65 protein-coding genes and 1 pseudogene are annotated in these 52,225 nt (G+C 67.2%); 20 read left to right on the top strand and 46 right to left on the bottom strand.

The window, feature by feature from the left end:
- The 7 genes from IB278_RS32050 to hpxZ form a co-directional block, all read left to right on the top strand.
- On the top strand, positions 1–738 hold a 738-nt coding region (locus tag IB278_RS32050), incomplete at its 5' end, for a ring-opening amidohydrolase (RefSeq protein ID WP_192328184.1).
- Positions 739–901: 163 nt separating this feature from the next.
- Positions 902–2,116 (top strand): FAD-dependent oxidoreductase, encoded by a 1,215-nt coding sequence (locus IB278_RS32045; RefSeq protein ID WP_192328182.1) that lies wholly within the window; start codon positions 902–904, stop codon positions 2,114–2,116.
- Positions 2,113–2,658: a VOC family protein gene (locus IB278_RS32040; protein WP_192328179.1), complete on the top strand. Its 546-nt coding sequence runs from the start codon at positions 2,113–2,115 to the stop codon at positions 2,656–2,658. Before IB278_RS32045 ends, IB278_RS32040 begins: the two co-directional genes overlap by 4 nt.
- Positions 2,645–3,652 (top strand): ABC transporter substrate-binding protein, encoded by a 1,008-nt coding sequence (locus IB278_RS32035; protein WP_145739661.1) that lies wholly within the window; start codon positions 2,645–2,647, stop codon positions 3,650–3,652. The genes IB278_RS32040 and IB278_RS32035 overlap by 14 nt, the downstream gene beginning before the upstream one ends.
- 8 nt (positions 3,653–3,660) lie before the next feature.
- Positions 3,661–4,494 (top strand): ABC transporter ATP-binding protein, encoded by an 834-nt coding sequence (locus tag IB278_RS32030; RefSeq protein ID WP_192328175.1) that lies wholly within the window; start codon positions 3,661–3,663, stop codon positions 4,492–4,494.
- Positions 4,491–5,267 carry an ABC transporter permease gene (locus IB278_RS32025; RefSeq protein WP_145739660.1) on the top strand — a complete coding sequence of 259 codons (777 nt, stop codon included), beginning with the start codon at positions 4,491–4,493 and terminating at the stop codon, positions 5,265–5,267. The genes IB278_RS32030 and IB278_RS32025 overlap by 4 nt, the downstream gene beginning before the upstream one ends.
- 8 nt (positions 5,268–5,275) lie before the next feature.
- Entirely contained in the window at positions 5,276–5,665 is a 390-nt protein-coding gene (gene hpxZ / locus IB278_RS32020) for an oxalurate catabolism protein HpxZ (protein ID WP_225613304.1), read from the top strand.
- Between the two features lie 12 nt (positions 5,666–5,677).
- Here the strand turns inward: hpxZ and IB278_RS32015 are convergent, their stop codons facing one another.
- The 17 genes from IB278_RS32015 to IB278_RS31935 all read right to left on the bottom strand — a co-directional run bounded on the left by IB278_RS32015 (position 5,678) and on the right by IB278_RS31935 (position 20,930).
- Positions 5,678–6,205, bottom strand: coding sequence for a DUF3617 domain-containing protein (locus tag IB278_RS32015; RefSeq protein ID WP_192328173.1), 528 nt, complete (start codon positions 6,203–6,205; stop codon positions 5,678–5,680).
- Between the two features lie 80 nt (positions 6,206–6,285).
- Positions 6,286–6,993: a phosphatase PAP2 family protein gene (locus IB278_RS32010; protein WP_192328170.1), complete on the bottom strand. Its 708-nt coding sequence runs from the start codon at positions 6,991–6,993 to the stop codon at positions 6,286–6,288.
- A 49-nt stretch (positions 6,994–7,042) separates the two neighbouring features.
- Positions 7,043–8,206 carry a Gfo/Idh/MocA family protein gene (locus IB278_RS32005; RefSeq protein ID WP_192328167.1) on the bottom strand — a complete coding sequence of 388 codons (1,164 nt, stop codon included), beginning with the start codon at positions 8,204–8,206 and terminating at the stop codon, positions 7,043–7,045.
- Positions 8,207–8,283: 77 nt separating this feature from the next.
- On the bottom strand, positions 8,284–9,246 hold the full coding sequence (locus tag IB278_RS32000) for a substrate-binding domain-containing protein (protein WP_055808012.1): 963 nt from the start codon (positions 9,244–9,246) through the stop codon (positions 8,284–8,286).
- 47 nt (positions 9,247–9,293) lie between these two features.
- Entirely contained in the window at positions 9,294–10,319 is a 1,026-nt protein-coding gene (locus IB278_RS31995) for an ABC transporter permease (RefSeq protein WP_186454103.1), read from the bottom strand.
- Entirely contained in the window at positions 10,282–11,820 is a 1,539-nt protein-coding gene (locus IB278_RS31990) for a sugar ABC transporter ATP-binding protein (protein ID WP_192328163.1), read from the bottom strand. Before IB278_RS31990 ends, IB278_RS31995 begins: the two co-directional genes overlap by 38 nt.
- Complete coding sequence (locus tag IB278_RS31985; RefSeq protein ID WP_145740545.1) at positions 11,817–12,986, bottom strand: ROK family protein; 1,170 nt, start codon at positions 12,984–12,986, stop codon at positions 11,817–11,819. Before IB278_RS31985 ends, IB278_RS31990 begins: the two co-directional genes overlap by 4 nt.
- A gap of 237 nt (positions 12,987–13,223) precedes the next feature.
- Positions 13,224–13,643: a F0F1 ATP synthase subunit epsilon gene (locus tag IB278_RS31980; RefSeq protein ID WP_145739649.1), complete on the bottom strand. Its 420-nt coding sequence runs from the start codon at positions 13,641–13,643 to the stop codon at positions 13,224–13,226.
- A gap of 12 nt (positions 13,644–13,655) precedes the next feature.
- Positions 13,656–15,056 (bottom strand): F0F1 ATP synthase subunit beta, encoded by a 1,401-nt coding sequence (atpD, locus tag IB278_RS31975; protein ID WP_124958922.1) that lies wholly within the window; start codon positions 15,054–15,056, stop codon positions 13,656–13,658.
- 127 nt (positions 15,057–15,183) lie between these two features.
- Entirely contained in the window at positions 15,184–15,573 is a 390-nt protein-coding gene (locus IB278_RS31970; RefSeq protein ID WP_145739647.1) for a hypothetical protein, read from the bottom strand.
- A gap of 87 nt (positions 15,574–15,660) precedes the next feature.
- The gene (atpG, locus tag IB278_RS31965; RefSeq protein ID WP_145739645.1) at positions 15,661–16,536 is read right to left on the bottom strand and encodes a F0F1 ATP synthase subunit gamma; all 876 of its coding nucleotides are present in this window, start codon (positions 16,534–16,536) and stop codon (positions 15,661–15,663) included.
- A gap of 21 nt (positions 16,537–16,557) precedes the next feature.
- A complete protein-coding gene (gene atpA / locus IB278_RS31960; protein WP_145739643.1) occupies positions 16,558–18,111 on the bottom strand; it encodes a F0F1 ATP synthase subunit alpha in 1,554 nt (517 codons plus the stop codon).
- Between the two features lie 48 nt (positions 18,112–18,159).
- The gene (locus tag IB278_RS31955; RefSeq protein ID WP_145739641.1) at positions 18,160–18,690 is read right to left on the bottom strand and encodes a F0F1 ATP synthase subunit delta; all 531 of its coding nucleotides are present in this window, start codon (positions 18,688–18,690) and stop codon (positions 18,160–18,162) included.
- 8 nt (positions 18,691–18,698) lie between these two features.
- On the bottom strand, positions 18,699–19,169 hold the full coding sequence (locus IB278_RS31950; RefSeq protein ID WP_007830193.1) for a F0F1 ATP synthase subunit B: 471 nt from the start codon (positions 19,167–19,169) through the stop codon (positions 18,699–18,701).
- 77 nt (positions 19,170–19,246) lie between these two features.
- Positions 19,247–19,510, bottom strand: a complete 264-nt coding sequence (gene atpE / locus IB278_RS31945) for a F0F1 ATP synthase subunit C (RefSeq protein WP_007830191.1) — start codon at positions 19,508–19,510, stop codon at positions 19,247–19,249.
- Positions 19,511–19,570: 60 nt separating this feature from the next.
- The gene (gene atpB / locus IB278_RS31940) at positions 19,571–20,440 is read right to left on the bottom strand and encodes a F0F1 ATP synthase subunit A (protein WP_145739640.1); all 870 of its coding nucleotides are present in this window, start codon (positions 20,438–20,440) and stop codon (positions 19,571–19,573) included.
- Positions 20,441–20,444: 4 nt separating this feature from the next.
- Positions 20,445–20,930 (bottom strand): ATP synthase subunit I, encoded by a 486-nt coding sequence (locus IB278_RS31935; protein WP_015867635.1) that lies wholly within the window; start codon positions 20,928–20,930, stop codon positions 20,445–20,447.
- 158 nt (positions 20,931–21,088) lie between these two features.
- On the opposite strand from IB278_RS31935, the gene IB278_RS31930 reads away from it, so the two are divergent.
- The 4 genes from IB278_RS31930 to lipA are packed head-to-tail and all read left to right on the top strand — an operon-like array spanning position 21,089 to position 23,990.
- Positions 21,089–21,982, top strand: coding sequence for a D-amino acid aminotransferase (locus tag IB278_RS31930; protein ID WP_192328160.1), 894 nt, complete (start codon positions 21,089–21,091; stop codon positions 21,980–21,982).
- Positions 21,979–22,293, top strand: coding sequence for a YbeD family protein (locus IB278_RS31925; RefSeq protein ID WP_192328157.1), 315 nt, complete (start codon positions 21,979–21,981; stop codon positions 22,291–22,293). Before IB278_RS31930 ends, IB278_RS31925 begins: the two co-directional genes overlap by 4 nt.
- A 25-nt stretch (positions 22,294–22,318) precedes the next feature.
- Positions 22,319–22,999: a lipoyl(octanoyl) transferase LipB gene (gene lipB, locus IB278_RS31920; RefSeq protein WP_192328154.1), complete on the top strand. Its 681-nt coding sequence runs from the start codon at positions 22,319–22,321 to the stop codon at positions 22,997–22,999.
- Between the two features lie 7 nt (positions 23,000–23,006).
- A complete protein-coding gene (gene lipA / locus IB278_RS31915) occupies positions 23,007–23,990 on the top strand; it encodes a lipoyl synthase (protein WP_145739634.1) in 984 nt (327 codons plus the stop codon).
- 17 nt (positions 23,991–24,007) lie between these two features.
- On the opposite strand, the gene IB278_RS31910 is transcribed toward lipA, so the two are convergent.
- On the bottom strand, positions 24,008–25,579 hold the full coding sequence (locus IB278_RS31910; RefSeq protein WP_192328151.1) for an MFS transporter: 1,572 nt from the start codon (positions 25,577–25,579) through the stop codon (positions 24,008–24,010).
- A gap of 110 nt (positions 25,580–25,689) precedes the next feature.
- Between IB278_RS31910 and IB278_RS31905 the strand changes: the two genes are divergently transcribed.
- The 6 genes from IB278_RS31905 (at position 25,690) to IB278_RS31880 (ending at position 31,408) form a co-directional block, all read left to right on the top strand.
- The gene (locus IB278_RS31905) at positions 25,690–26,595 is read left to right on the top strand and encodes a LysR substrate-binding domain-containing protein (RefSeq protein WP_192328148.1); all 906 of its coding nucleotides are present in this window, start codon (positions 25,690–25,692) and stop codon (positions 26,593–26,595) included.
- 111 nt (positions 26,596–26,706) lie between these two features.
- Entirely contained in the window at positions 26,707–28,239 is a 1,533-nt protein-coding gene (locus IB278_RS31900; RefSeq protein WP_192328187.1) for a class I adenylate-forming enzyme family protein, read from the top strand.
- A complete protein-coding gene (locus tag IB278_RS31895; protein ID WP_145739629.1) occupies positions 28,220–29,356 on the top strand; it encodes an SLC13 family permease in 1,137 nt (378 codons plus the stop codon). Before IB278_RS31900 ends, IB278_RS31895 begins: the two co-directional genes overlap by 20 nt.
- Positions 29,357–29,393: 37 nt before the next feature.
- Positions 29,394–30,098 (top strand): AraC family transcriptional regulator, encoded by a 705-nt coding sequence (locus IB278_RS31890; RefSeq protein WP_145739627.1) that lies wholly within the window; start codon positions 29,394–29,396, stop codon positions 30,096–30,098.
- Positions 30,099–30,168: 70 nt separating this feature from the next.
- Positions 30,169–31,011 carry a DMT family transporter gene (locus tag IB278_RS31885; RefSeq protein WP_145739626.1) on the top strand — a complete coding sequence of 281 codons (843 nt, stop codon included), beginning with the start codon at positions 30,169–30,171 and terminating at the stop codon, positions 31,009–31,011.
- A gap of 73 nt (positions 31,012–31,084) precedes the next feature.
- The gene (locus IB278_RS31880) at positions 31,085–31,408 is read left to right on the top strand and encodes a hypothetical protein (protein ID WP_145739624.1); all 324 of its coding nucleotides are present in this window, start codon (positions 31,085–31,087) and stop codon (positions 31,406–31,408) included.
- A gap of 76 nt (positions 31,409–31,484) precedes the next feature.
- Here IB278_RS31880 and IB278_RS31875 read toward each other — a convergent pair whose 3' ends face one another.
- The 12 genes from IB278_RS31875 to IB278_RS31820 all read right to left on the bottom strand — a co-directional run bounded on the left by IB278_RS31875 (position 31,485) and on the right by IB278_RS31820 (position 41,057).
- Positions 31,485–32,528: an NADP-dependent oxidoreductase gene (locus tag IB278_RS31875; RefSeq protein ID WP_145739622.1), complete on the bottom strand. Its 1,044-nt coding sequence runs from the start codon at positions 32,526–32,528 to the stop codon at positions 31,485–31,487.
- A gap of 115 nt (positions 32,529–32,643) precedes the next feature.
- Positions 32,644–34,044: a sensor histidine kinase gene (locus tag IB278_RS31870; protein WP_145739620.1), complete on the bottom strand. Its 1,401-nt coding sequence runs from the start codon at positions 34,042–34,044 to the stop codon at positions 32,644–32,646.
- Positions 34,041–34,733 (bottom strand): response regulator transcription factor, encoded by a 693-nt coding sequence (locus IB278_RS31865; RefSeq protein WP_186454102.1) that lies wholly within the window; start codon positions 34,731–34,733, stop codon positions 34,041–34,043. The genes IB278_RS31870 and IB278_RS31865 overlap by 4 nt, the downstream gene beginning before the upstream one ends.
- Positions 34,734–34,783: 50 nt before the next feature.
- Positions 34,784–35,173, bottom strand: a complete 390-nt coding sequence (locus IB278_RS31860; RefSeq protein ID WP_225613302.1) for a hypothetical protein — start codon at positions 35,171–35,173, stop codon at positions 34,784–34,786.
- An 11-nt stretch (positions 35,174–35,184) separates the two neighbouring features.
- Positions 35,185–35,583, bottom strand: a complete 399-nt coding sequence (locus IB278_RS31855; RefSeq protein ID WP_261380202.1) for a DUF4260 domain-containing protein — start codon at positions 35,581–35,583, stop codon at positions 35,185–35,187.
- Between the two features lie 94 nt (positions 35,584–35,677).
- Positions 35,678–36,145, bottom strand: coding sequence for a Spy/CpxP family protein refolding chaperone (locus IB278_RS31850; protein WP_145739614.1), 468 nt, complete (start codon positions 36,143–36,145; stop codon positions 35,678–35,680).
- Positions 36,146–36,190: 45 nt separating this feature from the next.
- On the bottom strand, positions 36,191–36,562 hold the full coding sequence (locus IB278_RS31845; RefSeq protein ID WP_145739612.1) for a DUF4148 domain-containing protein: 372 nt from the start codon (positions 36,560–36,562) through the stop codon (positions 36,191–36,193).
- 121 nt (positions 36,563–36,683) lie between these two features.
- Complete coding sequence (gene ptsP, locus IB278_RS31840) at positions 36,684–38,477, bottom strand: phosphoenolpyruvate--protein phosphotransferase (RefSeq protein WP_145739610.1); 1,794 nt, start codon at positions 38,475–38,477, stop codon at positions 36,684–36,686.
- 103 nt (positions 38,478–38,580) lie between these two features.
- Positions 38,581–38,850: an HPr family phosphocarrier protein gene (locus IB278_RS31835; RefSeq protein ID WP_124958946.1), complete on the bottom strand. Its 270-nt coding sequence runs from the start codon at positions 38,848–38,850 to the stop codon at positions 38,581–38,583.
- Positions 38,819–39,274 (bottom strand): PTS sugar transporter subunit IIA, encoded by a 456-nt coding sequence (locus IB278_RS31830; RefSeq protein WP_192328142.1) that lies wholly within the window; start codon positions 39,272–39,274, stop codon positions 38,819–38,821. Before IB278_RS31830 ends, IB278_RS31835 begins: the two co-directional genes overlap by 32 nt.
- Positions 39,271–40,518, bottom strand: a complete 1,248-nt coding sequence (locus IB278_RS31825; RefSeq protein WP_145739609.1) for an MFS transporter — start codon at positions 40,516–40,518, stop codon at positions 39,271–39,273. The genes IB278_RS31830 and IB278_RS31825 overlap by 4 nt, the downstream gene beginning before the upstream one ends.
- Positions 40,515–41,057 (bottom strand): hypothetical protein, encoded by a 543-nt coding sequence (locus tag IB278_RS31820; RefSeq protein WP_145739607.1) that lies wholly within the window; start codon positions 41,055–41,057, stop codon positions 40,515–40,517. Before IB278_RS31820 ends, IB278_RS31825 begins: the two co-directional genes overlap by 4 nt.
- An 89-nt stretch (positions 41,058–41,146) precedes the next feature.
- Here IB278_RS31820 and IB278_RS31815 point away from each other — a divergent pair, with 89 nt between their 5' ends.
- Entirely contained in the window at positions 41,147–41,644 is a 498-nt protein-coding gene (locus IB278_RS31815) for a TlpA disulfide reductase family protein (RefSeq protein WP_145739605.1), read from the top strand.
- 63 nt (positions 41,645–41,707) lie between these two features.
- On the opposite strand, the gene IB278_RS31810 is transcribed toward IB278_RS31815, so the two are convergent.
- The gene (locus tag IB278_RS31810; RefSeq protein ID WP_145739603.1) at positions 41,708–42,154 is read right to left on the bottom strand and encodes a c-type cytochrome; all 447 of its coding nucleotides are present in this window, start codon (positions 42,152–42,154) and stop codon (positions 41,708–41,710) included.
- A gap of 159 nt (positions 42,155–42,313) precedes the next feature.
- Between IB278_RS31810 and IB278_RS31805 the strand changes: the two genes are divergently transcribed.
- Positions 42,314–43,027 carry a cytochrome b/b6 domain-containing protein gene (locus IB278_RS31805; RefSeq protein WP_145739601.1) on the top strand — a complete coding sequence of 238 codons (714 nt, stop codon included), beginning with the start codon at positions 42,314–42,316 and terminating at the stop codon, positions 43,025–43,027.
- Positions 43,024–43,611, top strand: coding sequence for a GNAT family N-acetyltransferase (locus IB278_RS31800; RefSeq protein WP_145739599.1), 588 nt, complete (start codon positions 43,024–43,026; stop codon positions 43,609–43,611). Before IB278_RS31805 ends, IB278_RS31800 begins: the two co-directional genes overlap by 4 nt.
- Positions 43,612–43,623: 12 nt before the next feature.
- Here IB278_RS31800 and IB278_RS31795 read toward each other — a convergent pair whose 3' ends face one another.
- From IB278_RS31795 to tuf, 15 genes and pseudogenes are all read right to left on the bottom strand, one after another.
- Positions 43,624–44,130 (bottom strand): peroxiredoxin, encoded by a 507-nt coding sequence (locus IB278_RS31795; RefSeq protein WP_145739598.1) that lies wholly within the window; start codon positions 44,128–44,130, stop codon positions 43,624–43,626.
- A 96-nt stretch (positions 44,131–44,226) separates the two neighbouring features.
- The gene (rpsQ, locus tag IB278_RS31790; protein ID WP_015867662.1) at positions 44,227–44,496 is read right to left on the bottom strand and encodes a 30S ribosomal protein S17; all 270 of its coding nucleotides are present in this window, start codon (positions 44,494–44,496) and stop codon (positions 44,227–44,229) included.
- 9 nt (positions 44,497–44,505) lie between these two features.
- Positions 44,506–44,715, bottom strand: a complete 210-nt coding sequence (gene rpmC / locus IB278_RS31785) for a 50S ribosomal protein L29 (protein WP_026284221.1) — start codon at positions 44,713–44,715, stop codon at positions 44,506–44,508.
- 55 nt (positions 44,716–44,770) lie between these two features.
- On the bottom strand, positions 44,771–45,187 hold the full coding sequence (gene rplP, locus IB278_RS31780; RefSeq protein ID WP_015867664.1) for a 50S ribosomal protein L16: 417 nt from the start codon (positions 45,185–45,187) through the stop codon (positions 44,771–44,773).
- A 28-nt stretch (positions 45,188–45,215) separates the two neighbouring features.
- A complete protein-coding gene (rpsC, locus tag IB278_RS31775; protein ID WP_015867665.1) occupies positions 45,216–46,142 on the bottom strand; it encodes a 30S ribosomal protein S3 in 927 nt (308 codons plus the stop codon).
- Between the two features lie 17 nt (positions 46,143–46,159).
- A complete protein-coding gene (gene rplV, locus IB278_RS31770; RefSeq protein ID WP_007838134.1) occupies positions 46,160–46,492 on the bottom strand; it encodes a 50S ribosomal protein L22 in 333 nt (110 codons plus the stop codon).
- Between the two features lie 9 nt (positions 46,493–46,501).
- Positions 46,502–46,780, bottom strand: coding sequence for a 30S ribosomal protein S19 (gene rpsS / locus IB278_RS31765; RefSeq protein ID WP_007838132.1), 279 nt, complete (start codon positions 46,778–46,780; stop codon positions 46,502–46,504).
- Positions 46,781–46,790: 10 nt separating this feature from the next.
- Positions 46,791–47,615 carry a 50S ribosomal protein L2 gene (gene rplB / locus IB278_RS31760; protein WP_015867666.1) on the bottom strand — a complete coding sequence of 275 codons (825 nt, stop codon included), beginning with the start codon at positions 47,613–47,615 and terminating at the stop codon, positions 46,791–46,793.
- A 2-nt stretch (positions 47,616–47,617) separates the two neighbouring features.
- A complete protein-coding gene (gene rplW, locus IB278_RS31755) occupies positions 47,618–47,953 on the bottom strand; it encodes a 50S ribosomal protein L23 (RefSeq protein WP_007838129.1) in 336 nt (111 codons plus the stop codon).
- Complete coding sequence (gene rplD / locus IB278_RS31750) at positions 47,950–48,570, bottom strand: 50S ribosomal protein L4 (RefSeq protein WP_013543942.1); 621 nt, start codon at positions 48,568–48,570, stop codon at positions 47,950–47,952. Before rplD ends, rplW begins: the two co-directional genes overlap by 4 nt.
- Complete coding sequence (gene rplC, locus IB278_RS31745) at positions 48,570–49,250, bottom strand: 50S ribosomal protein L3 (RefSeq protein ID WP_145739596.1); 681 nt, start codon at positions 49,248–49,250, stop codon at positions 48,570–48,572. The genes rplD and rplC overlap by 1 nt, the downstream gene beginning before the upstream one ends.
- A 236-nt stretch (positions 49,251–49,486) precedes the next feature.
- The gene (locus tag IB278_RS31740; protein WP_145739594.1) at positions 49,487–50,023 is read right to left on the bottom strand and encodes a hypothetical protein; all 537 of its coding nucleotides are present in this window, start codon (positions 50,021–50,023) and stop codon (positions 49,487–49,489) included.
- 14 nt (positions 50,024–50,037) lie between these two features.
- Complete coding sequence (locus IB278_RS31735) at positions 50,038–51,615, bottom strand: hypothetical protein (RefSeq protein ID WP_192328139.1); 1,578 nt, start codon at positions 51,613–51,615, stop codon at positions 50,038–50,040.
- Positions 51,616–51,760: 145 nt separating this feature from the next.
- Complete coding sequence (gene rpsJ, locus IB278_RS31730) at positions 51,761–52,075, bottom strand: 30S ribosomal protein S10 (RefSeq protein ID WP_007838118.1); 315 nt, start codon at positions 52,073–52,075, stop codon at positions 51,761–51,763.
- 21 nt (positions 52,076–52,096) lie between these two features.
- Positions 52,097–52,225, bottom strand: a pseudogene (gene tuf / locus IB278_RS31725) (elongation factor Tu); the annotation flags it as partial.

Genomic DNA, 52,225 nt, shown 5'->3' with positions numbered 1-52,225 from the left:
GGGCAGCATGTCGGGCGCTGGGCGCAGTTGGCGTCGGTGGCCGGCGCGGTGCGCGAGGCGATGCGCGGCGCCGGCATCGCCCGCGCCGAGGACGTGGCCTTCGTGCAGGTCAAGTGCCCCTGCGTGACGGCCGCGCGCGCCCAGGCCGCCACCGCGGCCGGCCACACGGTGCTGACCGCCGACTCGGGCCGCTCCATGGCGGCGGCGCGTGCCGCCGGCGCTTTCGGCGTGGCGATCGCACTGGGCGAGCTGCCCGACGACCCGGCGCTGGAGGCCGCGATGGGGGCCGACTTCGAACGCTTCTCCCGCCGTGCGAGCATTTCGTCGGGCGTCGAGGTCGAGGCCAACGAAGTGATCGTGCTCGGCCACAGCGCGGCATGGGAAGGCACGCTGCGCATGGCCTGCGCACCGATGCGCGACGCGCTGGACATCGGCGCGGTGGCCGAGGCGCTGCGGCCGCTGGGCATGAACGCGGCGCCCCAGCTGAGCGCGGCCGATGCAGCACGGGTGGCGGCGGTGTTCGTCAAGTGCGAGCCCGACCGCCGCGGCCACGTGCGCGGCCTGCGCCACACCATGCTCGACGACACCGACATCAATGCCCAGCGCCACATCCGCGGCGCGGTCGGCGGCATGGTAGCCGGCGTGCTGGGGGACGCGCGCATCTTCGTTTCGGGCGGCGCCGAGCACCAGGGGCCGGACGGCGGCGGACTGGTCGCGGTGATCGCGCACGCGGCATGACGGCACGCTTGCAAACCGATGCCGGTGCGGACTTGGTACGCATCCTGCAGGTGCCCGCACCCACCATGCACGCCACCGGCCACGCCTTCGAACAACGCCATCCCCGGCAACACCGGCGTCGCGCGCCTGCCGCGGCGGCGCCTCTCAGCGAGAGCTCATCCGCATGAAGATCGTGATCATCGGAGCCGGCGTGGCCGGCGCCATCCTGGCCCGCCGGCTCGCCGCGCTGCCTGGCGTCGAACTGCATTGCCTGGAGCGCGTCGGCCCCGACGACCACTCCGAGGCCGGCACCGGCCTCAACGTGGGCCCCAATGCGGTCAAGGCGCTGCGCCTGTGCGACGCGGCGCTGGCCGCCGAGGTCGAGGCCGCGAGCCTGCCGTGGAAGCACTGGCAGATCGCCCTGACCGACGGCACGGTGCTGTTCGACCTGCCGCTGTCGCAGGTGGCGGACAACCCCAGCATCCGCATCCGCTGGTCGGAGCTCTACCGCGTGCTGCGCGAAGGCGCGGGCGCGGCGATCCGGTACGGCTGCGAGATCGCGTCGATCGCCGCGGCCACGGGCGGCGGCGGACGCACCGCCGTGCGCTACGTCCAGGGCGGCGTCGAGCACCGCATCGACGACATCGACCTGCTGGTCGGCGCGGACGGCCGCTATTCCGCCACCCGTGCGGCGTTCTCGGGCCTGCCCGAGCCGCGCCATGTGGGCGTGGCGATCCTGCGCACGCTGGTGCCCGACACCAGCGCCGGCCTGATCGACGACTACGGCCAGTGGTTCAACGGCCCGCACCGGCTGCTGGCCTTCCGCGTGCCGCCGGGGCATGTCTACATCGCGGCGACCTACCCGGTCGAACCCGGCGCGCCGCTGCGCGACGAATGGAAGACCGAAGCCACGATGCGCGCCACCTACCGGCCCGCGCAGGGTGCGCCGAGCCCGCAGGTGCAATGGCTGATGGACGCCATGTGCGCAAACCTGCCGCACAGCCACTGGGCCCGCATGCAGGAGTCCGACGTGCTGTTCGGCGAAGCCGATTTCAATGTGATGTACCTGGGCGACAGCGCCCACGGCATGGCACCCACGCTGGGCCAGGGCGCGACCCAGGCCATGGAGGACGCCTGCGCCGCCGCGCTGATCCTCGAGCGCGAGATCCGCGCCGGCCGCCAGGCGCCGCGCGACTGGCTGGCGCTGGTGGACGCCGCGCGGCGCGAGCGCATCCGCTTCGCGATGGCGCTGTCGATCACGGCCACCGACACCATGCTGGCCGGCGCCGATCCGGTGGCCGGAACGCGCTGGAAGACCGGGCCCGGGTTCCTCGGCGACCTTTCCACCCTGTTCCGCGACGTGTCGCTGGGCCAGCGCGAGCCGGTGCCTGCGCCATGACAACGACGAACGCCGCCATCACGCACGGCCTCTTCCATCTCGCGATCAAGACCGCGGACCTTGGCCGCACCCGCGCCTTCTGGACCGGCGTGATCGGCCTGCGCGAGATCGCGCGGCCCGACTTCGGCTACCCCGGCGCATGGCTGGCCTGCGGACAGCCGGGTGGCCAGGCCATCATCCACGTCTATGCCGGCGGCCCGGCGCTCGGCCAGGGCGGCCAGGTGCCGCACGGCAGCGGCGCCATCGACCACGTGTCGCTGGCCTGCTCGGGCTACCACGCCTATGTCGCGCGCTTTCGCGCCGCGGGGCTGGACTGGCGCGAATTCCTCGTGCCCGGCACCACGCTGTGGCAGCTGTTCGTCTACGACCCGAGCGGCGTGCAGCTCGAGCTCACCTTCGAAGGCGCGGTGGAAGACGGCGCGCCGCCCGACATGTCGGCCGCGCGCGCGTACCGCGCCGGCAGCTCCTTCTTCGACCCGCTTGCCTATCCCGCCCTGACCCCGCCACCCCGTTCCGGAGAACCCCACGATGCCACGCCCTGAGCTTTCCTTCGCCGCGCCCCTTCGTGCCGCCGCCCGTCTCGCCGGCGCCGCGGCCTTCGTCCTCGCCGCGTTCGCGGTGCTGCCGGCCCAGGCGGCCGACCGGATCAAGGTCGGCGTGTTTCCCTCGAGCGCGGCACTGCCGTTCTACGTGGCCGTGAACCGCGGCTACTTCAAGGAGGCCGACCTGGAGATCGAGGAGGTGCCCATGACCAGCCACCCGCTGACCGTGCAGGCGCTGGTGTCGAACGGCATCGACGCGGCGGTGAACCTGGTGACGCTCGAAGGCGCCAACATGGAATCGCGCCGGCCCAACACGCTGAAGTACATCTCGCTCAACGGGCAGAACGCGCAGCACGTGATCGAGCAGTTCGTCGTCAAGGCCGACAGCCCGGCGCGGACGCTGAAGGATTTCAGGAACGGCTTCAAGCTGTTCTCGGCGCCCGGCCCCGCCAACATCGGCGCGGCGCGCGCGGTGCTCAGGAAGGTGGGCCTGACCGAAGGCCGCGACTTCACGATCCAGGAGCAGCAGATCGGCGTGCACCTGGGCGCGCTGCAATCGGGCAACTTCGACGGCGGCTACACGCTCGAGCCGTCGGCCACCATCATGGTTGCGCAGAAGATCGGCAAGCGCATCGAGGCCGGCGTGATTTCCACCTACCTGCTGGGCAACAAGAGCGCCTCGGCCTTCGCGGCCGGCGCCGTGATGTCGGGCAGGTTCATGGCCGACAAGCCCGACGTGGCCAGGCGCTTCGCCGCCGCCTGGGCGCGCGGCGTGAAGGAAGCGCAGGCCGACAGCAGCGCGCGCGGCTACCTGGTGCAGGGCATGAAGGTGCCGCCCGAGCTGGCCGCCACCGTGCCGCTGCCGCGCATCGTGATGGCCAAGGACATGACCCCCGCCGATGTGGGCGACTTCCAGAAGTTCCTCGACATCGGCACCGAGCTGGGTGTGGTCAAGGACAGGATCGACGGCAAGGCGCTGGTGCGGGCCTTCTGATGCGCACCATGAGCACCCATCTGCCGATCGGCACCGCCGCGCCCGATGCCGCGGACGGCGGCGCCTCGCACCGCTGGTACCCGAAGGGCACGCACATCACGATCCGCGGGCTGACCAAGCGCTTCCAGGAAGCAACCATCTACGACAACTTCGACCTCGACATTCCGAAGGGAAAGATCGTGTCGGTGTTCGGCCCCAACGGCTGCGGCAAGAGCACGCTGATCAACATGATCGCGGGCATCCTGCCGTGCGACAGCGGCCAGATCCTGTTCGAGGGCAAGGAAGCGCGCGAGACGCGCATCGGCTACGTGTTCCAGAACTACCGCGAGGCGGTGTTCCCGTGGCTGCGCGCGATCGACAACATCCGCTACCCCCTGCAGTACCTGAACCTGTCGAAGGTGGAGCAGCAGTCGCGCATGGACAGGCTGATGGAGAGCTTCGACGTCAAGCTCGACCTGCAGCGCTACCCCTACCAGATGTCGGGCGGCCAGCAGCAGCTGGTGTCGATCATGCGGGCGCTGGTGGTCGACCCCGAGGTGCTGTTCCTCGACGAGCCTTTCTCCGCGCTCGACTACGAGATGGTGATGTTCCTGCGCGAGCGGCTGCAGAAGGTGCTGGTCGAACGCCGGACCACCACCTTGCTGGTCTCGCACGACCTGGACGAGGCCGTGCTCTTGGCCGACGAGGTGCTGCTGCTGACCAAGCGGCCCACGCGCGTGGCGGAGAACCTGCCCTTCGACGTGGCGCGCCCGCGCACGGCCGACACCACGATCACGCCGGCCTTCATCGCCACCAAGACCCGCGCGCTGGACGTGTTCCAGCGGGAGGTGCGCAAGCCATGAGCCTCGCCCATCGAGCCAACGCCTTCGGCGCCCGCCTGCGGCCGCTGTTCGGCATCGCCGCGCTGATCGGCCTCTGGGCCTTCGTGCATGGGACACGCGCGGTCGACCCGGTGCTGCTGCCCTCGCCGCTCGAAGCCCTCGCGGCCTTCTGGAACGGCCTCGCGCACGGCACGCTGTGGGGCGACTTCTTCAAGACCATCGTGCGCACCGTCACGTCCTTCGGCCTTGCGCTCGTGATCGCGGTGCCGCTCGGCATCGTGCTAGGGTCGAACGAGAAGATCTACGAATCGATCGAGTTCGCGATCGACTTCTTCCGCTCGACGCCGGCCTCGGCCATGTTCCCGCTGTTCCTGGTGCTGTTCGGCGTCGGCGAGGCCACCAAGATCGCGGTCGCGGCCTTCGGCGCGGCGCTGGCCATCCTGTTCAACGTCGCCTACGGCGTGATGAGCGCGCGCAAGCAGCGCCAGCTCGCGGCCAAGGTGATGGGCGCGCCGCGCTGGCGCGTGCTGACCGACGTGATCCTGCTCGAATCGATGCCGCAGGTGTTCGTCGGCATGCGCTCGGGCGTGTCGATCGCACTGGTGATCGTGATCGTGGCCGAGATGTTCATCGGCTCCACCGATGGCCTCGGACAGCGCATCATGAACGCGCAGACCATTTTCGACATGCCCGACATGTACGCCTCGATCTTCGCGGCGGGCCTGCTCGGCTACGTGATGAACCTCGTGTTCCTGGTGGCGGAGCGGCGCTTCGTCCACTGGGGCGGAAAGTAAGACAAGCCATGACCGTTTCCATGACCGACATCAACCTGCCCGCCGTGCTCGCCGAAGTCGAGGCCGCGTTCGCCGAGTACGAACGCGCGCTCGTCACCAACGACTTGCCGGTGCTCGACAGGCTGTTCTGGGATTCGCCGCACACGCTGCGCTACGGCGCCGGCGAGAACCTCTACGGCTATGACGCGATACGCGCGTTCCGCCAGGGCCGGCCTGCGGTCAACCTCGAGCGCGAGATCACCGCCAAGGCCATCACCACCTTCGGGCAGGACTTTGCGGTCGCGAACGTCGAGTTCAGGCGCACGGGCAGCGACCGCACGGGCCGCCAGAGCCAGGCCTGGGCCCGCCTGCCGGAGGGCTGGCGCGTGGTGTCGGCGCACGTGAGCCTCATGGGCTAGGGCCAGCCAGCGCTATTTCTTCGGCTGGCCCTTCATCATGTCGATGACGTTCAGCTTCATGCCGTTCCCCATGATCATGTCGCCGGGCTTCTGCCCGGCCTTGCACGGGCCGACCCACTTCGCCTCCATGACGAAGCTCCCACCGGATTTGCCCATCATCGGCGGCTTGTAGGTCGAGCTGCTTTCCATCCGGTAGCTGGAACCGAAGTCGCCCGTGACGACCGCGTGGCTGGTGGCGGTGGTCGTGCCCATGCTGCACACGGAATCGATCACCAGCGTGCCGCCTTCCCTGCGCATCTCCTGCTTCGAGCAGGCGTCCTTGCCCATGCCCTGCCCCATGTCGCGCAGCGCCTGGTCGGTGGCGGCGTCGATGCATTGCTGCACGGTCTGCGCCGGCGCGCTGTTGGCGCCACCGGCGCCGTCCCCCATCTTCATCTCCCAGAGGCCGGGTTTGCGCGGGGGATAGTCGATGGCCAGTGCCGGCAAGGCCGTGCAGCAGGCCAGCATGAAGAAGGCGATGGCCGATGGACGAATCTTCATGGCGGGCTCCGCGTCGGTTCAAAGAAAAGGATGCCCAGGTTCTACCGCGCGCGGTGCGCCGGTGGAATAGCGCAATCGGCCTACGCCGGCCGTGCCTGCACGGCGGCTGCCGCCACCGCGGCCTTGCGGGGACGCGAGGCCAACCCGAAGCCGATGCCCAGCGCCAGCCCGCCGAGCACGTCGACCAGCACGTGCTGGCGCACCGCCATCGTCGAATAGACGATGGCCACGGCCCACGCGATGTTGAGCGCGCGAGCCCATGCGGGTGCAGCCACCTCGCGCAGCTGCCGCGCGAGCACCACGCTGGCAAACACGGAGAATGACACATGCAGCGACGGAAACGCGTTGCCGGCCGCATCGACGGTTTTCAGCAAGTGCAGCGAGGTGCCCGGGCTGGTGTCGATGCTGAAATTCGGGATGGCTGTCGGCACGAACCAGAACACCGCGAGCGCGATGCCGGTCATGAAGGCGCAGCCCAGCGCAAAGCTCCACAGTTCACGCCTGTCCTTGGCAAGGAACACCGGCAGCGCGATGTAGAGCCACAGCGAAAGATAGACCGGCAGCAGCGCGGGCCAGAAGGCGATCAGCCGGTCGAACGCGGTGAGCGGCAGCGTCCAGGGCTGGCCGGCGTTCTTCATGATCCAGAAATACAGCGGAAAGAACCCCGCGGTCGCGACCGTGTTGCCGACCAGCTTCAGCGGCCAGAGCGCGCGGCACCGCCGGACCAGGGCGTGAAGCCAGGGCTGTGGATTCGAAGGTGGCGGATCTTTGAAAGAAGAAGGTGTCATGAACGCCCGATGTGGTGCGCCCGGAACTCGCGCATGCGAGCCCGCGGCCCTACCAGGGCGTCCATTTTGATTCGCTTTGGGCCGAGGCCACCGTGCGCTCGATGAAGCGCACGCCGCGCGCGCCGTCTTCCACGCGCGGGTAGTCGGCCGCGATGGCATCGGCCGGCTTTCCAGCATGCCGTGCGCGGATGTCCGCCACGACGCCGGCATAGATGTTGGCAAAGGCCTCGATGAAGCCTTCGGGATGGCCGGCCGGCAGGCGGCTGGCGCGCTGCGCGGCCTCGCACAGCCATGGCGAGCCGCGCGTGAAGATTTGCTTCGGCCCGTCGTGCGGCAGGTGCACCAGCTGGCTCGGCTGCTCCTGCCGCCATTCGAGCGTGCCGAGCGTGCCCGAGACGCGCAGCCGCAGGTCGTTCTCCAGGCCGGTGTTGATCTGCGAGGCAATCAGCACGCCGCGCGCGCCGCCCTTGAAGCGCAGCAGCAGGCTGCCGTCGTCGTCGAGCATGCGGCCCGGCACCAGCGCGCTCAGGTCGGCGCACAGGCTCTCGATCTCCAGGCCGGTGACGCTCGCGACCAGGTTCTCGGCGTGCGAGCCGATATCGCCGATGGCGCCGGCCGCGCCGCTCCTCGCGGGATCGGTGCGCCAGCCGGCCTGCTTGTTGCCGGCGCCTTCGAGCTGGCTCGCGAGCCAGCCCTGGTTGTATTCGACCACCACCTTGCGCAGTTCGCCGAGTCGGCCCGAGCGGACCATCTCGCGCGCCTGCCGCACCATCGGGTAGCCGGTGTAGTTGTAGGTCACGCCGAACAGCGTGCCCTGCTTCTTCACGGCCGCAACCAGCGCATCGGCCTGCGCGCGCGTGTGCACCAGCGGCTTGTCGCACACCACGTGGAAGCCGGCTTCGACGAAGGCCTGCGCGACCGGAAAGTGCACGTGGTTGGGCGTGACGATGGAGATGAAGTCGATGCGTTCCTCGGGCGGGCGCTTGAGCTCGTCGGCCAGCAGCGACTGCCAGTCGCCGTGGTTGCGGCCGTCGGCCAGGTGCAGGTCGCGCCCCGAGGCGCGCGCCTTGTCCGGACTCGACGACAGCGCGCCGGCCACGAGCTCGATCTGCCCGTCGAGCGCCATGGCGTTGCGGTGCACGGCGCCGATGAAGGCGTCGCGGCCGCCGCCGACCATGGCGCAGCGCAGCTTGCGGGGAGTTGTATCGGTCATGTCGAAGCGTTCCTGGAAACTGTCCCCTCTCCCTCTGGGAGAGGGAGTGAAGCGATCGGCCGGACGGCCGATGGCATTCAGAACGGCGAATTGGGGTGGTAGAAATCTTTCGCGTTTTCCTTGGTGATCAGCACCGAGGGAATGATCGTGGTCGCGGGCAGCTTCTCGCCCTTCAGCCGCGCCTCGGCCGTGAGCTTGATCGCGTCGTAGATGAACTTGGGCGAGTAGCTCACGTCGGCGCCGATGCGCTTGTCCTTGCCGTCCATGATGGTCTTGACCATGCCCTTGGCGCCCGCGCCGCCGAAGACGATCTTGATGTCGTCGCGCTTGGCCTGCTCGATGGCCTTGAGCACGCCCACGGCCATGTCGTCGTCAGCGGCCCAGATGGCGTCGATGTTCTTGAAGCGCGTGAGGTAGTCTTGCGTGACCTTGAAGGCATCGTCGCGGTTCCAGTTGGCGTACTTGGCGTCGAGCAGCTTGATGTCGGGATGGTTCTTGAGCACCGCGTTGAAGGCGTCCATACGCTCGTTGTCCAGCGTGGTGGCAATGCCGCGCAGCGCAACCACGTTGCCCTTGCCGCCGAGCTGCTTGGCGATGTACTCGGCCGGGATGCGGCCGAAGGCAGTGTTGTCGCCGGCCACGTAGGCATCCTGCGCGCTGGTGTCGGTGAGGCCGCGGTCGACCACGGTCACGTAGGCGCCCTTGGCCTTGACCTGCGCCACCGGCTTGGTGAGCGCGGCCGATTCGAACGGGAATACCACCAGCGCATTGATCTTGGTGACGGTCGACAGGTCCTGCAGCTGGTTCGCCTGCTCGGGCGCGTTGGCCGCGGTCTTGATCGTGATTTTCAGGTCCTTGTGTTCCTTCTCCAGGTCCTTCTTCGCCTGGTTGGCCCAGTAGTTGATGCCACCCATGAAGCTGTGCGTGGCCGCTGGAATCGAAACGCCGAGGTTCACCTTCTCGGCAGCGAATGCGGGCAGGCTCGCGAGCGCTGCGGCCGCCACGGCCGTGAGTGCGATGCGACGTGTGAAGCTTGTCATGCTGGATGTCTCCTCTTGGTGGATGGAACGGAACGAACGGGAAAGAACTAGCGCCGGCCGCGTTGGAGGAACGCGACGATGATGATCACGAAGCCCTGCACCGCGGCGTTGAGGTACACGCTGATGATGCTGGTGAGGTTCAGGATGTTGCTGATGACCGAGAGCAGGATGGCGCCGATCACCGTGCCGGTGATGCTGCCCGCACCGCCCTTGAGCGCGGTGCCGCCGACGATCACCGCGGCAATCGCCTCGAGCTCCCACAGGAGGCCCGTGGTCGGCGAGGCCGATCCGAGGCGCGGCACGTAGAGCAGCGTGGCAATGCCCACGCACACGCCGAGCAGCACGTAGGTGAGGATCTTCACGCGGTCCACGTCCACCGCCGCATAGCGCGCGACCTGCTCGTTGGAGCCTATGGCCTGCACGTAGCGCCCGTAGGCCGTGCGGTTCAATATGACGCCGCCGATGATCGCGACGATCACGAACACCCACACCGGCACCGGGATGCCCGCGAGGCTTGCGTAGTACACCGGCGCATAGAGGTCCGACAGCTCGTTGTCGAGCGTAAGCGCGCCGCCGTCGGCAAAGTACGTGAGGTAGGCGCGGAAGATGCCGAGTGTGCCCAGCGTGACGATGAAGGGCTCGATGCGCCCCTTGGTGATCAGCAGCCCGTGCGCCAGGCCGAACAGCGCACCCAGCACCACCGCAAGCACCGCGCCCATCACCACCGCCATGAGCGGCGAGCCCGAGGCTGGCCCGGCCCAGTTGATGAACATGATCACGCTGCCCGCGATGAGCGCCGCCATGGAGCCCACCGACAGGTCGATGCCGCCGGAGATGATCACGAAGCACATGCCCACCGCGATGATGCCGATGAAGGCCGTGCGCGTGAGCACGTTCATGGCGTTGTCAACGGTGGCGAAGTCGCTGTTCAGCAGCGTGCCGCCGATGCACAGCAGCACCAGGCCGATGACCGGCCCGAGCCCGTGCAGGTGCTCGGTCCAGCGCGGCCTGCCGCCGCTGCGGTGTTGCGCGGCTTCAGGCTGCGGCATGGAGGTCTGCGGTTCCGGTGGCATGAGCGATGAGCTCCTCTTCAGTCAAGTGGTCGGCGTTGAGCGTGGCAACCAGGCGGCCCGCGCGCATCACCGCGACGCGGTGGCACAGGCCGATGAGTTCCATCAGCTCCGACGAGACGACGATCACCGCGAGCCCTTCGCGGGCGAGTCGCTGGATCAGGAAATAGATGTCGCGCTTGGCACCGATGTCGACGCCGCGCGTGGGCTCGTCGAGCACCACGACCTTCGGTCTGGGCTGCAGCACTTTGGCGAGCGCGAGCTTCTGCTGGTTGCCGCCCGAGAGCGACGATGCGCGCACCTCGAGCGAACCGGTGCGGATGCCGTAGTCCTTCACGGCCTCGGCCAGCGCGCCGCGTTCGGCCTCGGGCTGGAGCCATGGCTTCGCGTAGCGTTCGAGCGCCATCAGCGTGAGGTTCTCGCGCAGGCCGAAGTTCACGTGCAGGCCCTTGCCCTTGCGGTCCTCGCTCAGGTAGGTGAGGCCATGCTGGGCGGCCTCGCGCGGATTGCGCCAGCCCTTGCGGTGGGGCACCGGCCTGCCGAGCATCTCGACATCGCCGCCCGCGGGCCTGAGGCCCAGCAGGCCTTCGAACAGCTCGGTGCGGCCCGCGCCAACCAGCCCCGCGAAGCCGAGGATCTCGCCGGGGCGCACCTCGAAGTTCACATCCTGCGCCCAGCCGGGCACGCTGAAGTTGCGCACGCGCATGGCGGGCGCGTCGGCGGCCACCACCACGTCGCGCGGCGGGTACAGGTCGGCCAGCTCGCGGCCCACCATGAGGTTGGCCATCTGGTGGCGCGTGAGCTCGGGTGTGGGCGCACGCGCCACGAAGCGGCCGTCGCGCATCACGATCACCTCGTCGGTCACCTGCTCCACTTCGTCGAGCTTGTGCGAGATGTAGACGATGGTCACGCCGTCGGCGCGCAGCTGCGCGATGAGCTTGAAGAGGCGCTCGGTTTCGCCGGGTGTGAGCGTGGCCGTCGGCTCGTCCATGACCAGCAGGCGTGCTCGGCGTGCAATGGCCTTCGCAATTTCGACGAGCTGCTTCTCGGCCACGATGAGCCTGCGCACCTTGGTGCGCGGATCGATGTTCAGGCCGACGGCGGCGAGTGCGGCGGCAGCGTCGCGCTCCATCGACGCGTCGTCGAGCAGCCAGCCCTTCTTCCTTTCATGGCCGAGGAAGATGTTCTGCGCCACGCTCAGGTCTTCCGCGAGGTTGAACTCCTGGTGGATCAGCACGATGCCCAGCGCCTCGGCGTCGCGCGAACTCGCGAACTGCTGCGGCTGGCCGTTGATGCGCAGCGTGCCGCCGGTGAGCGGCTCGTAGCCCGACAGGATCTTCATCAGCGTGGACTTGCCCGCGCCGTTCTCGCCGAGCAGGCCGTACACGCGTCCGGGCGCGAGCGAGAAACTCACGCCGTGCAGCACCTGCACCGGACCGAAGGCCTTCACCACGCCATCGAATTCGACCGCGACGCTTCCCTTGCCCTGTGCTTCTGCCGTCATGGCGCCACTCCGCGGACCTTGAGTGTTTCATGCATCGCGAGCACGCCGGCGCCCACCAGGCCGCCCTGCACGCCCAGCGGCGTGTACTGGATTTCGAGATGCCGCGTCGAAAGCGCGAGCGAGCGCTGGTACACGCTCTGCCGCACGGCCGCCAGGAACAGCGGCCCGATGCGCGTGATGCCGCCGCCGATGAACACATGCGAGGGATTGAAGAAATTCACCACCGACGCCAGCATCTGGCCGATCAGATTGCCCGCGCGCTGGATGATGCCGTTCGCGGCCGTATCGCCGGCGCGGCTCGCCTGGCCCACGTCGACGGCATCGATGCGCCCGTGCAGGCGCAGGCATTCGGCCAGCATGGCGCTTTCGCCGGCTTCGGCCGCCTGCACGGCCATGCGCGTGATGGCCGGGCCCGCGGCCATGGCCTCGACGCAGCCGACGTTGCCGCAGTGGCAGCGCGGGCCGTCCTGGTCGACGCAGATGTGGCCCACGTCGCCGGCCGACCCGGCCGCCCCGCGATAGACCTCGCCATGGCAGACGATGCCGCAGCCGATGCCGGTGCCGATCTTGATGACGAGGAAGTTGTTGAGCGAGCGCTTCAGCCGCCAGAGCTCGCCGAGCGCCATCAGGTTCACGTCGTTGTCGACGAAGACGGGCGCCGCGTAGTCCTCGCGCAGGTAGTCGCGGATCGAGAAGCTGTCCCAGGCCGGCATCAGCGGCGGATTCACGAGCTGGCCGATTTCGAAGTTCACCGGACCTGGCACGCCGATGCCGATGCCCAGCACCTCCTTCGGGCCGTGGCCGCAGCGCGCGAGCAGCTCCCGCATCAGCGCGCGCACCCGCGCCAGCACCACGGCCGGGCCCTCGCGCACATCGGCCGGTTCGTCGTGCTGCGCGAGCACCGTGAGGTCGGGGCGCAGCACTGCAACGTCGAGACTGGTGGCGCCGATGTCGATGCCCACGAGCACGCCGAGGCCGGCATGCAGCTGCAGGTTCTCGGCGCGGCGCCCGCCCGAGGAACGCTGCAGGCCCGCTTCGGCCAGCAGGCCTTGCTCGACCAGGCCGGCGATCAGCGCATTGGCCTTGCTCTTGGAGAAGCCGAGCTGTTCGGCCATGGCATGGCGCGAGCCGCCGGCCGACCAGAAGGTGGTCTCCAGCAACCGCATCTCGTCCGCAGTGATGCCACTCCAGGGTGCCACGCGCTTTGTCTCCAGATATTCTTTTTGCCGGCGGCTGCAGCCGCTGCAGTCCGGGGCGAAGGCGAATACTAGGGGCATGGCTTCAGCCGGACAAGGCCAAACTTCGACCATGTTCAAACCAAAGTTGGGCTTTTGCAGGAGCGCCGGACGCAAAAAAGCCGCCCGGAGGCGGCTTTTTCGCGAAGAGCTTTTCTGCGCTCCTGCTTACTTCTTCTGGCGGTACTTGCGCAGCGCAGCGATCTGCGCAGCCATCACGGCCAGTTCCGACTGCGCCATCGCGATGTCGATGTCGCTCTTGGCGTTCTTGAGCGCTTCCTCGGCGGCGGCCTTGGCCAGGTTGGCCTTCTCGTCGTCGAGGTCCTTGCCGCGGATCGCGGTGTCGGACAGCACGGTGACGGCGTTGGGCTGCACTTCGAGAATGCCGCCGGCCACGAAGACGAATTCCTCGCCGCCGTCGGCCGTTTCGATGCGCACCGCACCCGGACGGATGCGCGTGATCAGCGGGGTGTGGCGCGGGTAGATGCCGAGCTCACCGGCTTCACCGGGCAGCGCGACGAACTTGGCTTCGCCCGAGAAGATCGACTCTTCCGCGCTGACCACGTCCACATGAATGGTGCCTGCCATGGTGATTCCTTTTTAAGCGACCTTCTTGGCCTTCTCGAACGCTTCGTCGATGCTGCCCACCATGTAGAACGCCTGTTCCGGCAGGTGGTCGGCTTCGCCGTTCACGATCATCTTGAAACCGCGGATGGTTTCGGCCAGCGGCACGTACTTGCCGGGCGAACCCGTGAACACTTCGGCCACGTGGAAAGGCTGCGACAGGAAGCGCTGGATCTTGCGGGCGCGGGCCACGGCCAGCTTGTCTTCCGGTGCCAGTTCGTCCATGCCCAGAATGGCGATGATGTCGCGCAGTTCCTTGTAGCGCTGCAGCGTGCCTTGCACGGCGCGGGCCACGTTGTAGTGCTCTTCGCCGACCACGTTCGGGTCGAGCTGGCGCGAGGTCGAATCGAGCGGGTCCACGGCGGGGTAGATACCGAGCGAAGCGATGTCGCGCGACAGCACCACGGTGGAGTCCAGGTGGGCGAAGGTGGTGGCGGGCGACGGGTCGGTCAAGTCGTCGGCCGGCACGTACACGGCCTGGATCGAGGTGATCGAGCCGACCTTGGTCGACGTGATCCGCTCCTGCAGGCGGCCCATTTCCTCGGCCAGCGTCGGCTGGTAGCCCACGGCGGAAGGCATGCGGCCCAGCAGAGCCGACACTTCGGTACCGGCCAGCGTGTAGCGGTAGATGTTGTCCACGAAGAACAGCACGTCGCGGCCTTCGTCGCGGAACGACTCGGCGATGGTCAGGCCGGTCAGCGCCACGCGCAGACGGTTGCCCGGGGGTTCGTTCATCTGGCCGTAGACCATGGCCACCTTCGAGTCCTCGAGCTTCTCGAGGTTCACGACGCCGGAGTCGGCCATCTCGTGATAGAAGTCGTTGCCTTCGCGGGTACGTTCACCCACACCGGCGAACACCGACAGGCCCGAGTGAGCCTTGGCGATGTTGTTGATGAGTTCCATCATGTTCACGGTCTTGCCCACGCCGGCGCCGCCGAACAGGCCCACCTTGCCGCCCTTGGCGAACGGACACACGAGGTCGATCACCTTGATGCCGGTTTCCAGCAGGTCCTGCGAAGGCGACAGTTCGTCGTACGCGGGTGCCTTGCGGTGGATCGATGCGGTGAGGTCCTGGCTCACGTCGCCGCGCTCGTCGATCGGACGGCCGAGCACGTCCATGATGCGGCCGAGCGTGGCCTTGCCGACGGGCACCGTGATGGGCGCGCCGGTGTTGGTCACGATCAGGCCGCGGCGCAGGCCGTCGGACGAGCCGAGCGCAATGGTGCGCACCACGCCGTCGCCGAGCTGCTGCTGGACTTCGAGGGTCAGCCCGCCGCCTTCGAATTTCAAGGCGTCATAGACCTTGGGCATCTGGTCACGCGGGAACTCCACGTCGACCACGGCGCCGATACATTGGACAATTTTTCCTTCAGCCATGGCGTTTCCTTCTGGATCTCAATAATGTTGCGACAGGTTCTTGCAGAAGCGTCCTTGTGCCATCGCGGGCCGCTTTTGCAAGAATGCCGGACGGGCCGGCACCCTTGGTTTCTTCAGATACTTCCGATCAGCACTTCATGGCCGCGGCCTGCGCGGCGAAGGCATCGCTGGCAGCCTTGCAGGCCTGGCCCAGCGCGGCCTTGTCGGTGCCCATCGAAGCCCATGCCGCCTTGGTCTGCTCGACGCTCGCCTTCATCGCATCGGCGGCAGCGCCGCTTTGCGCCGACACGCACGCCTGGGCCTTGGCCAGGTAGTCGTTGCACTCCTGCGGCAGGTCCGCGGCCGATGCCGTGGGAGCGGCGGCTGCGGGCGCGGCCGGTGCCGCCGGAGCGGCAGGCGCCGCGGGAGCGGGCGCCGGCGCAGCGGCAGGTGCCGGCGGTGCAGCAGGCGCCTCTTCCTTCTTGGAACAGGCAGTCAGGGCGGCGGCCATGGCCACCAGAACGAGAAGTTTCTTCATTTGTGCAGAGTCCCCAGAAAAAGGCCTTCGGTTATCGGTTCGCAGTGCGAAGCGCGAATGGCAATGTGGCCCGGTCCATTGCCGCAATCAAACACCGGCAGCCGCAGCGGCGCCGGACACGATTTCCGAAAGCTCCTTGGTGATGCCTGCCTGGCGGGTCTTGTTGTAGACCAGCTTGAGCTCGTTGATCACATTGCCGGCGTTGTCCGTCGCCGCCTTCATTGCGACCATCCGGGCGGAGTGCTCGGACGCCATGTTCTCGGCCACGGCCTGGTAGACCAGCGACTCCACATAACGCACCAGCAGCTCGTCGATCACGCTCTGCGCATCGGGCTCGTAGATGTAGTCCCACGAATGCTGGCCGGCCTCGACCTGCAGCGAGTCCGCGGCCAGCGGCAGCAGCTGCTCGACGAGCGGCTCCTGCTTGATCGTGTTGATGAACTTCGTGTAGCACAGGTACACGGCCGACAGCTTGCCTTCCGCATAGGCGTCGAGCAGCGTCTTGACCGGGCCGATGAGCTTGTCGAGATGCGGCGTGTCGCCCAGGTGGGTGACATGGGCCACCACGCGCGCACCGATGCGGTTCAGGAAGCCCAGGCCCTTGCTGCCGATGGCCACCGACTCGATCGCGATGCCCGCGCTCTGCGCTTCCCGCAGCTTGGCCGTCACGGCGCGCAGCAGGTTGGTGTTCAAGCCGCCGCACAGGCCCTTGTCGCTCGTGACGATGATGAAGCCGATGGCCTTGGCCTCGTTCTTCTTCATGAACGCGTGCGTGTACTCGGGATTCGCCTTGCCCAGGTTGGCCGCGATGTTGCGGATCTTTTCGCTGTAGGGGCGGGCGGCACGCATGCGCTCTTGCGCCTTGCGCATCTTGGAAACCGAGACCATTTCCATGGCCTTGGTGATCTTCTTGGTGTTTTCCACCGATTTGATCTTGCCGCGGATTTCCTTACCAGCTGCCATGAGTGCTCCTTGTCCGGCCGATCAGGCGAACGACTTCTTGAACGACGTGATGGCGGCGGTCAGCTCGGCTTCGGCGTCCTTGTCGAGTGCCTTGGCCTTTTCGATCTTGTCGAGCAGCGCAGCATGGCTGGACTTCAGGAACTGGTGCAGGCCGTGTTCGAACGGCAGCACCTTCTTGATGTCCAGGTCGTCCATGAAGCCCTTGTTCACCGCGAACAGCGTGGCGCCCATCAGCGAGATCGGCAGCGGGCTGTACTGGGCCTGCTTGAGCAGTTCGGTCACGCGGGCACCGCGGTCGAGCTGCTTGCGGGTGGCTTCGTCCAGGTCGGAGGCGAACTGCGCGAACGCAGCCAGCTCGCGGTACTGGGCCAGGTCGGTACGGATACCGCCCGACAGTCCCTTGATGACCTTGGTCTGCGCCGACGAACCCACGCGCGACACCGAGATACCGGCGTTGATGGCGGGGCGGATACCGGCGTTGAACAGGTTGGTTTCCAGGAAGATCTGGCCGTCGGTGATCGAGATCACGTTGGTCGGAACGAAGGCGGACACGTCGCCGGCCTGCGTTTCGATGATCGGCAGCGCCGTGAGCGAACCCGTCTTGCCCTTGACTTCACCCTTGGTGAAGGCTTCGACGTAGTCGGCGTTCACGCGGGCTGCGCGCTCGAGCAGGCGGCTGTGGAGATAGAACACGTCGCCGGGGTAGGCTTCGCGGCCTGGCGGGCGGCGCAGCAGCAGCGAAACCTGGCGGTAGGCCACGGCTTGCTTGGAAAGGTCGTCATAGACGATGAGCGCGTCTTCGCCGCGGTCGCGGAAGTATTCGCCCATGGTGCAGCCCGAGTAGGCCGACACGTACTGCATGGCGGCCGATTCGGAGGCCGATGCGGCCACCACGATGGTGTAGTCCATCGCGCCGGCTTGTTCGAGTGCGCGCACCACGTTCTTGATCGACGAAGCCTTCTGGCCGATCGCAACGTAGACGCAGGTCATGTTCTGACCCTTCTGGTTGATGATCGCGTCGATCGCCACGGCCGTCTTGCCGGTCTGGCGGTCGCCGATGATCAGCTCGCGCTGGCCGCGGCCGATCGGCACCATCGAGTCGATCGACTTGAGGCCGGTCTGCATCGGCTGGTCGACCGACTTGCGGGCGATCACGCCCGGTGCGACCTTCTCGATCACGTCGGTCATCTTGGCATTGATCGGGCCCTTGCCGTCGATCGGCTGGCCGAGGGCGTTCACCACGCGGCCGATGAGTTCGGGGCCGACGGGCACTTCCAGGATGCGGCCCGTGCACTTGACGGTGTCGCCTTCGGAGATGTGCTCGTACTCGCCCAGAATCACGGCGCCGACCGAGTCGCGCTCGAGGTTCAGCGCCAGGCCGAACGACGGCGTGCCGTCGGCCGTGGGCGGGAACTCGAGCATTTCGCCCTGCATTGCATCGGACAGGCCGTGCACGCGCACGATGCCGTCGGTCACCGAAACCACGGTGCCCTCGTTGCGGATGTTCGCGCTGACTCCGAGGCCCTCGATGCGGCTCTTGATCAGTTCGGAAATTTCTGCGGGATTGAGTTGCATGACTCTTTCCTTCTTTCTTTGAGGCTACAAGTAGAGGGCTGAAGACCGTCAGGCCGCCAGCGCAACTTTCATTTGTTCAAGGCGCGCTTTGACGGAGGTGTCGAGCACCTCGTCGCCGACCACCACACGAATGCCGCCGATCAGCTCCGGCTCCTGCTGGACCGTGACCTGCAGCTTGCGGCCGAAGCGCTTTTCGAGCGCGGCCGCCACATTGGCCAGGGCCGAGGCGTCGATCGGGAAGGCGCTGTAGACCACGGCGTCGGACGAACCGCTCTTCGCGTTGGCCAGTGCCCGGAACTGCTTCGCAATTTCCGGCAGCACCGAGAAGCGCCCGTTGTCGAGGAGCGCACCCAGGAAGTTCTGGGCATGGGCGGGCAGCGGCGCACCGAAGGCGCCGGCGACCACGCCGAGAACCTGCTCGGCCGTGGCCTTGGGGTTGTCGGCGAACTGCTGGAGCTCCGGACTGGCCGCGATGACGGCCATCTTTTCGAGCCAGGCGCTGGTGCCGGCAACGTCGGACGACGAGGCCTTGAAGAGCGCCTCGGCGTAGGGGCGTGCAATGGTGGCGAGTTCTGCCATGGCTTCTATCAGAGTTCGGTCTGCAGGCGGGCGAGCAAATCGGCGTGAACGCCTGCATTCACTTCCTTGCGCAGGATCTGCTCTGCGCCCTTGACGGCCAGGGCCGCGACTTGCTCGCGCAGCGCTTCGCGCGCCTTCAGTGCCTGCTGGTCGGCTTCGACGCGTGCGGCTGCAACGATCTTGTTGCCTTCCTCGGTCGCGCGGGCCTTGGCCTCTTCAACGATGGCCTGGGCGCGACGTTCGGCGTCGGCAAGACGCTGTGCGGACTCGTTGCGTGCCTGGCCCAGTTCGGCTTCCACGCGCTTGTTGGCGGCGGAGAGTTCGGACTTGGCCTTGTCGGCGGCAGCGAGGCCTTCGGCGATCTTCGCAGCGCGGTCGTCCAGCGCCTTCGCGATCGGCGGCCACACGAACTTCATCGTGAACCCGACCAGGATCAGGAACACGATCATCTGAACGATCAGGGTACCGGTAATGCTCACTTTTCACCCTCTCTTTGGGATTGAATGCGAAGCCATTCCACAGAGGGGAACGACGACACGGGTCCGACGAGAAAGACTTACTTCGGCAGGTTGGCGATCTGAGCCAGGAACGGGTTGGCCGTTGCGAACCAGAGGGCGATACCGGTGCCGATAATGAAAGCGGCGTCGATCAGACCAGCCAGCAGGAACATCTTGGTTTGAAGTTCACCCATGAGTTCAGGCTGACGTGCGGCCGACTCGAGGTACTTGCTGCCCATGATGCCGATGCCGATACATGCGCCCACAGCGCCCAGACCGATGATCAGGCCGGCGGCCAGTGCAACAAAGCTAATAACTTCCATGATGACTCCTAGAGGACTTTGGTTGAAGAGAAAACAAAAAACGAAAACGAAAACGGATGATCAGTGGTGATCGTGGGCCTGGCCGATGTAGACCAGCGCCAGCATCATGAACACGAACGCCTGCAGCGTGATGATCAGGATGTGGAAGATGGCCCAGGCCGTGCCCGCGATGATGTGGCCGATGGCCAGGCCGATGCCGGTGGCCGACAGCGACCAGGCGCCGCCCATCAGCGCGATCAGCAGGAAGATCAGTTCGCCGGCATACATGTTGCCGAACAGCCGCATGCCGTGCGAGACGGTCTTGGCGATGAACTCGATCATCTGCATCGCGAAGTTGAACGGATACAGCGCCCAGTGGTTGCCGAACGGCGCGGTGAAGAGCTCGTGCACCCAGCCGCCCAGGCCCTTGATCTTGATGTTGTAGTAGAGGCAGACCAGCAGCACGGCCACCGACATGCCCATTGTCACCGAGAGGTCGGCCGTGGGCACGACGCGCAGGTAGGCATGGTGCGGGTCTTCGCCGGCGATGTGGAAGATCTTGGCCCAGATCGCCGGGAACAAATCGACCGGGAACAGGTCCATTGCATTGAGCAGGAAGATCCAGACGAAGATCGTGAGCGCCAGCGGGGCCACGAACTTGCGGCTGGTGGCGTTGTGAACGATGCCCTTGGCCTGCTGGTCGACCATTTCCACCAGCAGTTCGACAGCCGCTTGAAAACGGCCGGGAACGCCCGAAGTAGCCTTGCGGGCAGCCAGCCAGAGCAGCCAGCAACCCAGGATGCCCAGTGCTATCGAGAAGAAGAGCGAGTCGAAATTGAAAACCGAAAAGTCCGCAACACCGCCCGGCTTGGAGCTTTGCAGGTGCGTCAAGTGGTGAATGATGTATTCACCCGCGGTCTGACCATGTTCCGCAGCGTTTTCAGCAGCCATTCAGTTACTCGTCTCTATGTTGCCGGCGCCGGGGCGAGAACATCACCGCCAACCAGGCCGCCTTCATTGTCACCACCAAACCGATCAGCATTGCTGGCCAGCTCAGCGCCGTTATCAGCCTTGGCGCTGCGAACAACATCGCAATCGACAAGGCCATCTTGACCATTTCCCACAGGAAGAACCCAACCACCGCAGTGCCCGGATTCAGGGAAGAAAACCGGCCGGTCAGCCCCCGCGCGAACACCGCAGCAGGAATGACCACCGCAATCGCGCCGTAGCCGGCGGACCACCCCAGATTTTGCCTCCCCGTCAGTCCCCAGGCGGCCAAAGCCACCAGCAGACCGACAACCAACTGCCCCGCGATGACCCACCAGGGGGAGATCGAGGGATGCCTTGCTCGCAGTTCACGCGCCTCATCGGCGGTCAACGGCTTGTATTCTGCGTCGAGGTCTTCCGCGACTTGCTCATCTTTTCGGGCGATTGTTTTCATTTCGAATGAAGCCCGGATGACGACCCAGAATTTCTACAAAGCCATTGATTATAAGTAAAAACCCAGCCCGTCCGGCCACCCGAGCTGTCGCGTTTGCAAATCGAGGCTTCGTTGGCTGACGAGAACCCGACCTGCCGCGCGCAACCATAATTCCAGACATGCACCCTCTTACCGCCGCACTCCCCTCCACGCTCTGCTACCTCGACGGCGAGTACACCGCACTCAAGGACGCACGCATCAGCGTGCTCGACCGCGGCTTCATCTTCGGCGACGGCGTCTATGAAGTCGTCCCCGTCTACGGTGGCCAGCCCTTCTGCTTCGAGGAGCACATGGCACGCCTCGATCGCTCGCTGGCCGAACTGCAGATCGCCAATCCGCTCACGCTCGCCCAGTGGCGCAGCATCGTGATGCGGCTCGTCGAGCCGGGCAGCGATGCGCCCCAGGCCGTGTACTTTCAAGTTACCCGCGGTGTCGCGCCGCGCGATCATGCCATGACCCGGGGCGTGCGCCCGACGGTGTTCGTGATGGTGAATCCGCTGCCGCCGGTGGCCGATGCCGTGCGCGCCAAGGGCGTGGCCTGCGTGAGCGCGGCCGACTTCCGCTGGCAGAAGGCGCACATCAAGAGCACCAGCCTGCTGGGCGCGGTGCTGGCGCGGCAGATCAGCGTCGAGGCCGGCGCGGCCGAGACCATCATGTTCCGTGACGAATGGCTCAGCGAGGCCTCGTCGAGCAATGTGTGGATCGTGAAGGACGGCGGCCTCGTGGGGCCGCCCAAGGACAACCTGGTGCTGACCGGCATCCGCTACGGCCTGCTCGAACGCCTGTGCGCCGAGTGCGGCATCCCGTTCACTCTGCGCCGCATCTCGCGCGATGAGGTTTTCGGCGCCGACGAGCTGCTGCTCTCGTCGGCCAGCAAGGAAGTGCTGCCGGTGGTGACCCTCGATGGCCAGGCGATTGGAAATGGCCGGCCCGGCCCCATCTATCAAGCCTTGTACGCAGCCTACCAGCAGGCCAAGCTGAGCAACGCGCAAGCGCAAGGAGTTCCCGCATGACCGACACCAACGACAAGATCGAAACCGCCACCGTCCACGTTCCCGATCCGCGCAAGGAATCGCTGATCGAGTACCCCTCGCAGTTCCCGATCAAGGTCATGGGCGTCAAGGCCGATGGCTTCGTGCATGCCATCACCCAGATCGCCGAGCGTTTCGATCCGGCGTTCGACGCCACCACGGTCGAGCTGCGCGACAGCAAGGCGGGCAACTACCTCGGCGTGACGATCACCGTCACCGCCACCAGCCGCGAGCAGCTCGACGATCTCTATCGCGCGCTCTCGGGCCATCCGCTGGTCAAGGTCGTTCTCTGAAGAAGCGGCGAGCGCCGAGCACGTCATGAGCACGGGCATCGAACTGGCATGGCTCGGCGCTGCCGACTACGCCGCCACCTACGGCGCGATGAAGCAGTTCACGCTCGAGCGCCTGCCCGAGACGCCCGATGCGCTGTGGATCTGCGAGCATGCGCCGGTCTTCACGCAGGGCATTGCGGGCAAGCAGGACCACATCCTGAACCCCGGCGCAATCCCCGTCGTGCAGACCGACCGCGGCGGCCAGGTCACCTTCCACGGCCCGGGCCAGGTGGTGGCCTATCCGCTGATCGATCTTCGGCGCGCAGGCTACTTCGTGAAGGAATACGTCTTTCGCATCGAGGAATCGGTGCTGCGCACGCTGGCGCACTTCGGCGTGACCGGCCACCGCGTGGCGGGCGCGCCGGGCATCTACGTGCGGCTCGACGACCCTTTTTCGCATGCCGCGCTGACCGGCCCGCTGCCCGCGGGCGACCCGTTCCGCGGCCTCGGCAAGATCGCCGCGCTCGGCATCAAGGTGAGCCGCCACGCCACCTACCACGGCGTGGCGCTCAACGTCGCGATGGACCTCGAACCCTTCTCGCGCATCAACCCTTGCGGCTATGCGGGGCTGCAAACGGTCGATCTTTCTACAATCGGGGTCCAAACCACATGGGAAGAAGCTGCCCGGGTCCTGAGCCAGAAGCTCAGCACCTACCTGGCGCCTTGACACTCCAATGAGCACCACAGAAGTCGTCCGCGACGCACAAAGCGCCGAAACCTACAACCCGCTGGCCAAGCAGAAGGCCGCGGCCAAGCTCTCGCGCATCCCCGTCAAGGTGGTGCAGCAGGGCGAGGTGCTCAAGAAGCCCGACTGGATCCGCGTGAAGGCCGGCAGCCCCACCACGCGCTTCTACGAGATCAAGCAGATCCTGCGCGAGAGCAACCTGCATACGGTCTGCGAAGAAGCCTCCTGCCCGAACATCGGCGAATGCTTCGGCAACGGCACCGCCACCTTCATGATCATGGGCGACAAGTGCACGCGCCGCTGCCCGTTCTGCGACGTGGGCCACGGCCGCCCCGACCCGCTCGACAAGGACGAGCCGCTCAACCTTGCCAAGACCATCGCCAAGCTGCGCCTGAAGTACGTGGTGATCACCAGCGTCGACCGCGACGACCTGCGCGACGGCGGCAGCCAGCATTTCGTCGACTGCATCACCAACATCCGCGAGCTCTCGCCGATGACGCAGATCGAAATCCTCGTGCCCGACTTCCGCGGCCGCGACGACCGCGCATTGGAAATCCTCAAGGCCGCACCGCCCGATGTGATGAACCACAACCTCGAAACCGCGCCGCGCCTCTACAAGGAAGCGCGCCCGGGCAGCGACTACCAGTTCAGCCTCAACCTGCTGAAGAAGTTCAAGGCGCTGCATCCGCAGGTTCCGACCAAGAGCGGCATCATGGTGGGCCTCGGTGAAACCGACGAAGAGATCCTTCAGGTGATGCGCGACATGCGCGCCCACGACATCGACATGCTGACCATCGGCCAGTACCTGTCGCCGTCGGGCTCGCATCTGCCGGTGCGCCGCTACGTGCATCCCGACACCTTCAAGATGTTCGAGGAAGAGGCCTACAAGATGGGCTTCAGCCATGCGGCCGTGGGCGCGATGGTGCGCTCGAGCTACCACGCGGACCAGCAGGCGCACGCCGCCGGCGTCTGAGAGACCGCCGGCGCGCCTCAGCGCCCGCCGGCCGCCCGGGGTGAAGCTTCCCGCGCGGCAGCCGGAGCCTGCCGGCCGCCGAACACCGCGAAGCTGAGCGCCGCGGCCAGCCAGGCGCCGAGCCCGCCGTACAGCATGACCCAGCCGAAGCCATGGGCCACGGCGGCCTGCAGGAGTGCACCGGACGCATCCGGCACCGCCAGCGTCGCCAGCGCCTGCTGCGCGCCCGCCATGTCCCCGCCCGCGAGCTGCCCGGCCAGGGCGCGCAGCCGCGCCGCATCGAGCGCCGTCCCCAGCGAGCCCCGCAGCGCAGCCAGGATGCCCGCCACCAGCACCAGGCCCATCAGCGCGATGTTGATGGCCAGCGAGATGAGGCGCGCGCTGACGTCCATGCCCGAGGCCATGCCGGCGCGGTGCGCGGGCACCGAGGCGGTGGTCATGTTGGTCGCGGGCGTGGTGGTCAGGCCCAGGCCGATGCCGGCAATGAGCGCACCGGGCAGCACCGTCCAGCCGCCCAGGTGCGCGAGGCCGCTGCCCCACTTCATCGCCATGAAGCCCAGGCCGATCAGGAACAGGCCGGCGGGGATCACGAAGCGCGCCTGGTAGCGCAGCAGCAGCCATTGCGCGATCGGCGGCATCACCAGGAAAGGCACCGTGTAGACCAGCAGCGCCAGCCCCACGGTGGCCGTGTCGTAGCCCAGGCCGGCGGAAAAATACAGCGGCAGGTAGATCATGAACGGCCAGTAGCTGCAGTTCATGCCGATGCAGCCGACGATGGCACCCGAGAAGTCGCGGATGCGGAACACCGAGAAGTCGAACATCGGGTGCGGATGGAAGCGCTCCACCGCGACGAAGGCTGCGAGGCCCGCCGCGGTGACGGCCATCAGCCCCAGCGCGGCCGGGCTGGTCCAGCCCAGGCTGTCGCCCTGCGTGATCAGCCAGGTGAGCCCGAGCACCGCGATGGTCAGCGTGACGATGCCCGCCAGGTCCAGCTTCTGCTGGCTGGCCAGCGGATCGCGGGACTCCGCCACGCCGGCCATGATCAGCGCCAGCCCGAGCAACGCCAGCGGCGCATGCACCAGGAAGACCCAGTGCCAGCTGGCCAGCGCAATGATCGCACCGCCCACCACCGGCCCGAAGCCCAGGCCGATGCCGGCCACCACGCCCCAGATCGCAAAGGCGCGGCCGCGCGCCCGGCCGTCCGGAAACTGGTGCGACAGGATCGCGATCGAGCAGATGAACATCGCACCGCCCGCCATGCCCTGCAGGAAGCGCGCGGCAATCAGCACCGGCGTGCCGGGCGCCAGCCCGCACAGCAGCGAGGCCACGCCGAAGGCCAGCACCGTGAGCGCGAACATGCGGCGCCGTCCGTAGCGGTCGGCCAGCGTGCCGGTGGCCATCAGCACCGTGGTGCAGGCGATGGTGTAGGCGTTCATGATCCATTGCAGGTCCTGGAAGTCGGCGTGCAGCCGCGCTTCGAGCACCGGCAGGATGATCGGCACGCTGGAAATCTCCAGGCCGAACATCAGCGCAGCGAGGCAGATGGCGGCCAGCGCGAGGGAGGGATGGCGGGGAGCGGAAGAGGACATCGGGGTGAGGAGAAAAAGGTGGTCCGAGGCATTCTCAAGACCCCGATTTCATTAGGCAAATGATTAAATTTCTACCCATTCAAGACGTAATTTCATTAATCTAGGTAGCCATGAGCTTCGACACCGGCCTGCTGCAGGCCTTCATCGCCGTCCATCAGGCCAACGGCTTCACCCGCGCCGCCGGGCAGCTGCACCTGACGCAATCGGCGGTCAGCCACCAGATCCGCCGGCTCGAGGAACTGGTCGGGCGCCCGCTGTTCCACCGCACCACGCGGCGCCTGCGCCTGACCGCCGATGGCGAGGACTTCCTGCGCCATGCCGAGCGCATCCTGCAGGCGCAGGACGCGCTGGCGCGGCACTTCCGCTGCTCGCCGATCGAAGGCACGGTGCGCTTCGGCGTGCCCGAGAGCTTCATGAGCGAGGGCCTGCCGCAGCTGCTGCAACAGTTCGCGCGCAGCTGTCCCAATGTGCGGCTGGAAGTGAGCGTGGGCCTGACGCTCGACCTGGCCACGATGGTGCGTGAGCGCGAGCTCGACCTGGCGGTGGTGGTGTCGGTCTCGGGCGAGGTCGAGGGCACGCTGCTGCGGCGCCTGCCGATGGTGTGGGCCGCGGCCGAAGGCTTCGAGCGCATGGAGGGAGCCTCGCTGCCGCTGGCCTATTCGCCGCCGCCCTGCGTATGCCGCCAGGTCAGCATCGATGCGCTGAACCAGGCCGGCATTCCCTGGCACGGCGCCTTCAGCTCGCACAGCCTGCAGGACCTGCGCACGGCCGCGTTGAGCGGCCTCGCGGTGGCCACCTTCACGCGCGACAACCTGCGCCCCGGCATGGCGGTGCTGGACGAGCGCGACGGCCTGCCCGCGCTGCCGATGCTGGACTTCACGCTGGCCTACGGCGAAGGCGATGCGGGGGAGCGCAGCCCGGCCGTGGCCGAGCTCGGCCGCCTGATCGAACAGGCCGAGTGGGCGCGCCGGGACAAGCCTGTGCGGCAGCCGCGCCGCACGCTGCGCGCGGCATAGGCTCACGCCCGTCGCGTGCGGCTCACCGCCGGGCCGGGGTCTTCGCTATCCTGCCGTTCTGGCCAAGACGAAGGATAGATTTTGCAAACGCACCCTGCCATTCAAGCCGCCATGGAGCGCAGCTTCGGCGCCATCGCCGACCTGGTTCGCCTCCACGCGCAACACACGCCCGACCATGCCGCGCTCGCGGACGCGCAACAGGCACTGAACTATGGCGCGCTCGACGCGCTGATGGACCGCGTCGCGGCCGCACTGCAGCGCGACGGCCTCGGGCCGGGCAACGCCATCGCGGTCTGCGCGGCGTCCTCGGTGAACTATGCGGCGGTGTTCCTCGGCGCCTTGCGCGCGGGCGTCGCGGTCGCGCCGCTGGCGCCCGGCTCCACGCCAGCCAGCCTGGCGCGCATGATCGAGGATGCCGAGGCGCGCATCCTCTTCACCGATGCGTCGGCAGCCGAGGTCGTCGGCCCTGCGAAGGAAGACGGCATCCCGCGCGTGGCGCTCGACGGCTCCGCCGCCGGGCAGGCCCTCGAGCGCTGGCTGGCTCCCGCAGGCACGCAGCCGCGTGCCGTGGAAACGCAGCCCTCGTGGCCCTTCAACATCATCTATTCGTCGGGCACCACCGGCGAGCCCAAGGGCATCGTGCAGGGCCACGGCATGCGCTGGGCCCATGTGCAGCGCGGCGCCAAGTACGGCTATGGCCCGGACACCGTCACGCTGCTGTCGACGCCGCTCTATTCGAACACCACGCTGGTGGTGTTCTTTCCGACCATTGCCTTCGGCGGCTGCGTGGTGCTGATGCCCAAGTTCGATGCGGCCGGCTACCTGCAGCTGGCCGAGCAGCGCCGTGTGACGCACACCATGCTGGTGCCGGTGCAGTACCAGCGCCTGATGGCGCATCCCCGCTTCGACGCGCACGACCTCTCGTCCTTCCGCTTCAAGTTCAGCACCAGCGCGCCCTTCAACGCCGCGCTCAAGGCCGACGTGCTCAAGCGCTGGCCCGGCGGGCTGATCGAGTTCTACGGCATGACCGAAGGCGGCGGCACCTGCATCCTCGAGGCGCACCTGCATCCGGACAAGCTGCACACGGTCGGCCAGCCGGCCGAAGGCAGCGACATCCGCCTGATCGACGAGGAAGGCCGCGAGATCCCGCGCGCCAACATCGAACTGGCCGGCGAGGTGGTGGGCCATTCGGCCGGCATGATGACCGGCTATCACCGCCAGCCCGGCAAGACGCGCGAGGCCGAGTGGTTCGACGCCACCGGCAAGCGCTTCATCCGCACCGGCGACGTGGGCCGCTTCGATGCCGAGGGCTTCCTGACGCTGTTCGACCGCAAGAAGGACATGATCATCAGCGGCGGCTTCAACATCTATCCGAGCGATCTCGAAGCGGTGCTGCGCGGCCACGCGGCCGTGGCCGACGTGGCAGTGGTCGGCGTGCCTTCGGAGCAATGGGGCGAGACGCCGGTGGCCTTCGTGGTGCGCCGCGAGGGCAACGACATCACCGAGGACGCACTGCTGCAACGGGCCAATGCCCAACTCGGAAAGACGCAGCGCCTGGCGCGGCTGCAGTTCATCGACGAGCTGCCGCGCAGCGCGATCGGCAAGGTGCTCAAGCGGGAGTTGCGTGAACTCGTCGGCCGCTGAAGCACAGGCGCAGGCAGCCGCGTCCTCCGAACAAGGCGGCGGCAACGGCCTGCTGTGGCTGCTGGCCGCCGTTGCGGTGCTGTTCGCCTTCCTGCGCCCGCGTGCGCCGATGGACTGGCTCCGTTTGGTCGACTGGCAGACCGTGGGCGCGCTGGCCGGGCTGCTCGCGATCACGCAGGGGGTCGAGAAAAGCGGCATGCTGCAGGCCGCCGCCGAGCGCCTGCTCGCGCGCACCCACAGCCAGCGCAGCCTGGCGCTGCTGCTGACCGCCAGTGCGGCGTTCCTGTCCGCGCTGGTGACCAACGACGTGAGCCTGTTCCTGCTGGTGCCGCTGACGCGCGTGCTCGCCAGCCAGGCGCACCTGCCGCTCGCGCGGCTGGTGGTGCTCGAGGCGCTGGCCGTCAATGCGGGTTCGGCCCTCACGCCCATCGGCAACCCGCAGAACCTCTACCTGTGGCACCGCTCGGGCGAGAGCTTCGTCGGCTTCATGGGCATGATGCTGCCGACCGTGGCCGTGATGCTGTTCTGGCTCTTCGCGGCGGCCTGGCTGCTGGTGCCGCGCACGCCCATCGCGCTCAAGCCCGAGACCGAAGCCGCGCCGGTGCAGCCGCGCCTTTTGGCACTGGCGGGCGTCCTGTTCGTCGGTTTCGTGGTCGCGCTCGACCGGCACTGGCTGCTCGCGGGCCTGGGCGTGGTGTTCGCGGTGTTCCTGCTGACTTATCCGCGCGTGCTGAAGGGCATCGACTGGGCACTGCTCGCGATCATTGCGCTGATGTTCGTGGACCTGCGGCAGCTGGCCGAGCTGCCGGCGGTTCAATCGCTGCTGAACCACTGGCCCATCACCGAGGGATGGCGCGCCTACCTCGCCGCCATCGTCGCCTCGCAGCTCATCAGCAACGTGCCGGCTGCGATCCTGCTCGACGGCCATGTGCGCGACCTGCCCGCGCTCGCGGCCGGCGTGAGCGTGGGCGGCTTCGGCTGCGTGCTGGGCTCGCTGGCCAACCTGATCGCGCTGCGCCTGGCCCGGCTGCCGCACGGGCTGCGCGAGTTCCATCGCATCAGCATCCCGTTCCTGCTGGTGTGCGCGGCCTCGGCGCTGCTGCTGCGGCTGGGGTGACAGGCGGGGATCCCCGCAGGACAATGGCCCCTTTCCCATGCACCAGCCCGCCCCGCCAACCCTTTCGCTGCGCAACTACGGCACCTCGCGCGGCAGCCATGCGCACGACCACTTCCAGGTGGTGGTCGGCCTCGAGGGCGTGCTGGAGATCGAGGTCGAAGGCCGCGGTGCCGGCATCGGTGCCGGCCAGGCGCAGGTGGTCGCGCCGGGCGACCGGCACGACTTCGAAGCGCGCGGCAGCGGCAGCATGTGCCTCGTGCTCGACACCACGCATGCGACCTGGGCCCGGTGCGCCGAACGCGCGCCGGCCGACGTGCCGCAGCTGCATGCGCTCGCACGCTATCTCGCGCACTGCATGAAGCAGCCCCGGCAATTCGCGCTCGCGTTGCAGCAGGGCCCCGCGCTGCTGCTGGAAGCCTGGCGCCCCGCGCCTTCTTCGATGCCGCACGTGCGCCGCCGCCGCATCGACTGGCCGGCGCTTGCGGCCTGGGCCCGGGCGCGGTGGCACGAGCCGCTCACGGTCGCCGACCTGGCCAGCATCGCCTGCCTGAGCCCGAGTCAGCTCGCACAGCGCTGCCGCGAGGAACAGGGCATGAGCGCGATGCACTGGCTGCGCGGCCTCAGGCTCGCGCATGCGCGCGAACTGCGGCTCGAAGGCATGGGCGTCGCCGAAACCGCGCGCCGCACGGGCTACCGCTCGCCGTCGGCGCTCACCGCCGCGCTGCGCCGCCTCGATTCCTGAAGGCAACACCGTCGTTGCGCGACGACGCACCGGCGCTGCGCGACAGCCGGCCGGGTTAGCCTCGTTCTCCATGTCGCCCACCTTCCACGCCCTGCTCGCGATTGCGCTCTGGGCCACGCTCGCCTCGCTCGGCACTGCCCTCTCGCACTTGCCACCGTTCCTCTTGACCGGGCTCGCGCTCATCATTGGCAGCCTGCCGAGCTGGCCGCTGGTGCTGCGCGACCGCGCGGCCTGGCGCGTGCCGCCGCGTACGCTGGCCCTCGGTGTCTACGGCCTGTTCGGCTTTCACTTCCTGCTGTTCATCGCGCTGCGGCATGCGCCGCCGGTCGAGGCCAACCTCGTCAACTACCTGTGGCCGCTGTTCATGGTGGTGCTGGCGCCGGTGCTGCTGCCGGGCATGTCGCTGCGGCCGCTGCACCTGGTGGCGGCGCTGCTGGGCTTTGCGGGCGCGGCGGTCGCGATCCTGGGCACGCGAGGCGGCGGCAACAGCGCGCCCCATGGGTACTGGGGCTTCCTGCCGGCGCTGGGCTCGGCCTTCATCTGGGCCAGCTATTCGCTGTGGACGAAGCGCGTCGAGGCCTTTCCAAGCTCGGCCATCGGCCTGTTCGGGCTGGTCTCGGGGGTGCTCTCGCTGGCCTGCCATGCGGTGCTCGAAGCGCCGGTGGCGCTGTCCTCCAAGGACTGGCTGCTGCTCGCGCTGTGCGGCCTCGGCCCGCTCGGCGCGGCCTTCTTCGTGTGGGACATGGCGCTCAAGCGCGGCGACCCGCGGCGCATCGGCATCCTGAGCTATCTCACGCCTCTGGGCTCGACCGCGCTGCTGCTGCTCGTGACCGGCCGGCCGCTGACCTGGACCATCGCGCTGGCGGCCCTGCTCATCATTTCGGCGGCAGTCATGGGCACACGCGCCCGCTGAATGGCTCCTGTCCGACGGAGCCGCGCGTTTTTATGGCTAGAGTGGAGGCTCAGGAAAAAAGGAGCCCCCACTCATGGAAAACAAGAACAAGAACGAAGATTTCGAGATCACGCCCAAGCTGGTGTTCGACCTGAACCTGGCGCTGTACCTCGACCTGGTGGCCGCACTCGAGGGCGCGGGCGCCATCACCTACCGCCAGATGGCGGCCCGGGTGCTCAACATCAGCATGGACGCGCGCGCCGACGGCGAGACCGGCCTCGCAACGGCGCTGGAAGGCGTCGCCAAGGGTTTCGCCGGCCAGGGCGGCGGCTTGTCGATCGAACTGCTGAAGGCCGCACGCAGCCTGCGCGAGGACGACGCGATGGGCGACATCCCGATGCGGCCCGACGAAGGCTGAGCCGCAGCGCCCTCCAGAGAGCTGCCCGGATCGTCGCCGGAATCCGGCTCGCGGCCGGCCGTCCAGCGCCTGTGCTTCAGCTTTGTGCCACCTGCAGCACCAGCTTGCCGAAGTTCTCGCCGCTGAAAAGGCGGTTCAGCGCCTCGGGGAAGGTGTCGAGCCCCACGACCACGTCTTCCTTGCTCTTCATGCGGCCGTCCTTGAGGTAGCCGGCAAGCTCGGCCACGGCAATGGGGAAGCGGTCCGCGTAGTCGAACACCACGATGCCTTCCATGCGCGCGCGGTTCACCAGCAGGCTCAGGTAGTTCCGGGGGCCGGCCGCGGGCATGCTGTTGGCGTTGTTGTACTGGCTGATGGCGCCGCAGATGATCACGCGGGCCTTGCGCGCGAGCCGCGCGAGCACCGCGTCGAGGATCTCGCCGCCGACGTTGTCGAAGTAGATGTCCACGCCCTTGGGGCAGTGCGTCTTGAGGCCGTCGCGCACGGCACCGGCGCCGGCCTTGTAGTCGATGCAGGCGTCGAAGCCCAGCTCCTTCACCACCCAGTCGCACTTGGCCTGGCCCCCGGCGATGCCGACGACGCGGCAGCCCTTGATCTTGGCGAGCTGCCCGACCGTCTGCCCCACGGCGCCCGCGGCACCGGAGATGACCACGGTTTCGCCCGCCTTGGGCTGGCCCACGTCCATCAGCCCGAAGTAGCCGGTCATGCCCGGCATGCCGAGCACGTTGAGCCACTGGTGGATGGTGCCCGCGCGCAGGTCGATTTTGGCGAGCCCGCTGCGCTTGATCTCCTCCTTGGGAACGAGCATGTATTCCTGCACGCCCAGCGTGCCGTAGACCGTGTCGCCGACCGGGAAATCCGGGTTCTTCGAGGCGATGACGCGGCCGATGCCGCCTGCGCGCATCACCGCACCGATCTCCACCGGCGCGATGTAGCTCTTGGCATCGTTGAGCCAGCCGCGCATCGCGGGGTCGAGCGAGAGCGAGAGTGTCTTGACCAGCACGCCGCCCTCGGCGGGTTCGCCGACCGGCTCGGTCGTGAACTGCCAGTGTTCGCGCGTTGCCGCGCCTTCGGGCCGCTTGGCGAGCCTGACCTGGTGATTGACGGGCGAATGGGCCATGGGGGTCTCCTGGGAAGGGTCGATGTTTCGGCGCCATGCTAGCGGCGCTCGGCGCCGCGGGCCGTAGCGCAGGCGACAGCACTGCCGCCGGCACCGGGCCCAGCCCGGCGGCCGCTCAGGCCAGTCGCACGACGATCCGCAGGCCCGGATTCGCGTTGCGCACCGCGAGGCTGCCGCCGTGCGCCTCGGCGATCAGGCGGCAAAGGTACATGCCCAGCCCGACGCCGCCGGTGGCACGCTGGCGCGCGCTGTCGGTGCGGTAGAAGGCCTCGGTCAGGCGTTCGAGCTGGGCCTCGTCGACACCGGGGCCGTGGTCGCGGAACTCGATCTCCACGCCCTGCTGCGCCGGCCCGTCGACCACGGCGCGCAGCGACACGACGGGCGGACGGGGCGCGTCGGTGCTGTAGCGCAGGGCGTTGTCCAGCAGGTTGCGCACCAGGAGGCGGATGCGCATGCGGTCGACGGCATGCGGCGGCAGTCCCTCCGCCAGGTCCAGGTGCACCTGCGGGGCGCCCGGCATCTCGGCCGCGACCTCGCGCACCAGCGCCGCCAGGTCGACCGGCTCGCGCTGCAGCGCCACGTGCGGGCTCGCGAGGCGCTCGCTCTCGAGCAGGTCGCTGATCAGGTCGCGCATTTCGTTGAGGTCGCGCAGCAGCGCCTCGCGCTCGGCCTGGCTTTCCGGCGTGGCCGGCAGCAGTTCGGCATTGAGCCGGGCGCGCGTGAGCGGCGAGCGCAGTTCGTGGCTCAACGCGAGCAGCAGCCCGCGCTTGGCATCGAGCATGGCCTGGATGTCGTCGGCCATGGTGTTGATGTGCTCCGCAAGATCGCCGAGGTCGTCGTTGCGGCGGATCGGGATCGGCTGCGTGAACTCGCCGCGGCCGAAGCGCTGCGCGCCTTCGCGGATGTCGATCAGTGGCCGCAGCAGCCGGCTGACATAGGCATAGCCCAGCACCACGAGCAGCAGCAGCGCGCAAAGGGTGGCCCAGCCGACGATGCGCGGCGCGAGCTGCCAGAGCCTGGGCGACCAGCCGAAGATGACGCGGTGGCCGTCCGCTGTCGGGCGAACGAACCATTTGTCGTTCCAGGCCTCCTCGTCGCGGCCGTGCATCCAGCCGCCGCGGCCATTGCTGCCGCCGGGGTTGGAGTCCCAGTTGACCTTGGGGCCGGTGATGCGGATCGTGATCGGCAGCCGGGCGACCAGCGCCTGCGCGCGTGCCACGTCGGGCGGCGTGCCGATCTCGGCGACGAGCCGGTCGGCATAGTCGATCAGCATCGGCTTGGCGGCCTCGGCCCAGCCGGTGGAAAAGGACTTCTTCATGCCGCCCATGAACACCGCCGCCATCACCAGCGCCAGCATCACGAACATCATGACCAGCCGGATGCGCAGCGAACGGCGCCAGCGGCGCTTGCCCTGCACCTTCTCGTGCCACTGGGCATGCCATTGCCTGTGCAGCTCCGCGCGGCGCGATGCGATCCCGTGCAGCGCCTCGCGCAAACTCCGCCGCCTGCGCCTCATGCAGGCTCGCTGCGGGCGACGGCCAGCGCATAGCCGGCATTGCGCAGCGTCTTGATGCAGTCCAGCGGCTCGAGCTTCTTGCGCAGGCGGCTCACCACGATGTCGACCGCCCGGGTGTAGAGCTCGGCCTCGTGGCCGCGCAGGCGGTTCAGGATGTCGTCGCGGCTGAACACCTTGCCGGGCTCGGCCGCCAGCAGCGCGAGCAGTTCGAACTCGGTGCCCGTGAGCTCCACGCGCTCGCCATGGCGCAGCACCTGGCGCCGGTCGAGGTCGATCGACAGCCCGTCGAACACGCGGTGCTGGGTGCCGTTGGCCGCCGCCGGCGTGCTGCGCTGGCGGCGCAGGATGGTCTGCACGCGCGCCACCAGTTCGCGCGGCTCGAAGGGCTTGGGCACGTAGTCGTCGGCGCCCAGCTCGAGGCCGACCACGCGGTCCATCACCTCGCCGCGCGCAGTGAGCATCACGATGGGAATGTCGCTCTCCTTGCGGATCTCGCGGCACAGCGCAAAGCCATCCATCTCGGGCAGCATCACATCGAGGATCGCCGCGTCGTACGGCTCCGCACGCAATTTGGCGAGCCCTTCGCTCGGGCGCACCGCGCTCTCCAGCGTGTAGCCGAAGCGGGCGAAGTAGGTGGTCAGCGGCGCGGCGAGATGTTCGTCGTCGTCGATCAGCAGGATGCGCGGCATGGCGGGATTGTGCCTCCTGACAAGAAGGTGGCGAATGACCTCGCCGACCATCAGACCGGCCGGCATCGCAGCGCCCAGGCTAGGCCCGTCACGAGAACGCAGAGCAGCAGCGCGTGGTAGACGAGGTCGGGCACCGTGCGCGGACCGATGCCCGCGATGATGGTGCCGAGCCCGACCAGCGTGCCCAACAGCGCGAAGCCCTGGCCGAAGATGGCGGCGCGGCGCGCATGATGGGGACGCAGCCAGGTCTCGGCCGAGGCCAGCACCAGCACGGCGGCTATCACCGCCTCGGCGTTGCGGGCCGCAGCATGCGCGTAGCCGGACACCAGGAACCCCGCGTGCACGGTCGACGCGAGCCCGAGCATGAGCGTCTCGGCCAGCATCCATGCGCGCGCGGCCGGCGCGTGCACCACGGGGGAAGCGCTGCGGCCGCTGGGCATGGACGCGCCGCTCACCATGGATCGGCCCTGCCTATGCGGCCCAGGTGCGTGGTGGCGAAGCCCGCTGCGTACTTGAGCCCGTAGCCCAGCGCACGGTCGACGCCGATGTGGGCCAGCCAGATCAGGCTACCGGCCACCGCCCAGGGCATGGCCGCGAGCACGCCGAGCGCCAGCAGCAGCACCGGGCCGACGTACGAGTGCGCCGCGTTGTAAAGCGCCGCGCCCGTGCGCGGGCCCGCGAGGTAGCCCAGCAGCGACAGATCGGGCACGAGCAGCCAGAGCGCGAACGCCCCCCAACCCGCGCCGAACTGGGCGTAGGCGGCGAGCGCCACGCCCAGCACCGCGGCGCCTTCGAGCCGCAGCAGCGCGCGCACGCCGCCCCTCGCGGCCACCGCCTGGTCGCGGGACACCGCGGAACCGGCTGCGCCGGGCCGCAGGTATCGCCCGCCGGCAGGGGGTTGGCGAAGCGATACGAAGTGCGCGAAGGCTGGGAGTGAGCCAAGCCTAGCCATGATGGCGCCAGCGGCGTCCGCCGCGGTCCATGAAGTCACGCACCTTCTGCTGCTGCTCGGCGTTCAGGCTGTCGAAGAAATCGGCGGCGGCTGCGATGATCTCCGGGCTGCCGTTGCGCACGGCCGTGGTCTTCTCGTCGACGAGCCGCGTGGCGGCTGCCTGGTCGAGCTTGTTGCCCGCGAACAGTGCCTTGAACTGCGAACGCGGATCGCCCGACCCGCCCGCGCCGCGCATGGCTTCGCGCTGCGCCTGCAGCTTCTCGGCCAGCACGGTGAGCTTCTGCTTCTGCGCTGCGTCGAGTTCCAGCTTGCTGCCGACGCGTTCGACCATCCTGGTGCGGAACTCGGCGGAATCGCCGCTGCCCCAGCCGTGCCGATGGCCGGCGCAGCCGGCAATGCTGCCCGCCACGACCGCAAGGCCGGCGAAACCGAAGAGAGTGCGTTTGATCCAGTGCTTCATGATGTTCCTTGCGGCCCGCGGAGTGCCCTGCGGGCGTGATGGGTCTTAGAGCCTGTTGCTGTTGCCGGCGGCTGCGGCACGTGCATCGACAGGGTTCTGCAGGGTCGAGATGACCTTGCTGTTCACGCGCGAACCCGAGGTCACGTTCTGGTCGGGTGCGGCGGCGGTGCGCATGGCTTCGAAGACGACGCCCGCGCGGTCTCTCGACACGGCCATGGTCTCGGCGCCGCGCGAACCGCGCACGACGTTCTGGTCTGGAGCGGAAGCCTCGCGAACGGCCTCGGCATTGACTTCGGCGCGGCTCTTTGCCGAGGTGAGAGGCTGGACGCCTTCGTAGGATTCGGCCTTGGCCCCGGCTGCAGCGAGCAGCGCGAAGGAGCCGACGGCGACGACTTGGGTCAGGGAGAGAGATTTCATGGTCTGGCCTTTCTGTGGTGGAAGAGGAGACCTGATGGTGCTTGCCGCAGTGCGGCAAGTCCTTTCGCCGCGGTTTCGGCGTGTTTCGTTATGTTTCGCTTCTGGAAGCGAACCGCGCGGCTCAGCCGGCCAGGGCGGCCGCAGGATCGTCCGACTCGAGCACGCCCTTGGCCCATTCCTCGAGCTTGCTGGTGTCCGCGCGCAGCACCTCCTGCTTAACGGCGAGGATGCGCGAGGGATGCATCGAGAAGCTGCGCAGTCCCAGGCCGAGCAAGAGACGCGTGAAGGCCACGTCGCCCGCCATCTCGCCGCACACGGCCACGCTCTTGCCCTGGCGGCGGCATTCGGCAATGGTGTCGGCCACGAGCCTCAGCACTGCGGGATGGGCCGGGTCGTAGAGATGGGCCACGGCCTCGTCGGCCCGGTCGATGGCCAGCGTGTACTGGATCAGGTCGTTGGTGCCGATCGACAGGAAGTCGAAGTACTTCAGGAAGGTCTTGAGCGTGAGCGCGGCGGCGGGAATCTCGATCATCGCGCCGAGCTTCACCTTGCCGTATACGGCGCCGCGGCTGTCGAGCTCCGAGCGCGCAAAGTCGATCAGCGACAGCGTCTGGCGGATCTCGCTGACGTGCGCGAGCATGGGGATCAGCAGGTGGATCTCGCCGTGCGCCGCCGCGCGCAGGATGGCGCGCAACTGCGTGAGGAACATCGCCGGGTCGGCCAGGCTCCAGCGGATGGCGCGCAGGCCGAGCGCGGGATTCAGATGCTCCTGCTTGCTGGCCGCCTTGCCGTCGAGCGGCTTGTCGGCGCCCACGTCGATGGTGCGGATGGTGACCGGCATGCCCTGCATGCCCTCGACCGCGCGCTTGTAGGCCTGGTATTGCTCTTCCTCGTCGGGCAGGCGGGTCTGGCGCTGCGACTCGCGGCCCATGAAGAGGAACTCGCTGCGGAACAGCCCCACGCCCACTGCGCCGGCCTTGACGGCGCCGACGGTGTCCTCGGGCATCTCGATGTTGGCAAGCAGCTCGACGCGCTGGCCGTCGAGCGTCACCGCGGGCTTGTGGCGCAGGCGCGCGAGCCGGCCGCGCTCGAGATCGCCCTGGCGCTGCTTGAAGCCGTACTCGGCCAGGATGATCGGCGAGGGATCGACGATCACCACGCCGGCATCGCCGTCGATGATCACCCAGTCGTCCTGGCGCACCAGCTGGCTCGCGGTACGCGCGCCCACCACGGCCGGAATGTCCATGCTGCGCGCGACGATGGCGGTGTGCGAGGTGCGCCCGCCCACGTCGGTCACGAAGCCGGCGAACACGCTCTTCTTGAATTGAAGCATGTCGGCCGGCGACAGGTCGTGCGCGATCAGCACCAGCGGCGCGTCGATGCCGTCGCCGGCGGTGGGGTCGTCGTCCTCCTCGGCCGCAGGACGCTTGCGGCGCGGTGGGCTCGGCGCCAGCACCGCGGCCGTGCCCTTCATGCGGTGCAGCAGCCGTTCGACCACCTGCTCGAGGTCGGCCTTGCGCTCGCGCAGGTACTCGTCCTCCATCTCGTCGAACTGGCGCGCGATGATTTCGAGTTGCGTGGTCAGCGCCCACTCGGCGTTGTAGAGCCGGTCAGTGATCCAGTGCTTGACGCCGCCGGTGAGCGCCTCGTCCTGCAGCAGCATCTGGTGCACCTCGAGCAGCGCCGCGAGCTCGTGCGGCGCATCGTTGGGGCCCATCAGCGCCACGCTCGCCTGCAGCTTGGCAAGCTCGTCGGCCACCGCGTTGCGGGCCATGCGCACCCGGTCGATCTCGGTTTCTATTTCTTCGGGCTTGATGAAATAGTGGGCCACGTCGATGCGGCTGGACACCACCAGCACCGCGCGGCCAATGGCAATGCCACGGGCGACAGGGAGGCCGTGGACTGCGAAGGTCATGGGCGCCTACCGAAGTTCACCGGCCGCCGCCGGGCCGCCCCAAGGCGGCCGAGCCCCCTCGGGGGGCAGCGACGACACGCAGTGCGGAGCGTGGGGGCCACCTTCATTCGCCTTCGCCGAACTTGTCGTTCATGAGTTGGACGAGGGCGTCCATCGCCTCTTCTTCCTGCTGGCCGTTGGTCTCGAGCTCGACGGTCGAGCCGAGCCCGGCGGCCAGCATCATGACGCCCATGATGCTCTTGGCATTGATGCGGCGGTCGCCGCGCGAGAGCCACACCTCGCAAGGAAAGCTGCCTGCGATCTTGGTGAGCTTGGCCGATGCGCGCGCATGGAGGCCCAGCTTATTGCTGATGGTCACGGATTTCTTGATCACTGTGCTTTCTCTTCGCCTGGTTCTGGGGTGCCGCCACCGCCACCTGCATGACACCCGCGGTGCCGCCCGCGATGGCGCGCTGCACCAGCGTTTCGAGCGGCTCGTGGCGGTAGGTCACCGCGCGCAGCAGCATCGGCAGGTTGACCCCCGCCACCAGCCGCGAGCGGGCGCCGTCCACCAGCTTCTGGGCCACGTTGCAAGGTGTTGCGCCGAACACGTCGGCCAGCACCAGCACCTGCGAGCGCGGCGCATTGAGCTGCTGCGCGAGCGTGATGCGGGCGGCCGCCAGCGTTTCTTCGGGCGACACGTTGGGCAGCACGTCGAGTGCGACGATGGCCTGTTCGCAATCGGGGAACACATGCAGCGCGCACCGCCGCAGCGCCTGCGCGAACGGTGAGTGGGCGATGATAAGGATGCTGTTCATGCGGGTCGGGGGACTACGCACCGATTATGCGGGGGCGCCCAAAGGAAGTAGACGTACGACATAACGCAGCAGGCCAGGAAAAAGGACAGGGCCGCGCGGAACGCGGCCACTGGATCGAGCCCGGCGCTGGCGAACAGGTCGATCAGCAGGCCGATGCCCCACTGCACGACAAATACGCCTGCAAAGACCATCAGGTTGTAGGCCGACAGCGCGCGGCCCGCGAGCGCTGTCGGCAAGGCCAGGGCGACGGCGGGCTGGGCCAGCGTGACGACGGTGGAGACGCACAGGAAGACCATCCACGCCACCGTCCCCGCCGCGGGACCAGCTATCAAAACGAGAGCAAGCGCGAGCATCCCGAGCGGCATGCCCCACGCCAGCAGCCGGGCGGCGGGGATACCGCGGTGCGCGAGCCGCGGGTTGACCATGCCCCAGAGCCCATAGGTGGCGAGCAGTGCGATGCTGATCCAGAACAGCGCGCCGGCAGCCTCCTGGGGCGTGTAGCCCGCCACGCGCGTGAGCCATGGCACGACCCAGAGCGTCTGCATCGCGACGAAGCCGCCGTAGTTGAAGAAACCGATCGGCGCGAGCTTGCGGAAGAAGGGATCGCGCCATACGGCCGCGTAGCTGCCCTCGTCCTGATTTTTCTCCTTCGCGGCGGTTTCGTCGTGCCATGCCGGTGCAGCCCATGCGATCAGCGCCATCGACACCAGCACACCCGCCGCCAGCAGCCAGAACAGCGGTCGCCAGCCGAGGTAGGGCATGAGCCACTGCACAGGCAAGGTCGCGCCGACCAGGCCGAAGGAGCCCACCATCAGCATCCACGAGTTGCTGCGCAGCTGCATGGGCGGCGTCAGCCAGCGCCGATAGCCGGTGAGCGGCGCCATCAGGCAGGCGCTCACGCCGACGCCGGTCAGCACGCGCGCCGCGAGCAGCAGCCAGAAATGCGTGGCCACCGAAAACAGCAGGCAGCCGGCCACTGCGGCAGACAGGAAGCAGACGATCACGCGCTTGGGCCCATGGCGGTCGAGCCAGGTGCCCATGGGCAGCTGGGTGAACGCGAAACCCAGGAAATAGCCGCCCGCGAGCAAACCGAGGTCGCGCGATTCGAGTCCGAATTCGGCGGTGAGCGCGGGCGACAGCGTGGCCGTGATGGCGCGCACCAGCGTCGAGAGGAAATAGGCGAAGGCAAAGGCCAGGAAGACGGTGGCGATTTGCCGCCGTCCGGCAAGCAGGCCGCCGCTCATGGAAGACGCAGGCCCTCGAAGAAGGTGTTCACCGCCTCGGGCGCAGAAGGGCGGCCGAGCACGGTCGCCTGGTAGAGCGAGACACCGCCGTTCTTCTTCGACTGGGCGAACCAGAGCACCTGGACCGGCGCGGCGCCCTGGCGCGGCGGCTGGGCATCGAGCCGCACCGGCGCGGGCGCGGCGGTCGCGCGTTTCAGCGCCGCGGGGGCTTCGGTCACCTGCGCCTCGCCCAGCTGGCTGCGGGTGGCGGCACGCCACGCCCTGAGCCAGGCCTCGGCCTGCGCCGGGCTCTCGGCGGATGCATGGGCCACGGCAAAGGTCGCACCGCCGGTCTCGCAGCCCGCCATGTCGACCTGCACCGACTCGACGCCCAGCGGCAAGGCACGATGGGCGCGGTCCGGCTTGCAGGGCAGGAGGACGACGAGGCCGTCGTCGGCAACCGGCACCTCGCGCCAGTTGAAGGTGGGGCTGCAGGCGGCAAGCGCGAACGCGGCGGCTGCGGCAATCGCGGGCCGGAAACGGGAAACGGGCGATGGCATCGGGGAACGATTATCGAGCCGGCCGGCCGGGTGCCAGCACGATCCGGCCGGCGGAACTAAAATTGCCCGGCCTTCCTCCATCCGCTGCCATGAAAAAGTACATCACCGTCGCCGCAGTTGCCCTTGCATTGGCCACTGGCGTGGGGGTGTATCTCGGCTCCGGCGCCACCGCGGCACCGGCCTCGACCTTCGTGCTGCTCGACGGCAGCAAGAAAAGCACCAACGACCTGAAGGGCAAAGTCACCCTGGTGAATTTCTGGGCCACGAGCTGCGTGACCTGTGTGGCTGAAATGCCCAAGGTCATTGCCACCTACGACAAGTACAAGTCCAAGGGCTACGACACGCTGGCCGTGGCCATGAGCTACGACCCGCCCAGCTACGTCGTCAACTTTGCCGAGACCCGCAAGCTGCCGTTCAAGGTGGCGATCGACAACACCGGCAGCGTGGCCCAGGCCTGGGGCGACGTGAAGCTCACGCCCACCACCTACCTGGTCAACAAGAAGGGCGAGATCGTGAAGCGCTATGTGGGCGAGCCCGATTTCGCCGAGCTTCACAAGCTGATCGAAAAACTGCTCGCCGAGGCTTGATCCGCCGCTGGATTCAAGAAAGGCGCTCCCTCCGGGAGCGGCTTTTGTGTTTCCGCAGCTCGCCTACTGGTTGCGGAAGCTGTCGTGGCAAGCCTTGCAGCTCGCGGCGGTGGCGCTGAACTGGGCCTTGAGCGCCTCGATGGTGCCGGCCTTGGCCGCGATCACCAGCTTGCCGGTCTCGGCAACCATCTTGTCCTGGTGTTCCTTGAACTTCGCAGCTTCCTTCCAGACCTCGGGCTTGCCCTTGCCGCCCTCGGTTCCGGCCCCAAAGGCGGTCCAGGGCAACTTGGCCATTTCAGCCACGATCTCGGCATTGGCGGAGGCGGCAGCCGCATCGTAGGGAATGCGTCCATTGGCCATGGCGCCGACACGGCTGAAATGCTGGCCCATCACGAACAGCGCGCTCTGGCGGTACTTGATGGCGTCCTCGGGCTTGGCGAACTGGGCGGCGGCCGGCAGGGAAATCGCGGCGCAGGCAGCGGCCAGTGCGAACGAAGCAAGTCGAATCATCGGGGGTCCTTGTTTGTGGGTTCGGCACCGTCGAGAGCAGCGCCGCGCCGAGTGTAGGGGCAGCATTCCAGGTGCGCATAGCAACAACCCGAAGCATGCAGCGGCCCGGACTTTGCTAATCTGCGCGTTCCGCAGTCTTTTGCGCACCTCCCCTCTTCGATGACCGACTCCCCCGTGGCCGCCGTGCAGGCCGCAGCGTCCGACACCCCCGTCCGAAAGCGCATCTGGGATCTGCCGACGCGCGTTTTCCACTGGACATTGAGCGTTGCCGTGATCGGCCTGATCGCCACTGGCCTCGGCGGCGTCATGGAGTGGCACTTCCGCCTGGGCTACACAGTGCTCGCCCTGCTGCTGTTTCGGTTGCTCTGGGGTTTCGTGGGCGGACACTGGTCGCGTTTTGCCTCGTTCTTCTATGGTCCGGGTTCGGTCATCGCGTACCTGCGCGGGCGGGCCCATCCCGATCATGTGATCGGCCACACGCCATTGGGCGCCCTCTCGGTTTTCGCCGTGCTCGCGGTGCTCGCGGTACAGGTCGGCACGGGGTTGATGGCCGACGACGAGATTGCCGCGGCGGGGCCGCTCACGCGCTTCGTCCCCGGCGACGTGGTGAGCCGTGCAACGGGCTGGCACGAGGGGCCGGGCAAGACGATCGTGATCGCCCTGGTGAGCCTGCACGTGCTGGCGGTGCTCTTCTACGTACTGGTCAAGCGGCATCGCCTGGTGCGGCCCATGGTCTCGGGCGACAAGCTGATCACGCCCGTCCGCAGCCAGGTGGCGCCGAGCCGCGACGACGCCGCCTCGCGCGGGCTCGCACTGGTGCTGTTCGCAGCATGCGCGGGCGTGGCGTACTGGATCTCATCGTTGCGCGTATGAGCTTTTCGGTTTCACGCCCCCTGCCGCTGGCCGACACCCCAGCCGTCGTGCTCCTGACGCCGGAGGAACCTGCCGAAATCGATGCGGCACGCGCGATCTTCCGCGACTACGCCGCCTCGCTGGGCATCGACCTGTGCTTCCAGAACTTCGAGGAAGAGGTCGCCACGCTGCCAGGCGACTACGCCGAGCCGCGCGGCGCCCTGCTGCTCGCGCTGGTCGATGCCGCCCATATCAAGGAGGAAGCCGGGCAACGCGCGCCGACCCTCCTGCGCGCCAACGGCACGCTGGCGCACGTGGCTGGCTGCTGCGCGCTGCGCCCGCTCGACAACACCGACTACGCCAATGCCGCGGAGATGAAGCGCCTGTTCGTACGGCCCGGCTTTCGCGGGCTGGGCGTCGGGCGGCAACTCGCCGAAGCCGTCCTCGACGCCGCGCGCGGCGCGGGCTATGCCTGCGTGCTGCTCGACACGCTGGACGAGATGGAATCGGCCCGCGCGCTCTACGAAGACCTGGGTTTCGAGGAAGTGCCGCCCTACTATCACAACCCGATCGCGGGCGCGCACTACCTCAAGGTGGATCTTTAGTCAGCTCGGCCGTCAGCCGCGGGCCTGGGCCAGCAGCGTCTCGGCATTGCTGACCTCGAACTTGCCCGGCGCCTCGACATTCAGCGTGGCCACCTTGCCGTCCTTCACGAGCATCGAATAGCGGTTGCTGCGCAGGCCCATGCCGCGGCCGGTCAGGTCGAGCGTGAGGCCGGTGGCCTTGGCGAAATCGGCGCTGCCGTCGGCCAGCATGCGCACCTTGGTGCCGGTCTTCTGGTCGCGCGCCCAGGCGCCCATCACGAAGGCGTCGTTCACGCTCACGCACCAGATCTCGTCCACGCCGGCGGCCTTGAAGTCGTCGTAGTGCTGCACATAGCCGGGCACATGCTTGGCCGAGCAGGTGGGCGTGAAGGCGCCCGGCAGCGCGAACAGCGCAATGGTCTTGCCGGCCGTGGCCTTGCCCACGTCCACCGGGTTCGGGCCAATGCTGCAGCCTTCGCCTTCGACCTCCGAATATTCCTGCAGGGTTGCCGAAGGAAGGGTGTCGCCGACTTTGATCATCTGAGTGCTCCTGAAAAAGAAAAACGGCCCACATTGTGGGCCGTTTCCGGATGGGTTGCCTTCGAGAGGCTTCCCGAGAGGTCGATCAGCCGGTGATCAGACCAGCACGGCCTTCTCGACCAGGCGGGTCACGACCCAGTTCTTGGTCTTCGAGATCGGACGGCTTTCCGTGATCTCGATGGTGTCGCCCAGCTTGTACTCGCCCTTTTCGTCATGGGCGTGGTACTTGCTCGTCTTGGCCACGATCTTGCCGTAGAGCTCGTGCTTCACACGGCGCTCGACCAGCACGGTCACGGTCTTGGCACGCTTGTCGCTGACCACCTTGCCGATCAAGGTGCGCTTGAGGGATTTTTTAGCTTCCGTCATGTTCACTCCTTACTTGGCGGCTTGGGTTTCTTGCTGCTTCTGAGCAAGAATGGTCTTGGCGCGCGCGATGTCGCGGCGCGTCACGCGCAGCGTCGAGGTGTTCGACAGCTGTTGCGTGGCTTTCTGCATGCGCAGGCCGAAATGGGCCTTCTGCAGGTCCTTGATCTCGGCTTGCAGGCCTGCGACGTCCTTCGTGCGCAGGGTTGCAGCCTTGGTCACCTTGGCCGGAGCCGCGGTTTCTTTTTTCTTACGTGTTGCCATGGATGTTCTCCTCTCAGGCGCCGAGCTGGCGAGCGACGAAGGTCGTACGCAGCGGAAGCTTGGCGGCGGCCAGGCGGAACGCTTCGCGGGCGAGTTCTTCGGGCACGCCGACGATCTCGAACACGATCTTGCCAGGCTGGATTTCAGCGACGTAGTACTCGGGGTTGCCCTTACCGTTACCCATCCGCACTTCGGCGGGCTTGGTAGAGATCGGCTTGTCCGGGAACACGCGGATCCAGATACGGCCACCACGCTTCACGTGACGCGAAATCGCGCGGCGAGCGGCTTCGATCTGGCGCGCCGTGAGGCGGCCGCGGTCGGTGCATTTGAGACCGAAGTCACCGAAGGCAACCGAGTTGCCCCGGGTTGCGACGCCGGTGTTGCGGCCCTTTTGTTCCTTGCGGAACTTTCTGCGTGCAGGTTGCAGCATTTTTAATACTCCGTAGTTCTAAGACCGATCACTCGGTCTTGGCACCGTCAGCTGCTGCAGCTGGCGCGGCTTTGCGGACGCGCTTAACGGCGGGTTTCGAGTCTGCACCCGGAGCAGCGGGGGCTGCGCCAGTGGCTTCTGCGGGCTTGTCGCTGCCGTCGGCAGGGGCGGTGTTGCCACCGATCGGGCCACGGGCACCGGCGCGCGGGCCGGGACCACGGCGGTCCGAACCCGGACGGTCGCCACCCGGGCGGCCATCGCGGCGCGGACCACGCGGACGACGCTCGTCGTCCGGACGCGGCGTTTCGACGGCCGGCAGGTCGTTGCGGCCCAGCGTGTCGCCCTTGTAGACCCAGACCTTGACGCCGATGACGCCGTAGGTGGTCTTGGCTTCCGAGGTGCCGTAGTCGATGTCGGCGCGCAGCGTGTGGAGGGGCACGCGGCCTTCGCGATACCACTCGGTACGGGCAATTTCGATGCCGTTCAGGCGGCCAGCCGACATGATCTTGATGCCCTGGGCACCCAGACGCATGGCGTTCTGCATGGCGCGCTTCATGGCGCGGCGGAACATGATCCGCTTTTCGAGCTGCTGCGTGATGCTGTCGGCGATCAGCTGGGCATCGATTTCGGGCTTGCGCACTTCTTCGATGTTCACTGCCACCGGCACGCCGAGCTGCTTGCCCAGTTCGCGCTTGAGGTTCTCGATGTCTTCGCCCTTCTTGCCGATCACGACGCCCGGACGAGCCGAGTAGATCGTGATGCGCGCGTTCTTGGCGGGACGCTCGATCATGACGCGCGACACCGAAGCGTTCTTCAGCTTCTTCTTGAGGTATTCGCGGACCTTGATGTCTTCGGCCAGCATGCCCGCGAAATCGCGGTCGCTTGCGTACCAGCGGCTGGACCAGTTACGGGTAACCGCAAGGCGGAAGCCGGTCGGATGGATTTTCTGTCCCATATTTCTTCCAGGCGTTCTTAGTTGCCAACCGTCACGTACACATGGCACGTGGGCTTGCTGATGCGGTTACCGCGACCCTTGGCTCGCGCGGTGAAGCGCTTGAGCGTTGCGCCCTGTTCGACGTAGATGGTCTTGACCTTCAGTTCGTCGATATCGGCGCCATCGTTGTGCTCGGCGTTGGCAATTGCCGACTCGAGCACCTTCTTGATGATCACAGCGGCCTTCTTCTGCGTGAATTGCAGAACGTTGAGCGCTTGATCAACCTTCTTGCCGCGGATCAGGTCAGCGACCAGACGGCCCTTGTCGACCGAGAGGCGGACACCGCGGAGGACTGCACGTGTTTCAGACATGGTCGTTCCTTACTTCTTCTGGACTTTCTTGTCCGCGGGGTGCCCCTTGAACGTGCGCGTGAGCGCAAATTCGCCGAGCTTGTGGCCGACCATCTGGTCGGTGATGTAGACAGGCACGTGCTGCTTGCCGTTGTGCACGGCAATGGTCAGGCCGATGAACTCGGGCAGAACCATCGAGCGGCGCGACCAGGTCTTGATCGGCTTCTTGTCCTTCGTCGTCACGGCCTTGTCGGCCTTGGCCACGAGGTGATGGTCAACAAACGGACCCTTTTTGAGAGAGCGAGTCATTTGCTATCCCTTACTTCTTGCGGCGCGACACGATGAAGACCTGCGTGCGCTTGTTGTTACGGGTACGGTAGCCCTTGGTCAGGTTGCCCCACGGGTCGACAGGATGGCGGCCTTCGCCGGTCTTGCCTTCGCCACCACCGTGCGGGTGGTCGACCGGGTTCATCACCACGCCGCGAACGGTCGGGCGAATACCCATGTGGCGCTTCACACCGGCCTTGCCGAGTTGGCGCAGGCTGTGCTCTTCGTTAGCGACTTCGCCGATGGTGGCGCGGCATTCGATGTGGATGCGACGCACCTCACCCGAACGCATGCGGACCTGGGCGTAGACGCCTTCGCGAGCCAGCAGCGTGGCCGACGTGCCGGCCGAACGCGCGATCTGCGCGCCCTTGCCGGGTTGCAGTTCGATGCAGTGGATCGTCGAGCCGACCGGAATGTTGCGGATCGGCAGCGTGTTGCCGGCGCGGATCGGGGCTTCCGAACCGCTCAGCAGCGTTGCACCAGCCTCAAGACCGCGCGGGGCGATGATGTAGCGGCGCTCGCCGTCGGCGTAGCAGACCAGGGCAATGTGGGCGGTGCGGTTCGGGTCGTACTCGATGCGTTCGACCTTGGCCGGGATGCCGTCCTTGTTGCGCACGAAGTCGACAACGCGGTAGTGGTGCTTGGCACCGCCGCCACGATGACGGATCGTGATGTGGCCGTTGTTGTTGCGGCCGGCCTTCTGGAACTGGGGTTCCAGCAGAGGCGCGTGAGGAGCACCCTTGAACAGGTGGTCCCGCGAGATCTTCACCGCGCCACGTTGGCCCGGCGAAGTGGGTTTCATCTTGATGACGGCCATGATTAAGCGCCTTCCCCGACGAGGTTGAGCTCTTGACCGGGCTTCAGCGTCACATAGGCCTTGCGAACGTTGTCGCGGCGGCCGATGGACTTGCCAAAGCGCTTGGTCTTGCCCTTGGTGTTGAGCACCGACACGCCCTGGACTTCGACCTTGAACATCAGTTCGACAGCGGCCTTGATCTCGGGCTTGGTGGCGTCTTGCAGCACCTTGAAAGTGACAGCGTTCGACTTCTCGCCGACCATCGTGGCCTTTTCGGACACGATCGGGGCGACCAGCACCGCCATCAGGCGGCCTTCTTCGAACGTACGTTCAGCGGCGGTAGGGTTCACGCGGCTCATGCGAACATCTCCTTGAGCTTGTCGACGGCACCCTTGGTGACCAGCACCTTCTTGTAGTGGACCAGCGACACCGGATCGGCGTAGCGGGGTTCGACCACGAGAATGTTGACCAGATTGCGCGAGGCAAGGTACAGGTTTTCGTCGACTTCTTCGGCGATCACGAGCACGGACTCGAGATTCATCGCCTTGAAACGGGCTGCCAGCGGCTTCGTCTTGGGCGAATCCACGGTCAGCGAATCCACCACGGCCAGACGGCCTTCGCGAGCGAGCTGCGAGAAGATGGCGGCCATGCCGGCGCGGTACATCTTCTTGTTGATCTTCTGCGAGAAGTTTTCGTCAGGCATGTTCGGGAAGATCCGGCCACCCCCGCGCCACAGCGGCGAGGACGTCATACCGGCACGGGCGCGGCCCGTTCCCTTTTGCTTGAAAGGCTTCTTGGTCGAGTGCTTGACCTGCTCGCGGTCCTTCTGGGCGCGCGTGCCTTGGCGGGCGTTGGCCTGGAACGCAACGACGATCTGGTGGACCAGGTCTTCGTTGTAGTCACGGCCGAACACGGTCTCGGGGGCGTCGTACTTCGACGCGGCCTGGCCCTGTTCGTTCAGGAGTTCGAGTTGCATTACTTCGCTCCTTCAGCCGCTTGCGGCTTGGCCTTGATGGCGGGACGCACGGTGACGAAGCCACCCTTCGAACCCGGGATCGCGCCCTTGATGAGCAACAGTTGACGCGCTTCGTCGATGCGGAAGACATCGAGGTTCTGCGTGGTCTTGGTGACGTCGCCGAGGTGGCCCGTCATGCGCTTGCCGGGGAACACGCGACCGGGGTCTTGTGCCATGCCGATCGAGCCGGGAACGTTGTGCGAACGGCTGTTGCCATGCGACGCGCGTTGCGAGCTCATGTTGTGGCGCTTGATGGTGCCGGCGTAGCCCTTGCCGATCGAAGTGCCTTGCACGTCGACCTTCTGGCCCACCGAGAACACGCTGCTCGCGGCGATCACGGCGCCCGGCTTGTGCTGGCCAGCGGTATCGGCGGTCACGCGGAATTCGCGGATGATTTCACCAGCTTCGACACCCGCCTTGGCGAGGTGGCCGGCTTGCGGCTTGGTCACGCGCGATGCCTTGCGCGAACCGAACGTCACTTGCAGTGCGACGTAGCCGTCGGTCTCTTGCGACTTGATCTGGGTCACACGGTTGTTGGACACATCCACCACCGTGACAGGAACTGCGTCCCCGTCATCGGTGAAGAGACGCATCATCCCCACCTTGCGGCCCAGCAACCCGAGGGAGTTGCTCAGACTCATTTGTTTTCTCCAAAAATGGAAGCTTCCTTCGCCGCTGCCACTTCAATTGGCGACAGCGTTTGCCGGGTTTCCCCGAACAGCGGAAGAAGGTTGATAAATCTCGGCTCTCACGGCGCCCAAATGGACGCACGAAGGGCAGAGCCAGCGATTATAGCCCGCGAGGCGGGCGCAGTGCAAGCTGCATTGCGAAGCGGCCCGAAGGGCCGCCCCGCCCCCTGGTTTTACAGGCTTCCGGCCTATTTGACAGGCATCGTGATGATGCTGTCGCCACCTGGCGTGGTCTTCATTTCGCCGCTGGACTTCAGGGTTGGCGCCGCCGTGCCGGTCTGGATGGGGACCGAAACCACGCTCGAGGCACCGCCCTGCTTGATGAACACATTGAGGTAGGCCAGCCCCTCGGTCTCGCTCACCACGAGGACGGTGGCCGTGGTCCGCTTGCCGGCCGGCAGCACGAGCGTGCTGCTTCCCTGAAGGGCCAGCCCCTTGTCGGCGCTCAGGCGGACCGTGGCACCCTCGGCCTCCGTCACGCCCTCGAATTGCAGCACCACAGGCGTGGCCTGGCCCAGTTTCGGTGCGCCATCGAGCCGATATTCGAGCTTGACGCCGGCGCCGCCGGGCTTTTGCGGCGCCGCGGTCATCGGGGCGGCATGGCGTGGCGACGCCGGATGCCCGGCGTTGCGCGACGCAGGCTCGCCGTCTGCCGCGGCCGGCGCCGACAGCGTTGCCATTGCGAGGCACGCGAGGGCCATCATCGAATTCGATCGGATGTTCATGGCGGCCTTTCTTGCTACTGAATGGAGACGTTGAAGCATGCGTCGAGACTGCTGAGGTCCGTCACTGCCAGAACGTACTCGCCAGCCGAGAGGCTGACCGTATTGCCGGTGCGGGCGATCAGGCCGCCCCTGAAGATCTCGAAATCGGGGTTGGATCCCGCCGGACCGCCATTCACGGCAATCTGGTAGCTGCGGTTGGCAGGCGCATTGAAGCGTACATAGGAGAAGTTGCCGAGCTTGTTGCCCGTGCCGGCGTCGTTCGAGACGCAGGTCTGGGTCACGCCGCCGCCCACGGTCGCCATCTTGTACATCGGGATGGCGACAGAAATTCCACCGTCGTTGGTTTCGGCGCCGCCAAACGGATCATTGTCCGCCGCATTGATGCTCTGCCCGCCGAGCAGGGCAGCCAGGGCCGGAGCGCTGCCTGGAGCGGTCGCGTTGAAGGCCGCCGAGAAAGGGTGGATCGAGGTGACGGCCGCGCCGCTCCTGAACTGGAAGCCGGTCAGCGTGTCGTGGATCGGCTTGAAGCCGACCTGCTGGTTGAGGTTCCAGAAAATCGACTGGATCGAGGTCTCGCGGTACCAGCCCGCCACGGTTGCCGCGCCGGCGGAAAGGTCGATGTTGATGCTCTCCCGAGCGGACGCCTGCTGCGCGCCGCCCGAATCGACATAGTTCCGGCGCCCCAACGCAATGCCCGACCAGGCATTGCCCCAGCCTTCCGAGAAGGCGAGCCGGCGATCGGTACGCTGGCTCTGGCTGTGGTCCCCGCCCATCGAGTCGTCGCGGCTGAAGGCGGACTGGTAGTAGTGCCCCCATTCATGGGCAATCACTGAGGTGTCGTATTCATCGGTATCGACATCTTCCTTGCCCAGCACGTAGATTTCTCGGCCGTTGCTGCCTCTGTCGACGAAGAAGGTGGTGCCGATCTGCCCCGCCGCCACACTGCCAGGGGAGGGCGCATTGTTGGGACTCCAGAACACGCGCAATGCCGGAAACGCCGTTGCAGGCGCAACCGACACCACTTTCTGCATCGCGGTGTAGACCGTATCGAGTACGGCGAACGGCGCCGCCACCCGGTCCCCGGTGTAGCTCGAGCCACCCCACCCCGAAGGTGCGTGGAGGTCGCGCACCGAGGCGACCACGCCCGACGAGAAGGTGGGACTCTGCATGGTGTAGAGGCCGCCGGAGCGCGTGTTGTCGCGCACCGTCACATCCCAGTTTGCGCCCGGGCCACTTCGAACCAGCTGGGCCTTGACCCGCACCGCGACCATCGTGTTCGCGGGCACGGACACCGCGTAGGCACCGTTGTCGTCGGTGGTGGCCGTGGCCAGTTGCGCGGACGTTGCCGCATTGAGCACTTCCACACTGGCCCCTCGCACGGGCCTGGGGGCCGAACTGGCATAGACCAGGGTGCCGTTCGGATTCGGCACGGATTCATAGGTGGCCGTACCGCTCAGGATCACCGGACCCGCCACCGGCAGCGGGAAGCCGGCCAGGCCGCCGCCACCTCCCCCGCCTCCGCCACCGCAGCCGGCCAGCAGCGCCATCGCGACACACGCCGCGATCCATGCAGAAGAGTTCCTGTAGCTCATAGCGTGTACTGCCCTCGTTTCAGCCCCGGCACTGTTGGCCAGAAGAGTCCCGGTGCGCGAGGATGCCATAGTTGGGAGACAAATGAAAAAAGCCCGCTTGCATTTCTGCAAGCGGGCTTTTCAGGAAACGCAGCGCGAGGCCGGTTTACTGCAGCTTGATCTCGACGTCCACGCCGGCCGGCAGGTCGAGCTTCATCAGCGCGTCCACGGTCTTGTCGGTCGGGTCGACGATGTCCATCAGGCGCTGGTGCGTGCGGATCTCGAGCTGGTCGCGCGAGGTCTTGTTGACGTGCGGCGAACGCAGGATGTCGAAACGCTTCATGCGGGTCGGCAGGGGCACGGGGCCCTTGACGATCGCGCCGGTACGCTTGGCGGTATCAACGATTTCGGCTGCCGACTGGTCGATCAGCTTGTAGTCGAACGCCTTCAGGCGGATGCGGATTTTTTGCTTGGTGGCCATGGTGATTCCTTTGCGTGCGGCTTAGATGTCGAGGATCTTTGCCACGACGCCCGAACCCACGGTGCGGCCGCCTTCGCGGATGGCGAAGCGCAGGCCTTCTTCCATCGCGATCGGGTTGATCAGCTTCACGGTGATGCTGACGTTGTCGCC

The sequence above is a fragment of the Variovorax sp. VRV01 genome (assembly GCF_014852545.1).
GTDB classification, from domain to species: Bacteria; Pseudomonadota; Gammaproteobacteria; order Burkholderiales; family Burkholderiaceae_C; genus Variovorax; species Variovorax beijingensis_A.
This window is presented reverse-complemented; position numbering and strand designations above follow the sequence as displayed.

What these genes read in the sequence shown, in the direction of transcription:
- IB278_RS32045 (WP_192328182.1), top strand. Translation starts at nt 902, where the DNA reads ATGAAGATCGTGATCATCGGAGCCGGCGTGGCCGGCGCCATCCTGGCC.
- IB278_RS32040 (WP_192328179.1), top strand. Translation starts at nt 2,113, where the DNA reads ATGACAACGACGAACGCCGCCATCACGCACGGCCTCTTCCATCTCGCG.
- IB278_RS32035 (WP_145739661.1), top strand. Translation starts at nt 2,645, where the DNA reads ATGCCACGCCCTGAGCTTTCCTTCGCCGCGCCCCTTCGTGCCGCCGCC.
- IB278_RS32030 (WP_192328175.1), top strand. Translation starts at nt 3,661, where the DNA reads ATGAGCACCCATCTGCCGATCGGCACCGCCGCGCCCGATGCCGCGGAC.
- IB278_RS32025 (WP_145739660.1), top strand. Translation starts at nt 4,491, where the DNA reads ATGAGCCTCGCCCATCGAGCCAACGCCTTCGGCGCCCGCCTGCGGCCG.
- hpxZ (WP_225613304.1), top strand. Translation starts at nt 5,276, where the DNA reads ATGACCGTTTCCATGACCGACATCAACCTGCCCGCCGTGCTCGCCGAA.
- IB278_RS32015 (WP_192328173.1), bottom strand. Translation starts at nt 6,205, where the DNA reads ATGAAGATTCGTCCATCGGCCATCGCCTTCTTCATGCTGGCCTGCTGC.
- IB278_RS32010 (WP_192328170.1), bottom strand. Translation starts at nt 6,993, where the DNA reads ATGACACCTTCTTCTTTCAAAGATCCGCCACCTTCGAATCCACAGCCC.
- IB278_RS32005 (WP_192328167.1), bottom strand. Translation starts at nt 8,206, where the DNA reads ATGACCGATACAACTCCCCGCAAGCTGCGCTGCGCCATGGTCGGCGGC.
- IB278_RS32000 (WP_055808012.1), bottom strand. Translation starts at nt 9,246, where the DNA reads ATGACAAGCTTCACACGTCGCATCGCACTCACGGCCGTGGCGGCCGCA.
- IB278_RS31995 (WP_186454103.1), bottom strand. Translation starts at nt 10,319, where the DNA reads ATGCCACCGGAACCGCAGACCTCCATGCCGCAGCCTGAAGCCGCGCAA.
- IB278_RS31990 (WP_192328163.1), bottom strand. Translation starts at nt 11,820, where the DNA reads ATGACGGCAGAAGCACAGGGCAAGGGAAGCGTCGCGGTCGAATTCGAT.
- IB278_RS31985 (WP_145740545.1), bottom strand. Translation starts at nt 12,986, where the DNA reads ATGCGGTTGCTGGAGACCACCTTCTGGTCGGCCGGCGGCTCGCGCCAT.
- IB278_RS31980 (WP_145739649.1), bottom strand. Translation starts at nt 13,643, where the DNA reads ATGGCAGGCACCATTCATGTGGACGTGGTCAGCGCGGAAGAGTCGATC.
- atpD (WP_124958922.1), bottom strand. Translation starts at nt 15,056, where the DNA reads ATGGCTGAAGGAAAAATTGTCCAATGTATCGGCGCCGTGGTCGACGTG.
- IB278_RS31970 (WP_145739647.1), bottom strand. Translation starts at nt 15,573, where the DNA reads ATGAAGAAACTTCTCGTTCTGGTGGCCATGGCCGCCGCCCTGACTGCC.
- atpG (WP_145739645.1), bottom strand. Translation starts at nt 16,536, where the DNA reads ATGGCAGCTGGTAAGGAAATCCGCGGCAAGATCAAATCGGTGGAAAAC.
- atpA (WP_145739643.1), bottom strand. Translation starts at nt 18,111, where the DNA reads ATGCAACTCAATCCCGCAGAAATTTCCGAACTGATCAAGAGCCGCATC.
- IB278_RS31955 (WP_145739641.1), bottom strand. Translation starts at nt 18,690, where the DNA reads ATGGCAGAACTCGCCACCATTGCACGCCCCTACGCCGAGGCGCTCTTC.
- atpE (WP_007830191.1), bottom strand. Translation starts at nt 19,510, where the DNA reads ATGGAAGTTATTAGCTTTGTTGCACTGGCCGCCGGCCTGATCATCGGT.
- atpB (WP_145739640.1), bottom strand. Translation starts at nt 20,440, where the DNA reads ATGGCTGCTGAAAACGCTGCGGAACATGGTCAGACCGCGGGTGAATAC.
- IB278_RS31935 (WP_015867635.1), bottom strand. Translation starts at nt 20,930, where the DNA reads ATGAAAACAATCGCCCGAAAAGATGAGCAAGTCGCGGAAGACCTCGAC.
- IB278_RS31930 (WP_192328160.1), top strand. Translation starts at nt 21,089, where the DNA reads ATGCACCCTCTTACCGCCGCACTCCCCTCCACGCTCTGCTACCTCGAC.
- IB278_RS31925 (WP_192328157.1), top strand. Translation starts at nt 21,979, where the DNA reads ATGACCGACACCAACGACAAGATCGAAACCGCCACCGTCCACGTTCCC.
- lipB (WP_192328154.1), top strand. Translation starts at nt 22,319, where the DNA reads ATGAGCACGGGCATCGAACTGGCATGGCTCGGCGCTGCCGACTACGCC.
- lipA (WP_145739634.1), top strand. Translation starts at nt 23,007, where the DNA reads ATGAGCACCACAGAAGTCGTCCGCGACGCACAAAGCGCCGAAACCTAC.
- IB278_RS31910 (WP_192328151.1), bottom strand. Translation starts at nt 25,579, where the DNA reads ATGTCCTCTTCCGCTCCCCGCCATCCCTCCCTCGCGCTGGCCGCCATC.
- IB278_RS31905 (WP_192328148.1), top strand. Translation starts at nt 25,690, where the DNA reads ATGAGCTTCGACACCGGCCTGCTGCAGGCCTTCATCGCCGTCCATCAG.
- IB278_RS31900 (WP_192328187.1), top strand. Translation starts at nt 26,707, where the DNA reads ATGGAGCGCAGCTTCGGCGCCATCGCCGACCTGGTTCGCCTCCACGCG.
- IB278_RS31890 (WP_145739627.1), top strand. Translation starts at nt 29,394, where the DNA reads ATGCACCAGCCCGCCCCGCCAACCCTTTCGCTGCGCAACTACGGCACC.
- IB278_RS31885 (WP_145739626.1), top strand. Translation starts at nt 30,169, where the DNA reads ATGTCGCCCACCTTCCACGCCCTGCTCGCGATTGCGCTCTGGGCCACG.
- IB278_RS31880 (WP_145739624.1), top strand. Translation starts at nt 31,085, where the DNA reads ATGGAAAACAAGAACAAGAACGAAGATTTCGAGATCACGCCCAAGCTG.
- IB278_RS31875 (WP_145739622.1), bottom strand. Translation starts at nt 32,528, where the DNA reads ATGGCCCATTCGCCCGTCAATCACCAGGTCAGGCTCGCCAAGCGGCCC.
- IB278_RS31870 (WP_145739620.1), bottom strand. Translation starts at nt 34,044, where the DNA reads ATGAGGCGCAGGCGGCGGAGTTTGCGCGAGGCGCTGCACGGGATCGCA.
- IB278_RS31865 (WP_186454102.1), bottom strand. Translation starts at nt 34,733, where the DNA reads ATGCCGCGCATCCTGCTGATCGACGACGACGAACATCTCGCCGCGCCG.
- IB278_RS31860 (WP_225613302.1), bottom strand. Translation starts at nt 35,173, where the DNA reads ATGCCCAGCGGCCGCAGCGCTTCCCCCGTGGTGCACGCGCCGGCCGCG.
- IB278_RS31850 (WP_145739614.1), bottom strand. Translation starts at nt 36,145, where the DNA reads ATGAAGCACTGGATCAAACGCACTCTCTTCGGTTTCGCCGGCCTTGCG.
- IB278_RS31845 (WP_145739612.1), bottom strand. Translation starts at nt 36,562, where the DNA reads ATGAAATCTCTCTCCCTGACCCAAGTCGTCGCCGTCGGCTCCTTCGCG.
- ptsP (WP_145739610.1), bottom strand. Translation starts at nt 38,477, where the DNA reads ATGACCTTCGCAGTCCACGGCCTCCCTGTCGCCCGTGGCATTGCCATT.
- IB278_RS31830 (WP_192328142.1), bottom strand. Translation starts at nt 39,274, where the DNA reads ATGAACAGCATCCTTATCATCGCCCACTCACCGTTCGCGCAGGCGCTG.
- IB278_RS31825 (WP_145739609.1), bottom strand. Translation starts at nt 40,518, where the DNA reads ATGAGCGGCGGCCTGCTTGCCGGACGGCGGCAAATCGCCACCGTCTTC.
- IB278_RS31820 (WP_145739607.1), bottom strand. Translation starts at nt 41,057, where the DNA reads ATGCCATCGCCCGTTTCCCGTTTCCGGCCCGCGATTGCCGCAGCCGCC.
- IB278_RS31815 (WP_145739605.1), top strand. Translation starts at nt 41,147, where the DNA reads ATGAAAAAGTACATCACCGTCGCCGCAGTTGCCCTTGCATTGGCCACT.
- IB278_RS31810 (WP_145739603.1), bottom strand. Translation starts at nt 42,154, where the DNA reads ATGATTCGACTTGCTTCGTTCGCACTGGCCGCTGCCTGCGCCGCGATT.
- IB278_RS31805 (WP_145739601.1), top strand. Translation starts at nt 42,314, where the DNA reads ATGACCGACTCCCCCGTGGCCGCCGTGCAGGCCGCAGCGTCCGACACC.
- IB278_RS31800 (WP_145739599.1), top strand. Translation starts at nt 43,024, where the DNA reads ATGAGCTTTTCGGTTTCACGCCCCCTGCCGCTGGCCGACACCCCAGCC.
- IB278_RS31795 (WP_145739598.1), bottom strand. Translation starts at nt 44,130, where the DNA reads ATGATCAAAGTCGGCGACACCCTTCCTTCGGCAACCCTGCAGGAATAT.
- rpsQ (WP_015867662.1), bottom strand. Translation starts at nt 44,496, where the DNA reads ATGACGGAAGCTAAAAAATCCCTCAAGCGCACCTTGATCGGCAAGGTG.
- rplP (WP_015867664.1), bottom strand. Translation starts at nt 45,187, where the DNA reads ATGCTGCAACCTGCACGCAGAAAGTTCCGCAAGGAACAAAAGGGCCGC.
- rpsC (WP_015867665.1), bottom strand. Translation starts at nt 46,142, where the DNA reads ATGGGACAGAAAATCCATCCGACCGGCTTCCGCCTTGCGGTTACCCGT.
- rplV (WP_007838134.1), bottom strand. Translation starts at nt 46,492, where the DNA reads ATGTCTGAAACACGTGCAGTCCTCCGCGGTGTCCGCCTCTCGGTCGAC.
- rpsS (WP_007838132.1), bottom strand. Translation starts at nt 46,780, where the DNA reads ATGACTCGCTCTCTCAAAAAGGGTCCGTTTGTTGACCATCACCTCGTG.
- rplB (WP_015867666.1), bottom strand. Translation starts at nt 47,615, where the DNA reads ATGGCCGTCATCAAGATGAAACCCACTTCGCCGGGCCAACGTGGCGCG.
- rplW (WP_007838129.1), bottom strand. Translation starts at nt 47,953, where the DNA reads ATGAGCCGCGTGAACCCTACCGCCGCTGAACGTACGTTCGAAGAAGGC.
- rplD (WP_013543942.1), bottom strand. Translation starts at nt 48,570, where the DNA reads ATGCAACTCGAACTCCTGAACGAACAGGGCCAGGCCGCGTCGAAGTAC.
- rplC (WP_145739596.1), bottom strand. Translation starts at nt 49,250, where the DNA reads ATGAGTCTGAGCAACTCCCTCGGGTTGCTGGGCCGCAAGGTGGGGATG.
- IB278_RS31740 (WP_145739594.1), bottom strand. Translation starts at nt 50,023, where the DNA reads ATGAACATCCGATCGAATTCGATGATGGCCCTCGCGTGCCTCGCAATG.
- IB278_RS31735 (WP_192328139.1), bottom strand. Translation starts at nt 51,615, where the DNA reads ATGAGCTACAGGAACTCTTCTGCATGGATCGCGGCGTGTGTCGCGATG.
- rpsJ (WP_007838118.1), bottom strand. Translation starts at nt 52,075, where the DNA reads ATGGCCACCAAGCAAAAAATCCGCATCCGCCTGAAGGCGTTCGACTAC.